This is a genomic window from Fusobacterium perfoetens (assembly GCF_021531595.1).
Taxonomy (GTDB): Bacteria; Fusobacteriota; Fusobacteriia; order Fusobacteriales; family Fusobacteriaceae; genus Fusobacterium_B.
Map to the genome: position 1 here is coordinate 57,672 of NZ_JADYUD010000007.1, position 53,715 is coordinate 111,386.

Sequence of the window (53,715 nt, forward strand, 5' to 3'; positions counted from 1 at the left end):
TCTTTAATACTTTTTTCTTTTCACCACTCACATAAATTATTCCTTTATCTTTGTTTTTTGAAAAGTTAACACCCTCTTTTAATCCTGTATCAAGCATATTTTCAATATTTATAGTTTCCACATCACTGAATTTTATTTTTTCTATAACAAATCCCTCTTCTTCTGCCTCTTTTTTCTCCTCTTTTTCTTTAAGATCTTTTTCCATAAATATCTTTACAGTATTATCTTTTTTATTTACATCAATCATTTCCCCTTCTATTCTGCAACCTTTTTTTTCTGCACGAATAAAATAAACTCCATATGGAATATTTTTAAATCTGAATATACCATTTACATCTGTATAAACAGGATAGGAGTAATCATCAAGAAGAGTTATTTTTACTCCCTCAATATCTTTTTTATATTCAAGAGATGAAACTTTCCCTGTTATATTTCCTCTCCCTTCTTTCTGAACTATTCTTGGAGAAATAAATATATATCCCTTTTCCTTTTTTGCCTTCCATTCATTACTTTCACATAAAATTGAAAGAATTTTTGTTAAAGTTGCTCCCTCTTTGCAAAATATATCTATATTTTTTTCTTTTATACTTTCTTCAGGAACTATTTCAACTCCCCCTTCTTTAGAAAGATAAAAAAGAAAATCAGATACTTTTATTCCTGAAACATTTATTTCTTCTTTATATATTATCTTTTCTGTATCTATTTCTGTTTCCCCAAAAGTTAAAAAACATATAGAAAAGAAAAATACAAGATAAAAACTAATTTTTCTTAATACTCTTTTCACCCTCATCACCTAAATAAAATACTGCTCTTTTCCCATTCTCTAAATTATGAAGTATAATTTTATTTTTTAATACATCTACTTTCCAATAACTTTCATTAAATTTAAATTTTTCTCCTTTTTTTAAATAATACCTTTGCTCTATCCCTTTTTTATTAACAATATAAAATATCCCTCTATTTTCTCCTAACATTTTATATTTTAAAATTTTTATATCACCTTCACCTATATCTGTAACAGAAGTCTTTCTCTCAGCTGTTTTTAAATTTTCTGAAGTTTTTTCTATTTTTATTTCTATAGAAAATCTTAACTTTATCTTGTTGTCTTCTTTATAAAATTCAAAAGGTCCTTTAAAAATTGAAATATTTTCATTCTTATCTGTTTCAAGAAGAAAATTTATTATATTTTCTTCTGCTCCATATATTGTATAAGGAACTAAACATCTATCTTCATTAAAAATACTTCTCCCTATTTCATATATTTCTATATTATTTTTTAATAATTTATCATTTAATTCTTTTTGAAATTCTCCTAAAGATTTATATCTCTTTTCATTTCTCTTTTTTTCTTCATAGCACTCTTTTTGTTTTTCTTTTTCAGCTATAAGTTTCTTTATATCTTCAGTTATAATTTTTTCTGTTGAAATAATTCTTTCAAGTCTTTTCTGCTTAAGTTCAATATTTTTTCTATTTTCATAAATTTTTTCTAAAGGAACTGCTACAAAAAAATAAAAAGCAACTGCTGCTCCTATAAAAAACGATATCTTTTTATGTTCTAATATAAATTTCTCCATTATTGCACCTTTAGTTCCAGAAAAAATTCATAAAAATTTTCTTTTTTTATAATGTAATCATAAACTACTTTTTCTATTCTGCTATCTTTTTCAAGAATCTTTGAATATTCAAAAAGAGAGTTTTCATCAAGAGAATTTCCTTTTATTGTAAGAATATTTTTTTCAAAATAAATATTTTCTGCTGTTATATTTTCTGGCATCATTTTTAAAATTCTGAAAATCTTATCATTAAAATATTCTTTATTTTTTGAAAATTCTTCCAGCTTTTCTTTTAATACAGATATTTCTTTTTCAAGCATATTATATTCTGCTTTTAATTTTTCTATCTTTTCTTCCCCTAAAATAATTTCTCTATTTACAATTTCTTTTTCCCTTTCAAGTTTTGAATTATAATATTTTATTCCTAAAAAAAATAAAATAAAAATTAATCCTAAGATAATATATTGTTTTTTTCCTTTTATATCTCCTTTTCTTTGAAATAAAATATCATAATCGTCTAAGATATAATCCTCTTCATCTTTTATAAAAATTTTATTTACTTTTAGATTTTTTCTTAAAATGAATTCAACAATCTCTTCTATAAAATCTCTTTCAAAAATAAAAACAATATATATTTCATCTGATTTTTTAAAAAATTTTATAAAATAATTTTCTATATTGTCTTCATCTAAAAATTCTTTTGCTGAATATTCTATATATTTTTCAAGATTTTCTTCTGAAACTTCATCTTTTGCTACCTGAACCTCAAATTTTTTAAAACAAAATTCATCTATAAAAATATCCAGAAAAAGTTTTCTTAATTTTCCACTATAAAGATTTAATTTTCTTTCTATATTTTCTGTATCCCAATCTGTTTTTTGAAAAATTTTTTCTACTTCATTTTCCGTTTCGTATATAATAATTTCATCTGAAAAAACTATTTTCCCTTTTCTTTTATTAAATATTTTATTTTTTATATCAGTATATTTCAAATCTTAACTCCTTAATTTCACAATTAACAAGAGAATCTTCATTTAAATCTTTTTCAAATATATACTCTGTATGAACCTGTCCCATTATTTTTATAATATATTTTTTATCTTCCATTTCTTCGGCATAAACATTTTTTAATTCTTTTGAAAAAGAAATTACAGCCTTATTAGTTCTTTTGGGAACACTGTTATTTTTTATAAGATTTTTAAATTTAAAAACTGTCTCCTTATCAGAATAATCATAAGTTTTATCATCTCCATCACTATTTTTTATAAATATTTTATCAATAACAAAACCATTATCACTTTTTGTAAAAGCATCATAATTATTAAGCCATAAAAGAGTATTCCCCTTTTTCATAAAATATCTGATTACATCTTTTGTATCAGGATTTTCTGAAATTTCCTTTTCTATTTCTTCCACTTTTTTTAAAAAAACTGCTTCTAAAAGATTTTCTATACTTTCATTTTTTTCTATTTCTTTTCTGTCTCTTAATACAAAAAGTTCTTCTGATATAAGAAAAGAAGCTGAAAATATTGCCCAACTTATAAAAGAAAAAACAAGAACAGCCACTACAGTTATATATCCTTTTTTCTTGTTTTCTTTTTTTACTTCCATATATATTCTTCCTCTTTTGAAGTTTTATATGCTATTCTTAATTTTATAAATCCATCTTCTTCAAAAAATTTTCCTTTAACACTTTCAAAAACTATATCATCTTTAAGTCTTTGTCCATCTACAACAGTATATCTTATAAAACTGCTTCCATATTCCTTTCCTGTAAAATAATAAACAACCTTTATTGTTTTACATTCCCCGTCTTCATATATATCTTTTATTGCTTCTAATTTACCATCATTTAAAATTTTTATCTCTCTGCTATTTTTAATTTCCCTATTTATATTTTCCATTACATATATAAAATTTCTGTTGTATCTAAGTTCTTTTCTCACTGTATTTTTTAAATTTATACTCTGTTTTATAAATGGAAGAGCAAAACTCATAAAAACAGCAAAAATTCCTGCTACAATAACCCCTTCCAACAAAAAAATCCCTTTTCTCTTTTCTTTCATATAGGAAGAATCTTTTTTATTATCTTATCTTTTGTTTTTACTTCTAAAATAAAAACCTCTGTAAAACTTTTTTCTATTTTATCTTCTTCTATAAATACTTTACTCTTTAAAAGAGATATCTTAATATCCGAAGAAATCTTTATTCCTCTTAATTTAGTAACTGTTTTTTCAGGTCCTTCTTTTAAAATAAAAACTCCTTTTTCTGTGTCATCTTTTATAAGATAATAAGTTTTATCTGCACCTCCTTTTTCTTTTAATTTTTTTATAAATACACTCTCTAAATTCTCAGTGAGTTTTCTTATCTCATAATCTTCTTTTATATAATTAAGTTTATTTATATTTTTGTTCATAAGCATAACAAGTGGTAATATTATAATTGAAAATAACCCTGCAACAGCTATGAACTCTATAAAAAGATATCCTTTTCTTTTCATAAAATTACTATAACCCCAAAAACTACACTTCCTATACAGATAAAAGGAGCAAATGGTATTTCCTTCTCTTTTTTATATTTTTTTAAAATTATTAATGGTGTTACAAAAATAAATCCTAAAATAAAAATAAGATTATGAAGTAATATCAGATTATAAATACCTGAATATCCTAAGTAAAAACCAATTGCTCCCATAAGTTTTATATCTCCAAATCCTATAACTTCTTTTTTAAAAAAATCACTTACATACCCATAGAGAAATATAAAAAGTACTGGATAAATACCAAGTCCTAATAAACTCTTCTCAAAATCTCCATCTGCAAAAATTATTTTTAAAATTCCTAGAAAAATTATTCCAAGAGTAAAAAAATTGGGTATTATTTTTTCTTTTATATCTTTTAAAGTTATTAAGATTAGAAAAATAACAAAAAAAATATCAAAAATATGTTCTATAATTCTGTCCATTTATCTCCATTTATATTATATTTTTTTATTTCGTCTCCATGAGTAAACCATATATTTATTCCATCAGATTTTTTATTATCTCCTTCTCCTGTTACTTCTGGATCTTTTGTAGTAAATCCTATTTCTCCTCCATAAATAATTTCTTCACTGTCTGCTTCTTCTTTGCTTCCTCCTATTTCCACTACAACTTTACCATCTTTCACTAAATCTGAAGCATTTTCTGAAAGATATTTTTCAAGATTTTTAAATTGCTCTGCTGTTATCTCTCCATATTCTGTACTTTTTACAAAACTTTCTCCTTCATCTAAATAGTAAAGCTGAGATGCTGTTCTTAAAGACTCAAGTACAGCTACTGCTTTTGTTTCTTTTCCTTTAGCCATATAAACCATAACCTTTGGAGTAATAAAGCTTGATAAAACACCTATTATCCCTAACACAACCAATAATTCAATAAGTGAAAAACCTTTGTTCTTCATAAAAACCCCTCCCTGCTTTTAAATATTATCCATCATTTGAAAAATTGGAAGATATATTCCCAAAAATATTAATCCAGTGATTATTCCTATTATAATAATACTCACTGGTTCTAGAACTTTTATTCCCAGCTGAAATTTTTCTTTTAAATACTCTTTATTTCTTAATGATACTGCAAAAAGAGTATCTACAAGTTCTCCTGATTCTTCCCCTGAGTTTATAAGTTCCAAATCTATTTTTGAAAAAACTTCCATTTTTTCAAAAGATTTTCCTATACTTTTTCCTTTTCTCAAATACTTTTCAGATTCTTCAATTCTTTTTTCAAAATATACATTATCTGTTTCCTCTTCCAATATTTTTACTGCTTCTGTTATCGTTATTCCAGAAGCCAAGAGAATTCCTAAAACATATGTAAAATTTGAAATAAAAATTTTATCTTCTATATATTTAAATATATTAACTTTCATAAATTTTTGAAATAATTTTTCTCTTAATTTTTTCTTTTTCAAAAATCCTGTTATTATAATTAAAATAAATATTCCAACAGAAACAATAAAAATAAAATTATCTGCAAAAAAAATTATAAACCTTGTTATTAAAGGCGGGCTTTGAGAAGAAGCTTTTATTATTTTTATAAAATCAGGAAGAATATATATCCCTGTAAAAATTATTAAAAAGATAATCATTATAAATACTGTCAGAGGATAAAACATGATTTTTAAAATCTCTTTTTTTGCTTTTTCTCTGTCTCGCATTCCTTTTTCAATAATTTCAAAAGCCTGATATATATTTCCAGATTCTTCTCCCGACTTAATTATCGTATATTCACTTGCTTTAAGATTTAATCCACTGTTTTTAAACATTTCATGAAGACTTTCTCCATTTCTTAGAGAGTCTTTCATCTTATTTATATAAAATCTTAAATTTCTATTCTCGCCTAATATTTCAAAAATCCTTTGAAAAGAGTATCCATTTTTTATAAACATCTTTGATTGTGTGAAAATCATAATTACATCTTCCAATTTTTCTTTTCTTGTAAAAAAAGGAATATAATACAATTTTTCTGAAAAAATATCTTCACTTTTAATTTTTTTTCTTACATCTTTTTCATCATTTCCTCTGCTGAATCCTAATATAAATTTTCCTTTTCTTGTATATCCTGTATAAAAATATAATTTCAGCATTCTCTTATAATTTCATCAAGTGAGGTTATTCCACAAGAAGCTTTATCAACACCATTTATAATAAGAGAAGTCATACCATTTAATATCCCTTCTTTTTCTATTTCTCTCACTGATGCTCCTTTTTCTATTTTTTCAGCCATACTACTATCTATATATAAAAATTCACCTATCACAGTACGACCTTTATACCCTGTATAATTACATTCTTTACATCCTTTTCCTGTATAAAAAATTTTATCTCTGTATTTTGATTTATCTATTCCAAGAATTTTTAATTTTTCTTCATAATTTTTATCTTCTTCCATGCAGTAAGGACAAAGTTTTCTTACAAGTCTCTGATTTTGTATTCCTTTTACCCCAGCTGAAATAATATAAGGTTCTACTCCTAAATTCATAAGTCTTTTTATAGTGCTGCTACTTGTACTTGTATGAAGAGTTGAAATTACAAGATGTCCTGTAAGAGAAGCTTTTAAAGCTATTTCTGCTGTCTCACTGTCTCTTATTTCACCTATCATTATAATATCTGCATCTTGCCTTAAAACTCCTTTTAAAACTACAGGGAAAGTAAGGCCTATATCGTCTCTGCATTGTATTTGATTGATTCCGTCAATACTGTATTCAACTGGATTTTCAATAGTTGTTATATTTACTTCCTCATTATTAAGTTCATTTAATACAGCATACATTGAAGTAGTTTTACCACTTCCCATAGGACCTGTAAAAAGAAGCATTCCATTTTTTCTTTTTATTATTTCAAAAAGTTTTTTATAATATTCTTTCTCAAATCCCAATTCCTCTAGTGATTTTTTAATACTACTTTTATCAAGAAGCCTTATTACTATTTTTTCTCCATGATAAGCAGGAATTATTCCCACCCGAAAATCTAATTCCTTATCCTTATATTTCATTTTAAATCTTCCATCTTGAGGAACTCTTCTCTCTGTAATATCAAGTCCACACATTATTTTTATCTTTGAAACTATAGGAGGATAATAATCTATGCTAAGTTCTTCTACTGTTAAAAGAATTCCATCTATCCTATATCTTATTCTGAAAAAAGTACTGAAAGGCTCTATATGAATATCACTACATCTTCTTTCTATCCCCTCTGCAAAAACTCTATCTAAAAATTTTTCTATTTCAGGTTTTCTTTTTTCTTTTTCAAGTGATAGTTCTTTATTTTCTCCATAAAAAAAAGATGACTTCCTGTTTGACTTTTCAAACTTTAAATCATCTATTCTTAATATTTTTCCGCTGAATTTATTCATTGCTCTCCCTCCTGAAACTTCTCTCAGATGCAATAAATTTTCTGCAGATTTATATTTCTATATCTTTTTCTTTTGAAACAATTTTAAAATTTTCTTTTTTATCTTCTGTTGAAAATCTTATTACATACCGTGTTTTTAAATAACTGCCTCTTATTTTTAAATCAACTGATACCTGTTCCTGTAAAATAGTCTTATTTTTTATATATTTTGCTGTAATTCCTGTTCCTATACATATAAATAAAATAAAAACTATAAATATTTTTATTGTTTTTCCCAACCTTCTTTTACCTCATTTTCCCCCAAATTATAGTGATATTCTCCTAAATCTTCATATTTTATTTTTCCAGCTCTCACATTTTTATAAACATTTATTTTTAAAATTCTGCTCTGCTGAAAAGTATAGTATGCTATTCTATATTTTGCATTTTCTGAATAATCACAAATATAAACAGAAAATGCTTTAGAAATATTTCCCGTTTTTTTTGTCAAAAATTCCTTTTCTTTTTCAATATTTCCTTTTTTAACAGTAGCATATTTAAGCTTTTTAGGAAGATCTATTTTTTCTATTAAAATATTTTTACCTTCAGGTTTTATTCTTATTTCTTTTTTTAAATAATCAAATTTTATCTCAAAAGTCTTTTTTGAAGCCAAAGATTTTGCAGTATATTTATATACAGTTGTTTCAAATATATCTGCTGCTCTTTCTATTTCTCTTTTTTCATTTAAATTTTCATATTTAATATAAATTGATGCAAAAAGAAAAAATATAATTCCAACTGTCACTAATATTTCTGTTAAAATACTTCCTCTTCTTTTAATTTTAATACACCGTTTTTACTTTATACAAAGTCTTCCTCTCTATAATTGTTGTTATACACCTTTTATATTAAATTGTAAATATATTTTTTCTTTTTATAATTTGTTTTAATATATATTATTTGATTTTTTCATTTTTTATATTTTATAAAATTTTTATTATTTCAAAAAAAATAAGCTGAAAATATTTTATTATTTTCAGCTTAGATTTCATTTTTATCCTCTATATTTATTAAAGAAAAAAACAAAACATTCTTTCTTTGTAATAATAGAAATAGGAACACATATACCTGCAACTTTAAATACTTGTTCTCCATTTTTTATATCAAAAACTTTTTTTCCAAACATAACCTCATCAGTGGGAATTATTGAAATAATTTCATTGCCGTTTTTATTAATTTCAAGTTCTTTAACTGCTCTTTCATTAGCATCAATTATCATATTATTTTTATCAAGTATAACTGCACATTTATCAAAACTTCTTATAACTTCTTTAAGAACATCCATTCTTTCTTCTGAGCTTCTTTTTTCAGTTTCTGAAATAGTTTCTGAAATAATATCACTTATCTCCTCTGTAAAATCAAGATAAAGAGTTACATTTCTAAGAACTTTATATTTTATAATATCTGTAAGTGCTACTATTCCTATTACTCCTATTACCTCTCCATTATGAACAATAGGAGCTGCTATTTCAAGCTTTTCTTGGCATCTATCTTTAAATTCACAATCACTGCACAACCTGTGTTGGCTTGGATTTTCTACAACATGACTTTCTCCATTTAAAAGTACATCTTTATAAATAGCACCTTTTGATACTCTTCCTACAAGCCTCTCAAATTTTCCTGTAGCAGCTATCCTCAGCATGTTTTCATCCACTATTTCAACTTCACAGTCTACAAAGCTAGCTATAAGTTCAGCATATTCTTTTACTTGACTTTTTATTTCTGTTAAAAATGACAAAGAAATCCTCCCCCTTTAAAAAATTAATATTACCCCACAATAAAAGTATACAACAAATTTTGTTCAAATTGAACTCTTTATTTATAATTTATAGTAAAGGGGAACAGCCTGAAACATAAAATATGTTTCAGGCTGCTCTAAGATTATATTTTTATGGGTTGGGTGACTATTTATAACTAAAATATTAGTCTTTTAAAAATTGTTCATAATATTTTGCTAGACCGCCAATTGATGTCTCTTTATATGAAGGACACATATCTTTTCCTGTTTCCTTCATTGTTATAACAACTTGATCAAAACTTATTGTATGAAGTCCATCTGTTGAAAGAGCATAATCAGCTGTATTAAGAGCTCTTACTGCAACAATAGCATTTCTTTCAATACAAGGAATCTGTACATATCCACCAACAGGATCACAAGTCATTCCAAGGTGATGTTCCATTCCCATTTCTGCTGCATACTCTATTTGCTCTAAAGTTCCTCCAAGGATATAAGCTGCCATAGCTGCTGCCATAGAACAAGCTGCTCCTATTTCTGCCTGACATCCTGCCTCTGCTCCTGATATAGTTGCATTTTGTTTTATAAGATTTCCAATAAGTCCTCCTATAGCAAGTGCTCTTAAACAAGTTGTCTCATCTAATTTATGTTCTTCTCTCATTGCTCTAAGAAGACCAGGAATTACTCCCGCTGCTCCACATGTAGGTGCTGTTACTATTGTTCCTGCACTGCTGTTTTCTTCTGCAACTGCAAGAGCATAAGCAAATATCTTCTTAGTTATAACATGATAATTATGCTGACCTTTTATTTTGTCATAAAATCCTTTAGCTCTTCTTTGAAGTCTAAGTTTTCCAGGAAGGATTCCATCTTTTTCTATTCCTGCTGAAACTGCATTATGCATAGTATCAAGAATATCTTTTAAATGATTCCATATTTCTGGCCCTTCACATTCTTCAACATACTGCCAAAGCTCTTTGTTATTTTCTTTACACCATTTAATGATATCATCAAGTGTATTCAATTTATAAACTTCTTCTGTCTTGCTTCCTGTATCAGAAAGATCTTTTATAGTTCCTCCTCCTACTGAAAATACAAGCCATTCATTTAAAATTTTTCCTTCTTCATCAAGGGCTATAAATTTCACTCCATTTGTATGATATGGATGAACATATTCAGGCATCCATACAATTTCTGTTTTTCTTGGCTTTAAAGTTTCCTCTATAATCCAGTCTGTAAGGTGCCCTTTACCAGTTGCTGCAAGACTTCCATACAATTCTACTCTGAAGCTGTGAGCATTTTCATTTTCTTTACTGAATTTTTTTGCAGCTCTTTCAGGTCCCATTGTATGAGAACTTGAAGGTCCACATCCTATTTTAAATAATTCTTTTAAACTGTCCATACAGCCTCCTGTAATTTTTATCCTCTTATATCGTGAATAGTTTTTATTTTATAATTTTTGAATATTAAAGATCCTAACCAACCTGCAAATATTCCTGCTGCTGCACACATAAGTGCTACTTTTGTTACTACTATAGGGTTGTTAAATCCATACATAACCATAAGTCCTGCTATTGGTGTAGCTGTTCCTGTTGCTTGATTTACAAGTCCATAAAGTGCAACTATTGTTCCTGCTAGAGCTCCTCCTATAAAGTTTGTAACATAAACTGGAATAGGGTTAGCTGAAATTATATCTGCTTGTGTTAAAGGTTCAATAGCAACTGCTATTGTTGTCTTTTTATCTCCGAATCCCATTCTATGGAAGAATACTCCATTCATAAATGAAGATCCCATTACTGATAATGCACCTATTGCCATTGGAGTTCCTGTAAGTCCAAGCATAGCTGTAAGAGCCATTGAAGAAAGAGGTGCTGTTGCTACTACAGTTATAATTCCTCCTAAAATAATTCCCATTAAAATAGGACTTGCATGTGATGCACTTTCTAATATTCCACCTATATTTAAAAGAGTTGAGTTAACTAATGGTGAAGAATACATTGCAATAGCTCTTGAAAGAGGTGCTGCAAAACATATTGTAACTATAAGGTCTAAACCTTGAGGGACTCTTTTTTCAATTTGAGGAACGATAAATGATAAAGCATATCCTGCTAAAAATCCAGGAAGAATTCCGTATCCTGCCACTGAAACTCCTACAAGAACTGCATAAGTAGGATTAACTCCTAAAGCGATTGGCACTAAAGCTGCTGCTGCAACTCCTCCCATAGATCCTGCTGCTGCTCCTACATCTTTAAGAAAAGCAAATCCTAATAAATCTCCTCCAACATAATATTGGAAAGCTTCCACTAAGAAACTTGCTGTTGCTGCTCCTGCTAAAGCTCCCATAGCTTTCATACCTTTAGGTGCTTTTAAACTGAAAAGAGAAAATCCTGCTAAAACTATTAATAACAATATTGTACCTTTTAAAATTTCCATTAAACAAACCACTCCTTATCATTATTTTTGTTAAGTATATATAAACATTTTTTAATTATACTTTATTTTGAAACTATTGTTCTCTTTATGAATGATAGTCTTTTTTTAAAGACATTTTTGAGTATACCATACTCTAAAAATAATTACAAATAATTTTTTCAGTATTCTGAAAATTTTTATTTTTTTTTGATATAAAAAATTCACTCTAAACACCATTAAACTTAGGATTTCCTTAATCTTTTCAAAAAATAAAAATTTTTTATTTTTTTTTTGAATTTATTAATTTTTTTCAGGAAAATGAACTTCATGTAATTCAAAGTGTATTTTATTTTTTCAATATATGCTATAATAAGACTAATTATTATAATGGAGGTTTTAATTGATGACTTTAGGGGAAAGAATTAAAAAATATAGAAAGAAAATGAACTATACATTAAAAGAACTGTCAGATATAACTAAACTTTCTGTAGGTTTCTTAAGTAATATAGAAAGGGATTTAAATAGTCCTTCTATAAGTAATCTTCAACAAATATGTCAAGCTCTTAATGTAAATCTTATGGAAATAATAGATGAAAATGCCAGCGAATCACCTGTAACTAGACTTGAACAGCGTCAAGAAATATTTTCAAATCCTAATTCTCAAGTAAAAATAGAAAATATAATAACCGGTAAAAACAGTCTTAATGGAATAGTAATAACTATAGAACATAAATCAGCACAATATAGTGATATGTCATGGGGACATTCATATGATGAAGTTGGAGTAGTTATTGAAGGAGAATTAGATATAGACCTTGATGATGAAAAATACAATCTGAAAAAAGGAGATACTATATTTATAAAATCATTCACACCTCATAGATACAGAAATCCTATAGATTGTAAATCTGTAGTTTACTGGTTCTCTATGAGAAAATAATTTCAGTATACTATAATTTCACTATAATATAATTTTAAAAGGGGAGGAGTTTGTTAAATGGTATTAAATTATTTTATTATCATACTGCTTATAATTCTTTGTGCTTTATACAGTATGTGGTCATCTGTTTCAGAGGCAAAAGTAAAGCATATAGAAAGAAGAAATAAAAGTATTGATAAAGTAGTGGCAAAAGGTTATAAAATTTCAAAAAGATGGGACTGTAATGCAATAACAATTTTTTCAGACAAAAAGAAAAGAGTTTTAAGTTTTTTAGTAATGGCATGGAGAAAAGATACAATTTACGATATTCCCATTGATAGTATAAAAGAAATTACAATAGGATCTGTTGGAATTGTTAAAAAAAGTAAAATGAGAACTCTTATAACTCAAATTTATCTTAATATTGAAACAGAGCAAGGAACTTATGTTTTAAGAACACTATATGTAAAAGGAATTGGACTGAGAAAAAGTTCACCTCATGTTGCTTATGCTCAAAAATGTGCCGAAGAAATAAGAGATTATGTTTACAGTTTAAAAAATTAATCTCAGGAGGATAGTATGAGAATATTTACTGCTATTTTTATTGTTTTTATCCTTTTTATTTTTCTTAATCTTTTAACAGGATATATGAATTCCAGAGTCCTTATGAAAAAGAAAAGAGATAAAAAATTAAAAGATTTTGAAAAAGAAGGTTATAAAGTTTCAAAAAGATGGGATTGTAATGTTATGACAATAGTTATTGACGAAGAAAAAAAAGTTATCGGCTGTGTTGTTTTAGGTCTGACTTCAAAACTTTATATCATAGATATAAAAGATATTACTTCACAACCAGAAGTAAAAACTTCTGGAGTTCTTCCAAAATTTACTACAAATGTATGTGTAGTTTTTAAATGCAAAGACAATAATTTCTATTTTTTAAGAACATTAACTATAAAAAAAGGATTTGGTGTTTTTGAAAAAAGTAATACAGTAAAAAAAGCTATACAAAATGCAGAAGAAATCTTAAGAGTTTTAAAAGATTACAAATAAATTTAGGAGGAAAAATGGAATATCAAATAAATCATAAAAATTTCATAAAAAATAAAATTTATTTAAAAATCTCACCTTTTAAAATTGATCTTATATACAATAATAAAAAAATAAAAGGAAAAAGAGGAAAGTTCTTTCTTAAAGATGATAATAATAAGGAAAGAGAAATAAAACTTGTTGATTATCTTATAACTTCTCCTTATGTTACTATTGATAAAAATGAAAGAGTTAATGTTCTTTCTCCTGTTCCATTGTATGTTTTTATCTTTCTTGTTCCAGCTCTTCTTATGATAAGATTTGGAATTTTAGGATGGGTACTTGGAGCTTTAACAGTTTATTCTGTCAGAAATATTAATACAGATACTTCAAAAACTATATTAATGAAATCTCTTATGAGTATTCTTGCAATTGTTATTTCTTATATTATTCTTATAGCTCTTATATTTGCATTAAATATATTTGTATCCAAGTAGTATTTATATATTTTATTATTATCCATATACATAAAAAAAGAGGATTTGCATTTTTATTATATGCAATATCCTCATTTTTTTATTTTCTAGCACATTCAGAGGCAGCACCTTTTAAAATATCCAAAGCATGAACTAGAGTATCAATTACAAATCCTAGATTTTCACATGCTCCTTTTGGACTTCCAGGTAAATTTAAAATTATTGTTTTATTTCTTATTCCACAAACACCACGGCTCAGCATAGCTCTTTTTGTTATCTGCATAGACTCCATTCTCATATATTCTGCTATTCCTCTTGCCTCTTTTGTTATTACAGAAAGAGTTGCTTCTGGAGTAACATCTCTTTCTGAAAATCCTGTTCCTCCATTTGTTAAAATTAAATCCACATCTTCCATATCTGCAATCTCTTTAAGCTTATTAACAATAATAAACTCTTCATCAGGTATTATTGTTTCAAGGACTGTTTCATAATCTTTGTGGGCATCAACCATTTTCTTTAGTTCTTTTCCTGTTATATCTTCTCTTTCTCCTCTTGAACCTTTATCACTTATTGTCACTATTGCAACTTTATACATCTCTTTCGTCTCCTCTTTTTTTCAAAAAATTATATACAAACATTATTACTATGCTTATCCATAGTACTATTAAGACGAGAAACATTGCCTCTTTGTCTTCTCCATTTTCAACAGCTGAATAAATTGCAATAGGAAGAGTTTGAGTTTTATTTGGAATATTTCCAGCAACCATTAAAGTTGCACCAAATTCTCCTAAAATTCTTCCAGCTCCTAAAACAATTCCTGCAATAATTCCTCTCTTACTCATTGGAAAAACAATATCCATAAAAAAATGATAATTATTTGCTCCAAGAAGTTCAGCCTCTTCAAAGTATTCTTTATCTATTGATGACATTGCAAGTCTTATGCTCTGGTAAACTATTGGGAGCGACACAATTATCCCTGCAATAATTGCTCCATAAACAGTAAAAGTAAATCTTATTCCAAAATAATCATAAAAAGGTTTTCCAATTATCCCCTGAACTCCAAAAACAGAAAGAATAAAATAACCACTCACAGAGGGAGGAATAAAAAGAGGAAGAGTTACAATAATATCAATAATATTTTTTATTTTTTTAGAGAAATATCCGCTGATAAAAATTATTACAAGAGATAAAAATGTTGTTATTATTATTCCTATAAATGCAATAATAAGTGAATTTTTTACTACAAAAAACATTCTACATCACTATAAAACCATGTTTCTTAAATATTTTTTTAGTCTCATCTTTTCTTAAAAATTCAAAAAAGTTTTCAGTTTCTTTATTATTATTTAGAAGTGCTAAAGAATATATTATTTTATCATGTGAATTTTCAGGAAATTCAGCAACAACTATTGGATTTTTCATTCTATTTTTGTCTGAGTCATAAATTATTCCAAAATCAACCTCTCCAATTTGTACATATTGAGCTGTTGCAGTAACATCTTTAGCATAAACTATTTTTTCTTGATTTAATGTTTCAAAAATTCCAAGATTTTTAAGTGATTGTAAAGTATATTTACCAACAGGAGCTGTTTCTGGATTTCCAACAGCAATATATACATCACTGTTTTTTAATCCTTCAATAGTTTTTATTTCACTCTTACTATATGGACTTTTTACTAAAATAAGTACATTTGACAGAAAATCATAAGCATTTTCTTTTTTTATAATATTTTTGTCAATAAGCATATTAATATTTTCTTGATTTGCTGATATAAAAAGATCTACAACAGCACCTTTTTCTATCTGTGTTCTTAAAGTTCCTGATCCACCTAAATTTAAAATTATTTTATCATTTGATTTTTTCTCATACTCAGGGATTATCTCTTCAAGACAATTTTTAAGACTTGCTGCAGCACTCACTACTATTTCTTTAGAAAAAACAGAAACAGACATTATTATACTAAATATTAAAATAAATAATTTTTTCATAAATCTAGCCTCCAAAACTCTTAATCAAAAATGAAAATCTCCGCTCTTCCCTCCAGTTTTTGAAATAAGATGAATATCAGAAATAACCATTCTTTTGTCTATACTTTTACACATATCGTAAATTGTAAGAGCTGCTATACTTACACCTGTCAAAGCTTCCATTTCTATTCCTGTTTTTCCTACAGTTTTTGCTGTAGCAAAAATATGAATTTCACTTTCTTCTTCCATTATTTTAAATTCCATATCACAGCCTGTCATAAAAATAGAATGACACATAGGAATAAGGTCACTCGTTTTTTTCATTCCCATTATTCCTCCAACTCTTGCAACCCCAAGAACATCTCCTTTTTCTATCTCTCTATTTAAAAGCTTAGAAATAATTTCTTTTGATACTTTTATTTTCCCAAAAGCTGTAGCTGTCCTTTGTGTCTGATTTTTTTCACTCACATCAACCATATGAGCTTTCCCTTCTTCATTGAAATGTGTAAAATCCATTCTATACTCCCTTTCCAAATGAGCAATGAGGAAAATGACAGACTTCGCAATCTAAACATAATCCGCCATGACCATATTTTGCAATATCTTCAAAAGTTAATTTTTCACCTGCTAATATTCTTGGAAGAACTAAATCAAAAACAGTTCTTCTTGCATACATAACACAACCAGGAAGACCTAAGATAGTCTTTCCGTTTTTATAAGCTATAAGAAGCATTGCTCCTGGAAGAACTGGTGAACCATAAGTTACAAGTTCTCCTCCTGTTTCTTTTATTGCTGTTGGAGTCATATCATCTGGATCTACTGACATTCCTCCTGTGCAGATTATAAGTTCTGCATCGCTTTCAAGAGCCTCAATAAGATTATGTTTTATCTTTTCTTTATCATCAGGAGAAAAGACATGAGATATAACTTCGCAACCATATTCTCCAACTTTTGATTTTATTACAGGCCCGAATTTATCTTGAATTCTTCCATAAAAAACTTCATTTCCTGTTGTAATAACTGCTGTCTTTTTAGGATTAATTCTTTTTATTGAAATAAATCTTTTATTACATATTTCTTCTAATAATTTTATTTTTTCTTCACTTATAACAAGAGGAATTATTCTTGTTCCAGCTATTTTTTCACCTTTTTTTACAGGAGTATTATTATGTATTGTTGAAATTATAATTTCTCCTATTGAATTAGCTTTTAAAAGTTCATCTGTATCAATAGATACAATACCATCTTCCTCAGCAAAAAAATCAATTTTTCCTTCTTTTACTTCTCCAAAAACAAGTCCATCTCCTGCAATATGATTTTTTATTCTTTCTGCAGCCTCATTTTCATGAAGAGTTCCTTCTTTTTTCTCCCAAACATAAAGATGGTCTTTCCCAAGTTTTAAAAGTTCAGGAATATCTTCTTCCTTAATAATATGTCCCTTTTTAAAAGCTACACCTTTAAATTCTCCTGGAACAATTCTTGTAATATCATGGCATAAAACGGTTCCAACTGCATTTTTAGTATCTATAATTTTCATCTTTACCTCCAATTTAATTAAAGAACAGTTACTATATCTCCTTCTTTTATAACTCCTCCTTTAACGACTTTTGTAAAAATTCCTTCTCTTGGCATTATACAATCTCCAACTCTGTGGAAAATTTCACAATGAGAATGACATTCTTTTCCTATTTGAGTTACTTCAAGAATAACTTCATTAATTTTTATAACTGTTCCTACAGGAAGATTTCTTAAATCTATACCTGATACTATTATATTCTCCCCAAAAGATCCATCAATAACATCTCCACCTCTTCTTTTAAAATCTTCTATTTTTTCAAAAGAAAGAAGGCTTATCTGTCTATGCCAATTTCCTCCATGAGCATCATTTTTAAGTCCAAATCCCTCTATAACTTCACATTCGTGTATATTTTTTTTCTCTGTTCCTCTTTTTTCGCTTATACACACAGCCATAACTTTTCCCATATTTTCCATCTTATTCTTTACCTCTTTTAAATTAAATTATCAACATCTATTTTTCTTATATCTTTCATATGTATTGCAATTTTTTTATTTTTTACAGCAATAATTTCAGCCATAATTCCAAGAGCTATTTCTTTTGGTTCTGAATTACTTATATCAAGACCTATCGGAGAATAAATTTCTTTAAGTTCTTCTTTTGAATAACCTTCTGATAAAAGTTCTTTATATGTTGAAATTACCTTTCCCTTACTTCCAACCATTCCAATATATTTAGGAGAAATTTTTTTATCAAGAATTGCTTTTAAACATTGCTTATCATTTTCATGACCTCTTGTTACAATTATTATATAAGAATTCTCATCTATAGAATAATTTTTTACTGTTTCCTCCATTTTTCCAAAAATAAGTTCATCTGCCTTTGGAAATCTTTCTTTATTTATAAATTCTTCTCTGTCATCAAAAATGACAACATATTTATTTAAAAATTTTCCTAAAGTATAAAGCTCTGCTCCAAGGTGACCTCCTCCCATTATCAAAAGCTTTTCTCTTTTAGCAAATATTTTTATATATACTCTTATAAAACCTCCACATTTCATATGAAGGTTTCCTGTTTCAGTAAGTTCAAAAGATTTTTCACAGCTACTATTTTTATTTATTGCTTTTAGTGATTCTTGGATAATTTCATATTCTAAAGCTCCTCCTCCAACTGTTCCTATAATAGAACCATCTGAAAAAACAGCCATCATAGAACCCTCTTTTCCAGGACTTGAACCTTTTACTTCCAAAACTGTCACAACTGCTACTTCTATTCCTTTTTCAACTGCATCACTCACAGCTTTTAATATTTTGCCTTCCAATATTTAACCTCCAATTTGGTTCATATTTTTCATTTCTTCATCTTTATTTTCTTTTCCAAAAAGATGTTTTTCAGGCTTCTTAAATATTTCATCTTTAAGAATATCTTTTATAATTTCTTTTCCTGCACCTTCATCAAGATATTTTTTAATATTTTTATGTCCATTTATATTCAAACATCTCTTAATGTTTCCATCTGAAGTTATTCTTATTTTATTGCAACTTTCACAAAAGCAACTGTTTACTGGACTAATGAATCCTATTTCTCCAATACTATTTTTTAACTTGTAGTATTTCGCAACTCCTTTTATTTCAAAGAAATTATTATTAAATTGAAATAAATTTTGCAATAAATTATAAATCTCTTCATTTTTTATTCCAGTAAATTTTCTTCCTTGCCCAACAGGCATAAGTTCTATAAATCTTACATCTATATCTTTTTTTAAAGTAATTTCTGCAAGAGATTTTATTGCATTTTCATTTATTCCTTTTAATATTACAGAATTTATTTTTACTTTCAAACCACAATCGCTAGATTTTTCTATTCCTTCAAGAACTTTTGAAAGTTTTCCTCCTCTTGTGATTTCTTTAAATTGATTTTCATCTAAGGTATCAAGACTTACATTAATTCCTGAAAGTCCTGCACTTTTTAGTTTTTCTGCCTTATCTGCTAAAAGGATTCCATTTGTTGTTATATAAATTTCATCAATTCCAATCTTTTTTATTCCAGAAACAATGGAAACAATATCTTTTCTTAAAAGAGGTTCCCCTCCTGTAAGTCTTATTTTATTTATTCCCATCTCTTTTGCTGCCTCAGCAATAGATAAAACATTCTTTTCTGAAAGAATATTTCTTTCATTATATTGCTTAGGAGAAAAATCCTCAGGAAGACAATATATACATTTTAAATTACAGTTTTCTGTAAGAGATATCCTTAAATAATTTATATCTCTGCCATAACTATCTTTCATACTTCCTCCTGTTCATTACTATTTTTTAACAGATAGTCTGTTCATCAAATAAAACAGTGCCTCTGCCACTCCTCCTGAAATTGTTCTTGCCTTATCAGATATTGTATAACAATTTTTTAACTCTTCTTCTCTTGGATCAATATCACTTATTTTTAAACCTTTTTCTACAATGCTTCCCTCTCTTATCATTCCCCTTATAAGCCCTGTAAGAGAAGCATATACTGGAACACTATCAATATAAGCTATAATTTCATCTTTTTGTACGATACTTCCTATATCATGAACTATTTTTAACTTTCCTGAAGCAGGTGCATGGATTACTCTCTCTTTTCCATATCCTTTTATTATTCCAGGAACTCCTGTATTTTCTGCTGCAAATCCTTCAAAAATAATTCTTCCTAAATTATGTCCTCTTTGAGTTTCTATAACTACATCAACATCTTTTCCAGCTTCAAAACCAGGTCCAAGTGCAATAGTAATAGGAGCAATACCCTTTCTCATCCCTAAATTTTTTTTAGCAATTATTGCATCAATAACTGCAATAGGTTTTATCTTTGAAACTATCTCCATCTGAGAATCAATATATACAGGAATTCTTCCATCAGCCCAAATATTTTTTATTTCATCTAAATTATCTGCTCTTTCTGAAACTATACCTTCTAATAAAAATTCTTTTTCATAAACAGCCTGCCCATAACAAACTTTTCTTCTTATAAAATTAGGTTTTTCTATCTCTAAAACTAAAACTTTAAATCCCATATTATGTAATCTGTTTATTGTACCTGAAGCAAGATCTCCTCCTCCTCTGACAATAACAACTTTATTTTCTATCATCTTTAAATACCACCTTTAAATTTTCAAAATCTTCTTCTGTATCTATATCTATAAATGGTTTTTTATCAAAAAAATCTATAAAATTAATGTCTTTTTCTTTTCTTATTATTTCACGCCCTCCAATATCCCCTGAAAGAGATAAAAGAGCTTCTTTATATCTATTTGGAAAAATTACAGGAGAAAATCTCTCTCCTGATACAACAGGAATTGTTATTCTGTTATCATATTCTGAAATTATTTTAAAAATTACTTCCTCTGAAAGAAATGGCATATCCCCTGTAAAAAACATAATACTTTCATTTTTTATATTACTTGTTCCCAGCTTTATGCTTTCACTCTGCCCTAAATAGTATCTGTTATTCTTCAATGAAATAACATTATATTTTTTACATATTTCAAAAACTTCTTGATCTTTGTAAGTAACAAAAATTTTTTTAAAAGGAAATTTTATAAGTTTTTTTAAAAGTATTTCTATCATTGGAATACCATCTATTTTTTCAAGTAATTTATTTTTTCCAAATCTTTCTGATTTTCCACTTCCCATAACAACTGCTGATATATTATTTTCAAAATATATTTTCCTTTTTTTCACAGAACCTAAAATAAGATTCTGGACTTCTTTTTTTATTTCTAAACCCATCTTAAACTCATCTAAATTTTCTATTCCATTTAAAAATATTATTTTTTTTCCTGAAAAGTTTCTAAAAAATTTCCCTTCTTTTATATATGATTTTAAAATTTCAAAATCTATGTATTTATTTTTATAAAATTTATTATTTTTGTCCATATACATATTGTATCTATGTACATTTTCTTCTGAAAAAGAAAGACCAAATGCTTTTATATTAGCAACACCTATAATATTATCTGTAAACGAAAGTATACATGGCTCGTCTTTTCTCCAAAATTTCATAAATTTTCTTTTAGAACCATCTCCCTCATAAAGAATATAATCAAATAAGCTTCTCTGGCTTAATATTTCTCCTTCAGTTGGAGATAAAAGTTTTCCATTTTCTATCTTACTTCCAAAGATGAAAATATTTTTTCCTGTTCCTTGAAAAACTTCATTTGTTTCTGTAAGAAAAAGTTTCTCATATTTTTTTTTATCTGGCTCATATATTTTTGTTGTAGTAGTTACAAGAACTTTTCCATATTTTGAAAGTTCTTCTGCTAAACAAAATATAAGTGAAGTTTTTCCTCCGCTTCCTGTTATTCCTGTTACTGTATTTTTTTCTATTCCAAAATTTTCAAAAAACAAAGTTTTCACCTTTTCAAATTTATACTACTACATTTTATTATACAATCTCTGCAATAATTATTCAAGTTTTCTTAATATGCATAAAATTAAAAAAATATTTTATTTAGAGAAATCCTGATTATAAATAATCAGGATTTCCTATGGTGTAAATATTCAATTTGAGAATTATTTTTTATAGAATGTATGTTCTAGTGGAAGAGATGTTCTAAAGTTTCCATCAAATTTATAATAAGCATTTTGAACTGCAGGTGCTGTAGGAATAACTGTTATTTCTCCTACTCCTTTTGCTCCATAAGCTAAATCAGCTTTATTTTTTTCTACAATAATAGGTTTTATTTCTGGGACATTTGGAGCTCTGAATAATCCCAGAGTTCCAAATTTAACCTGAGGAACTCCTGCTTTTACAGGCATTACTTCTGTAAGAGCAAATCCAAGTCCCATAACAACTCCACCCTCTATTTGACCTTCAAGGGCTTTAGGGTTTACTGCTCTTCCTACATCATGAGCAGCCACAACCTTTTCAACTTTTCCAGTTTCCTCGTTTAAAACTACAACCTGAGTTGCATATCCATAGGCCACATGGCTTACAGGATTTTTCTTATCAGATCCCATTTTATCTGTTATACCTGAATATTCTGTATAATAATCCCAACCTTCAAGTTCTTCTAAAGTTTTAGTTTCAAGAAGTTTTCTAAGTTCAAGTCCACCTTTTTTAGCTGCTTCTCCTGTAAAGACAGTTTGTCTTGAAGCTGTTGTTGTTCCACTATCTGGAGTAATATGAGTATCAGGAGTTTCAATTACAACTTTATCTGTTGTAAGACCTGAGGCTTCACAAACTATTTGAAGACATACTGTTCCTATTCCCTGTCCAATACATGCAGCAGATGTTCTTACTTTTACAACTCCATTTTCAACGGTAAGTCTGCATCTTCCTATATCTTCAAGTCCCACACCTATACCTGCATTTTTCATTGAACAGGCAATACCTGCAATCTTATTATTATAATAAATATCTTTAACTGCTTCAAGAGTTTCAACTAAAGCTGTTCCATTATCTGCTATCTGTCCGTTAGGAAGTTCCTGTCCTGGTCTTATTGCATTTCTATATCTAATATCCCAGGGATCAATTCCTGTAAGTTCAGCAAGTTGATTTATATTTGCTTCAATGGCAAATGCAGACTGAGTTACACCAAATCCTCTAAATGCTCCTGAAACAGGATTATTTGTATAAACAGCTATTCCTTCTATATCTATATTTTGATAATTATAAGGTCCTGCTGCATGAGTACATGCTCTTTGAAGAACAGGTCCTCCAAGAGAAGCATAAGCTCCTGTATCTGCAATTATTTTTGCCTTCATTGCTGTTAAAATTCCATTTTCATCACAAGCTGTAGTCATTTCTATTGTCATTGGATGTCTTTTTACACTGTAATTTATACTTTCTTGTCTTGTAAGAGTTACTTGTATAGGTTTTTTTAGTACATAAGCAAGAAGAGCTGCATGATGTTGAACTGTCATATCTTCCTTACCACCAAATCCTCCTCCAACATATGCTGAAGTTACTCTTACTTGTTCACGCTTAAGCCCAAGAAGTCTTGATACTTCTCTCTGTTCATCAAATATAGATTGACTTGATGTATAAAGTCTTACCCCATCACCTTCAGGAATAGCAAGAGCTGACTCAGGCTCAAGATAAGCATGTTCTGTTCCAGGTGTTTTATAGATATTTGTGACTACATATTTTGAATTTTTTATGACTTCATCTGAATTTCCTCTCTTTAATACTTCCCTTACAAGAATATTTCTTTCTTTTTTATGAATAAGAGGTGCTCCTTCAGCCATAGCTTCTTCAGGTGTAAACATTGCAGGAAGTTCTTCATATTCAACTTTTACAAGCTTTTTAGCTTCTTCTAAAGTCTTCATATCTTTTGCTGCAACAAGAGCAACTGCATCACCAATATATCTTGTTATCTCACCAACAGGAATAAGAGCCTGCCAGTCAGAAATAAACTCAAGGTGTCCTATATAGTTATTTCCTGGAACATCTGCTGCAGTAAGTACTCCTAAAACTCCATCAAGTTTTAAAGCTTCTGAATAATCTATTGAAAGAACTCTTGCTCTTGGATATTTGGTTCTAACAGCACTTCCATAATACATTCCAGGAACTTTATAATCTCTTGCATATTTCGCTGTTCCTAAAGTTTTTGCTACTGCATCAACTCTTCCTGTATTTGATCCTATAAGTCCTTTACATTCACGCTGTTCTATTTCTTTATTTTCTCTAAGTATCTCTGCTGCCATAAGAATAGCTTGTTCTATTTTTACATATCCTGTGCATCTACATATATTTCCTACAAGAGCTTTCTTTACTTCATCTCCTGTTGGATTTAAAGTTTTTAAAAAAAGAGCTTTTGCTGCTATAACCATTCCAGGAATACAGAATCCACATTGAACAGCTCCGCATTCTGTAAAAGCATAAGCAAAGGCATCTTTTTCTCTTTGGCTTAACCCTTCAACAGTTATTATCTCTTTTCCTACAGCTTTTTTTGTTGTAAGAATACAAGATTTCATTGCTTTTCCATCAACTAAAATTGTACAAGTTCCACAAGCTCCTTCTTTACAACCATCTTTTACTGATATAAGTCCCAAATCTTCTCTTAGGTAATCAAGAAGATTTTTTTCTTCACTGACAGAAACAGTCTGTCCATTTACTACAAAAACGAAATTTTCGTTCATAAATCAATTTCCTCCATCTTAAACTTTAATATGAGAAAGGTTTTCTTTTTAAAAATCTTCCTCTTCCTTTTTGTCCTGTAAATTTATTATTTTCAACTATTATCTCTCCCCTTGAAATAGTCATTATAGGACAACCAATTATTTCTATCCCTTCAAAAGGAGTATAATCTGTATTCTCATGAAGTTCTCCTTTTGTTATTCTCTTTTTTAATTTTGGATCTATAACCACTAAATCTGCATCTGATCCTACTGCAATACAACCTTTCTGTGAATATATACCAAATAATTTTGCAGGATTTGTACTTACTACTTCCACAAATTTATTTATATTTATTCTTCCTTTTGACACTCCCTCTGAAAACATAAGAACTATCCTTGTTTCTACTCCTGGAAGGCCATTAGGACATTTTCTGAAATCATCTTTTCCCATTAGTTTTTGTTCTGAAAAACTAAAAGAACAGTGATCTGTTGCAACAGTCTGAATATAACCCTCTCTTATTCCTTCCCATAATTTTTCTTGATGATGTTTATCTCTTATTGGAGGACTACATATATATTTAAGCCCTTCTGATTCAGGAAGAGAATAACAGCTTTCATCAAGTACAAGATACTGAGGACAAGTTTCTGCAAAAATTTTCTGTCCTTTATCTTTTGCTTCTTTTATATGGCTAAGTCCTTCTTCACATGAAAGATGAACTATATATAAAGGGCAACCAGTTACAGATGTAATATCTAGCATTCTGTTTACTGCTTCTCCTTCACATCTTGAAGGTCTGCTCTGTCCATGATATTTTGGAGATAATTTTCCTTCTGATGCAAATTTATCTTTCAAATAACCTATGATGTCATTATTTTCAGGGTGGACTGTTAAAAGTCCCCCTGATGAAGAAAGTTTATATGAAAGTTCCAGCATTTCTCTGTCGGAAAGTTTGTAATCGTATGTCATGTATCCTTTAAAAGAAGGAATTCCATCATCTATCATGCTGTCTATTTCATTTAAAATATTGTTATCTATATGCTGTATCACTCCATGAAAGCCATAATCTATCACTGCATTTTTTTCTGCAAATTCGTGATACTTTTCAAGCTGATAATGAAGCGAACAACCCTTTGGCCCAAATCCCATATGATCAATTATTGTTGTTGTTCCACCACAAGCTGCAGCAACTGTTCCTGTATAAAAATCATCAACTGATTTTGCTATTCCAACATCAATGTTAAAGTGGGTATGGATATCTATTCCCCCTGGAATAAGATATTTTCCTCCTATATCCACTGTCTTTACATTGGAAATTTCTATATTTTTTTCTATTCTTTTTATAATTCCATCAGCAATATATATATCACTGATATAATTTTCTTTTTCTGTTACTATATTTGCATTTTTTAAAAGCAATTCCATAATAATCTGCTCTCCTTGAAATACAATTTTCTAAATTAAATATGAATGCGTTTTCTTAATTGAATCTACAACAGATTTCATAAAATCAGAAAGTTCATCATATGTATATTCAACAATATCACTTTCAAGACGAACAAAATATTTATCCCCTGCTATTGTAAGACCTTTATTTTCACTTTCTGCCATCATATCTCTTGATGAAAAATATGTAAGTCTGTCTCTATACGGCATACATGGTTGAATACATAAATATTGGCAGTTTCCACATTCATTACATGAATCATCTATGTGAAGTATAATTTTTCCTTCTGTTGTCTCTATATATGTATTTGCTCTGTTAGGACATACTCTTATACAAGTCTGACAAAGAACTTTACAATTTAAATTATCTTTTTCAGAAACTCCTCTATAATCTATATGCTCATCTGTTTTCTTTCTTTGAACTTCTGATTTACAGTAATTTTTATCTGTTTTTACATTTTCAACAAGTTCATTTATTTTAACAAGATTTAATTTTCTGTTTACTGGGTAAGCAACATTATGTAATTGTTCATAAAGTTTTGCTAATTTTTCATATCCCATAGGCTGAAGAAGAGTTGTACAAACAGTTATTGGATAAATTCCAGCTTCAAATATTTTATCTATATTATTTTTATCAGCTCCTCCTGAAAAAGATATTTCTAATTCATCTCCAATAGCTTCTCCCAATACTTTTGCAAGAGAAATTGCAAGAGGATATAAACTTTTTCCTGACATATACATTGTTTCTCCTGGAAGTTCTTCATGTTTTATTTCAACAGGCATAGTATTACAAAGTTTTACCCCAAAAGTTACTCCTTTAACTCTGCTAAGTTTAAGAAGATTATTTATCATTTTTACTGCCTGATCAAATTTAAGATCAACTTCAAATTGATGTTTATCTATTGATAAATAATCATACCCCATTTCATCCATTGTCTTTCTTACATATTCATATCCTAAAAGAGTTGGATTACATTTAATAAATGTATTAAATCCCTTATCCTCAATTAAATATGCTGCTATTTTTTCTATTTCATCTGCAGGACAACCATGCATTGTAGAAAGTGTAACAGTATTACATACATGAGCAGGTATTGAATTTATAAAATCTGCATCTACATTTTGAAAAAGATTTAAATTATTTAATAAATATTCTTTACATTCTTTAAATACTTTTGTAGTTGATGCATCATGAAGTCCGTTTAAAAATCCGTCAACAGATTGAGATTGTATTCCAGCAAGATCATATCCAACACTCATATTAAATTGGAAAGCATCAGGATTTCCTAAACCAAATTCTTTTGCTACAACTTTAACTGCAAACCAAGCTCTTATATATTCATTCATAGCTTCTAAAGCATGAAGTTCTGATGACCATTCAACATTATATCCTTCATCATTTGCACGAATACATGGTTTTTGAATTCCAAGTTCTTCTCCGAACATTCTTTGAACTGTTTTAAGTTCTATAAATCTTGCTCCTCCTGCATAACATGCAACTATATTCTGTGCAAGCTGTGTGTGAGGTCCTGCTGCTACACCTAAAGGGCTTTCCAGTTCTCTTCCACAAAAATCCATTTTTTTATTTTCATCAGCTTTTGTCACTGCTTTTACATCAAATAGGGATTTTTTAGTTCTATATTCTGTTAAACATTGTTTTATTAATTTATCAAAAGGCATTGGCACCATTATATCTCTCATTTTTTTATATTCCTCCTACTTACTTTTTATAGTTTTATTTTTTATTGCCTGTTTCATTAAAAATGATATTTAAAATTATTACTGATAAACAACCAAGAGTTACTGGACTATGGAAAAGTATATTTCCCCATGCAGGCACATGTTTATAAATTTCAGGAACTGTTACAGGAACTAAAGCAAGGCCTATACTCACTGCAACTATTAAAAGATTTTTATTTCCTACATAACTGACTTCTCCTAACTTTTTAATTCCTCCCGCTGCAACTATACCAAACATTACAATTCCTGCTCCTCCAAGTACTGGAGATGGAATTGAAGTAAACACTGCTGTAAGTTTTGGAAAGAAACTTACAATTAAAAGAATTACTCCTGCTGCTGTTCCTGCAAAACGGCTTTCTACTCCTGTTATTGCTACTATTCCAACATTTTGTCCAAATAAAGCATGAGGAAAAGAATTAAATATTCCTCCTATTATTGAAGAAAGTCCATGAGCTCTTAAGCCTGCTACAAGTCTTTTTTCATCTTTTTCATCTGTTCCACAGATATTGCTTAAATTAAGCTGATTTCCTGTGCATTCTGTCATTATTACAAGCTGTACTAAAAGAAGAGATAATACAGAAGTAATTTCAAACTTAGGTATTCCAAATTTTAAAGGAGTGTTAAATGTAACAAAAGCAGCCTCTTTTACTGCTGAAAAATCAGCTATTCCCATTGGGATTGAAATTATTGTTCCTGCAATAATTCCTATAAGAATCGCTACATTTCCTAAAAATCCTTTTGATAATTTTTGAATCCCTATAATTATTATTAAAGTAATAAATGCTAATAATATATTTTTAAAATTTCCAAAGTCAGCAGCTGCAGGATTCCCCCCTCCTGCCCATCTTACTGCAACTGGCATAAGAGATATTCCCATTGAAGTTACAACAACCCCTGAGACTAAAGGAGGAAAAAATCTTAAAAGTTTTCCGAATACAGGAGCTACTAAAAAGCAAAAAATACCTGAAATTATTGTTGCCCCAAACATTATATGTAACCCAAGCATAGGATCAGTATTTCTATAAGTGATTCCTATTGCTGCAAGAGCTGCAACTCCAGCAAAACTTACACCTTCTATCATAGGAAGTCTTGAACCTATAAAATTTTTTATTCCTATAGTTTGAAGAAGTGTCCCTATTCCTACCATCATAAAAGCCGCACTTACAAGTGTATGAATGTCTCCTTGAGAAAGACCAAGAGAATTTCCTAAAATCATTGGAACTGCCATAGCTCCAGCACACATAGCAGCTATATGCTGCATTCCTAAAAGAAATAAATCTCCCATACCCAACATCTTGTCAGTGGGATGTATCATATTATTCATCATTTTCATTGCCTCCCTCCATTTAACTCTCTTACATTCTGTCCCATAATTTTTGAGCTACTGTTCTTGATTGTTTAAATATTTCCTTTTCATCTATTTCAATAAGTTTTCTGTCCTTCATTACAACTTTTCCATTTATTATTGTTGTAACAACTGATCTCCCCATCATTCCAAAAAGGATATGTGAATTTATATTATTTTCTGTAAGAGGAGTTAAAGGATCATAATCTACAACAATTACATCTGCTAATGCTCCTTCTTTTAGGATTCCTAATTCTCCTTCAAAATATTCTCCTGCTATTTTTCTATTATTTTTAAACATAGCTTCAGGAACTTCCCCCCATGCTACTGATGGATTTTGATTTACATGTTTATGAATAATATTTGCAACTTTCATTGATTCAAACATATCACTTGTATATCCATCTGTTCCAAGACCTGTTATTATTCCTTTTTCAAATAATTTTAAAAATGGCTGGCATCCAACTGCATTTCCCATATTTGATTCAGGATTGTGAACAACATATGTATCTGTATTTTTTAAAATATTAAGCTCATTATCATCAACATGAATGCAGTGAACTGCTAAAGTTTTCTTTCCTAAAATTCCAAATTCATTTAATCTTTCTACAACTCTTTTTCCATATTTTTTAAGAGAATCCTCAAGATCTGCTTTTCCTTCAGCTACATGAACATGATATCCTGCATTTATTCCTTTCATTTTTTCTCTGCACATTGCAAGACTTTCATCTGAAAGTGTAAAAGCTGCATGAAGCCCAAACATTCCTTTAATCATATTTTGTGAATTATTATTATATTCTTTTATAAAATTAATATTTTCATCTATTCCATCTTTAAGAATTTCTTCTCCATCTCTGTCAGAAACTTCATAACAAAGACAAGTTCTTAATCCAAGTTTTTGTGCTACATTCGCTATTGTAAAAAGACTATTTTTCACTGCATATGGACTTGCATTATGATCAAATACAGTAGTAACACCATTTTTTATACAATCAATATATGTTGTATAAGCACTGTATTTTAAATCTTCTAAAGTTAATTTTTTATCTATTTTCCACCAAAGTCCTTCAAGAATTTCTATAAAATCTTTTGGAGCTTTCCCTTTTGATGCCATACCTCTTGCAAATGCACTGTAAATATGGTGATGTGTATTTATTATTCCAGGCATAATAATTTTGTTTTCAACATCAATAATTTCTTCATCAGGATATTTTTTTAAAATTTCTTCTGTATTTCCTATTGCTACTATTTTTTCTTTTTTTATAACAACAGCTCCATTTTCTATATATGGATTATTTTGATCCTGTGTTATAACTCTTCCATTTGTTAATATCAAAATTTTTCCTCCCATTAAACTTTTTTACAACTCAAATTTATAAATAAGCAATTATTATGCCATCTATATTTTTTATTAAAAAATGTTTATTTTTAATTCAATAAATAAAAAATATATATGATTCGCTCCATTTAATAAACACTTATATCTGGCTTTTTATCAAAATGATAATTATTTATATTATCATTTTGATAATATAAATAAATTTATTATTAATTACCTTAAATTTTGATCATTTCTGTGTTATCATTTTGATAATTTTCAAATATTATCCATCTTTTTAAGATAAATTAGGAAATCTTTTATAAAAAATTCTTTATGAAAATAAATTTTACATTTATCAAAGTGATAATTTTTTCTTTTATCTTTTTGATAATTTTTTTAAAATATCTTTTTTTCTAATCTTTCTTCTTTCATTTTTTATCAAAATGATAAAAAATTTTTATTTTAATTTGTTCTTAAAAAATATATTTAATTTTAATATTGAACTTATAGTATAGTTATTGTATAATCACATAAAAGTTATTTTAGGTTTAAGGAGGAAATTATGAGTTGCAATAATATCTTAAAAGAAGAATGTTTTAAAAAATTGGAAGAATTTATAAATGAACTTCCTGAAAAAAAAGGAAGCCTTATAAGTGTACTTCACAAAGCTCAGGATATATTTGGATACTTACCAGCTCAAGTACAGGAATTCATTGCTGAAAAAATGGATCTTCCTATATCAAAAGTTTATGGTGTTGTAAGTTTCTATCATTTTTTTACCATGGTTCCTAAAGGAAAATATCCTATCTCTGTATGTATGGGAACAGCTTGTTATGTAAGAGGGGCTGAAAAAGTTTTAAATGATATAAAAGATTTCCTTAAAATAGAAGTAGGAGAAACAACTTTAGATGGACTTTTCTCTTTAGACTGTCTTAGATGTGTAGGAGCCTGTGGACTTGCACCTGTTGTTATGATAGGAAAAGAAGTTTATGGAAAAGAAAAAACAAAAGATATTAAAAAAATTTTAGCTGAATACAAAGAAAAAGAAATTGAAAAAGCAACAGGAGGTCTTTATGAATAGAGAAATTTTAGTCTGTGGTGGAACTGGCTGTCTTTCTTCAAAAAGTGAGCAAATTATTGAAAATCTTAGAGCATTTATAACTGCAAGCGGACTTGAAAAAGAAGTTCATGTAAAAAAAACAGGTTGTTTTGGATTTTGTGAAAAAGGTCCAATCGTTAAAATTCTTCCTGATAATGTTTTATACATAGAAGTGAAACCTGAAGATGCTGAAGAGATTATTGAAAGTCATTTTGTAAATGGAAAAGTTGTAGAAAGACTTCTTTTTATAGATCCGAGAACAAAAGAAAAAATTCACGATGGAAAAGATATGCAGTTTTATAGAAAACAGGTAAGAATCGCTCTTAAAAACTGCGGATTCATAAATCCTGAAGATATTAATGACTATATTGCACATGATGGATACAAAGCTCTTGAAAAAGTTATAAAAGAAATGACTCCTGATGATGTCATAAAAGTTATAAAAGACTCTGGTCTTAGAGGAAGAGGTGGAGGAGGATTCCCAACAGGTCTTAAGTGGGAATTTACAAAAAAAGCCGTAAACAATCAAAAATATGTTGTATGCAATGCTGATGAAGGAGACCCTGGAGCATTTATGGACAGATCAATTCTTGAAGGAGATCCACATGGTATTCTTGAAGCAATGACAATCTGTGGATACTCAGTAGGAGCTTCAAAAGGACTTATATATATAAGAGCTGAATATCCAATAGCTGTATCAAGACTTGAAAAGGCTATTGTAGATGCAAGGGAAAATGGATATTTAGGAAAAAATATTTTAGGCTCAAAATTTTCTTTTGATATAGACATAAAACTTGGAGCAGGAGCGTTTGTATGTGGAGAAGAAACTGCTCTTATTCACTCAATGGAAGGAGAAAGAGGAGAACCTACAACAAAACCTCCTTTCCCTGCTGAAGCTGGTTATTGGGGAAAACCTACAAATGTTAATAATGTTGAAACCTTTGCAAATATAACAAAAATTATTTTGAATGGAGCAGAATGGTTTAGAAGTATTGGAACTCCAAAGTCTCCTGGAACAAAAGTTTTCGCCCTTGCAGGAAAAGTTAATAATGTTGGTCTTGTGGAAGTTCCTATGGGAACTACATTAAGAGAAGTTATATTTGATATAGGTGATGGAATTAAGAAAAATAAAAAATTTAAAGCTGTACAGACTGGAGGACCATCTGGAGGATGCCTGACTGAACAAGACCTAGATACTCCTATAGATTTTGATACCTTACTTGAAAAAGGTTCAATGATGGGTTCTGGAGGAATGATTGTTATGGACGAAACCGATTGTATGGTTTCAATAGCAAAATTCTATCTTGAATTCACTCTTGATGAGTCATGTGGAAAATGTACTCCGTGTAGAATAGGAAATACAAGACTTCAGGAAATTCTTGAAAGAATTACAAATGGTACAGGAAAAATGGAAGATTTAGAACTTTTAAGAGAGCTTTCTACTACAATAAAAGACACTGCTCTTTGTGGACTTGGACAAACTTCCCCAAATCCTGTTCTTTCAACCTTAAATAAATTTTATGACGAATATGTTGCTCATATAGTAGATAAAACTTGTCCAGCAAAACAATGTAAAAAACTTATTAAATATGAAATTAATCAAAACAAATGTATTGGCTGCACTCTTTGTGCTAGAAACTGCCCTGTTCATGCAATAGAAAGTAAAGTAAAAACACCTCATATTATAGATCAAAATAAATGTATAAAATGTGGTGCATGTTATGAAAACTGTAAATTTGAAGCGATAGAAATTGCATAGGAGGAAAATTTAATGAAAAAACTTATTAATATAAAAATTGACGGCATAGATGTGGAAACTAAAGCCGGGCAAACTATTCTTGAAGCAGCAAAGTCTGTGGGAATAAAAATTCCAAGTCTCTGCCATCTTCATATGAAAGAAATAGGATATAAAAATAACTGTTCTTCTTGCAGAATATGCGTTGTTGAAGTAAAAGGAAGAAAAAATCTTGCTGCTGCTTGTTCCACTCCTGTTTCTGAAGGAATGGAAATTACAACAAATTCTTTAAGAGTTATAAAAGAAAGAAAAACTATTCTTGAACTTATGCTTTCTGACCATCCATCAGACTGCTTACTTTGTGAAAAAAATGGAAAATGTGATCTTCAAAAACTGGCTATTGAATTTGGAATAAGAGAAATCAGATTCAAAGGTAAAAAGACAAATAACAGAGTTGAATATTCACCATCAATAATAAGAGATGCTGATAAATGTATTCTTTGCAAAAGATGTGAAACAATGTGCCGTGATATTCAAACATGCAGTGTTCTTTCAAGTATAAACAGAGGATTCAATGCTTCAATGGCAACAGCTTTTGAACAAAATCTTGAAACAACAATCTGCACAAACTGTGGTCAATGTGTTGCTGTATGTCCTGTTGGAGCTTTACATGAAACTGATTATACTAAACAGCTTTTTAACGATTTAAGTAATAAAGAAAATAAAGTTATAGTACAGGTTGCTCCTGCTGTAAGAGTTGCTATAGGAGAAGAATTTGGATTTGCCCCAGGAGAAGATCTTACTGGAAAACTTGTTACAGCTTTAAAAATGGTTGGTTTCAGTCATGTTTTTGATACAAACTTTGCAGCTGATTTAACTATTATGGAAGAAGGAAACGAGCTTAAAGAAAGACTTGAAAAATATCTTGCTGGAGAATCTGTAAAACTTCCTCTTATAACTTCATGTTGTCCTGCGTGGGTAAAATTTGCTGAACATCATTTTCATAATTTCTTAGGAAATCTTTCTACTGCTAAATCTCCTCAGCAGATGTTTGGAGCTGTAGCAAAAAATATTTGGGCAAAAGAAAATGGAATAAGCAAAGAAAAAATTATTTGTGTTTCTATAATGCCTTGCCTTGCTAAAAAATATGAAGCTTCAAGACATAAATTTAAAGATGGTGGTATTCCAGATGTTGATTATTCAATTTCAACACGCCAGATTGCAAGCCTTTTAAAACAAGCAAATATAGATTTAAGAACTTTACCTGAAAGTAAATTTGATAATCCTCTTGGATATTCAACAGGAGCTGCTGACATATTTGGAAAAACAGGAGGAGTAATTGAAGCTGCTACAAGAACTCTATATGAACTTGTTACTGGAGAGGAACTTGAAAAAGTTGATTTTGAACAATTCAGAGGAATAGAAGGAATAAGAATTGCTGAAATTCCTGTAAACGGAATAAAATTAAGAATAGGTGTGGTAAATGGTCTTGGAGCAGCAAGAGAACTTCTTAATAAAATTGAAAAAGGCGAAGAAATTCTCCATGCAATAGAAATTATGGCATGTAAAGGTGGATGTGTTGGTGGTGGAGGACAGCCTTTCCATTATGGAAATTTTGAAATTGTAAAAGAAAGAATAAAAGGGCTTGAAAAAATAGATTCAGGAAAAATTATAAGAAAATCACACGATAATCCATATATTATAGAACTTTATAAAAAATATTTAAAAGAGCCTTTAAGCCATGAAGCTCATCAGCTTCTTCATACTTATTATTCACCTAAAAAAAGAATTTAACACTAAAAAATCAAGGGTTGTTGTATTTTTGCTTTACAACAACCCATTTTTTTAATTTTCTAAATTATATTGTTTTATTTTTCTATAAAGTGTAGCAAGACTTATATCAAGTGCCTTAGCTGCTTTTATTTTATCTTTTGATGAGTTCCCAAATTTTTCCAAAACATTTTTAATGGCTTCTCTTTCAAGATCTGCTAGAGTTTTTATCCCTTTACTTTTAAAATTATTAACAAGTTTTGGAGGAAGATGTTTCTCTGAAATTATATTTTCTCTTTCATCAATAACATTTATTATATATTCTATAATATTTTTTAATTCTCTTATATTTCCTGGCCAGCTATATGAAGTAAAAATATTAATTACTCCCTCTGATATTCTCTTTGATGGAATATTAAAAAGGTGAGAATATTTTTCAACAAAATAAACTGCAAGCTCTTCAATATCTTTTTGTCTTTCACGAAGAGGAGGAATATATATTGGAAAAACATTAAGTCTATAATATAAATCTTCTCTGAATTTATTTTCAGCTACAAGTTCTTCTAAATTTTTATTTGTTGCAGCAATAATTCTTATATCTATTTTTTTTATTTTATTTGAACCTATAGGAGTGATTGTTTTTTCCTGAAGCACTCTTAAAAGCTTTACTTGAAGAGAAAGAGGCATATCTCCTATTTCATCAAGAAAAATTGTTCCTCCATCAGCTTGTTCAAAAAAGCCTATTTTTCCTTGTGGATTTGCTCCAGTAAAAGCTCCTTTCACATATCCAAAAAATTCACTTTCTATAAGAGATTCTGGTATTGCTCCACAATTTACAGGAATAAAAGGCCCACTTGCTCTATTACTATTCATATGAATTAATTTTGCAACTACTTCCTTTCCTGTTCCGCTTTCTCCTGTAATCAGAGTCGTTGTTGTTGTTTTCGCAACTTTTTGTATTTTTAGATAAACATTCTGCATCTGAGGAGAGGTAAATATAAAATCTTTAGCAAAATTACTATTAAATTGTTGAATATATTCTCTGAATTTTTCTGCTTCTTGAAAAATATAAAGAGTTCTGAATCTTCCCATATTTGTTGGAAAATCTATTATATCTCCAACCACTTCATGAGTTATGTCATTACATGTCAGAAAAAATTCTTTTTTATCAAAAATATCCGAGATTCCTGCTGTCTTAACATTCATTTCAGGAATATATTTTCCAAAAAGAAATGTTCCTGTTTCATTTATAAGTTCAACTTTATTATGTTCATTTGTAATTATTATTCCATTTGGAATTCTATCAACAACATTAAGAAGAACCTTATTATTATTTTCTATCATTATTTTTTCATTTTCTTGATATACTCTAGAACTTATAAATGCTGCCATTTGTTCCAGAAAGCCTATATAATAATTTTTTTTCATCAAAAAATTATTTTTTTGACTTTCTTCAAAACATATGAGACCTATTACTCCTATTGTATCTGAATTAAAAGTAATAGGAACTGAAACCTCAAGAATTTCTCTGCATTTTTCCTTTGAAACACATTTTAAACAAGCTTCATTTTCTCTTGGATTAACTATCACTATTGTTTTTCCTGTTTTTAAAACTTTTTTATAAATACCTGCTTCCTTTTCCATATTCATTCCAACTTTATTTTTAAGCTCTCCTGTTCCAGCTATTCTTATAAAGTCTTTATCCATTACTTCTACATGTATATTTATTATTTGAGAAATTGTTTCTGCATATTTTTGAATATCATTTTTTATTTGAAAAAGTAAATCCATATATTCTCCTCTTTTAATTTTTATTAATTTGCAATATAATTATACTTCATTTTCTCAAAATGAGAAAGAAAAATAAAAAAAATTATAAAAATCTTTTATTTTCAAGACTTTTTATTCTTTTTCGCAATTTGAGATACATTTCTCAAATTGCGAAAAAATAAGGAAATTTTTTAAAAAAAACAGAACTAAAAAAAATCAAACAAGATGAAAATAAAACAAAAACATTTTTTTTGCAGTTGGTATGTTTTTTGCTTTATATAATTGTGAATAATAAAAATTCAGGAGGAAAATATTAAGATGGAATTATTAAAATGGGTACACAATACAAAAAGCAGAGATTCTCAGTATAAAAAATCTGAACTTATAGGATTTGATGCACAAAGCATGCACGATGTTTATGAGTTTCATAAAAGTCTGCCTAATTACAAAGCTACACCACTTGTTGACTTAAAAAATCTTGCTGCTCATTATGGAGTTAAAAAAGTATGGCTTAAAGATGAATCTAAAAGATTTGGACTAAATGCATTTAAAGTTCTTGGTGGTTCTTATGCAATAGGAAAATATTTAAGCAAAAGACTTGGAAAAAATATAAATGAACTTCCTTATAATGTTTTAATTTCTGATGAAGTTAAAAAACAACTTGGAGATGTTACTTTTGTTACTGCAACAGATGGTAACCACGGAAGAGGAGTTGCTTGGATGGCTAACAGATTAAAACAAAAATCTGTAGTTTATATGCCAAAAGGTTCTGCAAAAATGAGATTTGATGCAATAGCAAGAGAAGGAGCAGATGTTACTATTACTGATCTTAACTATGACGATGCTGTAAGACTTGCAAATAAAGGTGCTGAAGATTATGGTTGGATAATGGTACAAGATACAGCTTGGGATGGATATGAAGAATTCCTTTATGGATTATGCAAGGATATTCTACAATCATTAATGAAGTTATTGAACAATTAAAAGAAATGGGAGACGAAAAACCAACTCATGTATTCTTACAAGCTGGTGTAGGATCTTTTGCTGGAGCTGTTCAAGGATATCTTGCTCATCTTTATGGAGATGACAGACCTATAACTGTTATCTGTGAACCTCACGGAGCAAACTGTATTTATAAATCAATGGCTGCAAATGATGGAAATCCTCATAATGTAGGAGGAGATCTTACAACAATAATGGCAGGACTTGCTTGTGGAGAACCTAACACAATAAGCTGGAAAATCTTAAGAGATAATTCTGACTTCTCTGTATCATGTGATGACGAAATAGCTGCAAGAGGAATGAGAGTTCTTTCAAGCCCTCTTGGTGATGACACTAGAGTAATTTCTGGAGAATCAGGAGCAGTAGGACTTGGACTTTTCACAATTCTATCAGAAAAGAAAGAAGAATTTGCAGAACTTATGAAAGAATTAAAAATAGATGAAAATTCTAAAATTCTTTGCATAAGCACTGAAGGTGATACAGATGTTGAGGGATATAGAAATGTTGTTTGGAACGGAGCTTACAGCAATAGATAATTAAATAAATCAAAAATAGAAATTATATATTATTGAGTTAAAAATTTCAGGAGGAAAAATAAAATGTTAACTAAAGAAAGACAAGAACAATTAGTTGAAGTTTTACAAGGTTTAATTCAAAGAAGAAGTTATTCAGGAGAAGAAAAAGAAGTTGTTGAATTTATAAAGAAAACAGCTTTAGAATTAGGATATGATTCAGTTCATGTTGATAAATATGGAAATGTTATCTGCTCTATAAAAGGAAAATATGAAGGTCCAAAAGTTATGATGGACGGACATATAGATACAGTTCCTGTTGATGAAGAAAAATGGACTAAAAAACCTTTTGCTGGAGAAGTTATTGATGGAAAATTATATGGAAGAGGAACATCTGATATGAAAGGTGCAGACTGTGCTATGCTTCTTGCTGGAGCATACTTAGCTCAAGATCTTGACAGAGAATTTGCAGGAGAAATATTCTTCTCTGGTGTTGTTCATGAAGAATGTTTTGAAGGAGTTGCTGCAAGAGAAATCAGTAACTATGTAAAACCTGATTATGTAATAATCGGAGAAGCTTCTCAACTAAATCTTAAAATAGGACAAAGAGGAAGAGGAGAAATAGTTGTTGAAACTTTCGGAAAACCTGCTCACTCTGCTAACCCTGAAAAAGGAATAAATGCTGTTTATAAAATGATGAATATTATAGGTGAAATTCAAAAACTTCCTATGACTCATCACGAAACTCTTGGATATGGAATCCTTGAACTTACTGACATTAAATCTTCTCCATACCCTGGAGCATCTGTTGTGCCTGATTACTGCAGAGCTACTTATGACAGAAGACTTCTTGTAGGAGAAACTTTAGAAAGTGTTATTGCTCCTATCCAAAATTTATTAAATGAAATGATGGCAAAAGATGAAACTCTTAAAGCTAAAGTTTCTTATGCTGTTGGAAAAGAAAAATGCTGGACAGGAAATGACATTATAGGAGAAAGATTCTTTCCAGGTTGGGTTTATGAAGAAAAAGAAGAATATGTTCAAAAAGCTGCTGAAGCATTAAGAGCTATCGGACAAAATCCTGAAATTACTCACTACAACTTCTGTACAAATGGATCTCATTATGCAGGAGAAGCTGGAATAAAAACAATAGGATATGGACCTTCAAGAGAAAATCTTGCTCATACAATAGATGAATATATTGAATTAGATCAACTTTTCAAAGTTACTGAAGGATATTATGCTATCTTAAAAGCATACTTAGCAAAATAATAAGTTGTTAATACTTATAAGTTATTAATATTTATTGAAAGGTGTTCTTTCTTGAACACCTTTTAAATAAGTTTTAATAAAATAACCTAGGAGGTATAGTTTAAATATGGAAAAAATTTTGATAAAAAATGGAACTATTATTGATGGAAGCAGACAGACAAGATACAATGCTGATTTACTTATAAATGGAGAAAAAATTGAAAAAATAGGAAAAATTGATGAAAATGAAGCTGAAAGAATCATTGACGCTCAAGGTAAAATAGTTTCTCCTGGATTTATTGATACACACAGTCATTCAGATCTTAAAGTCCTAGTTGAACCTTTTATTGAACCAAAACTTCGTCAAGGAATTACAACAGAAGTCCTTGGACAAGACGGAATTTCTATGGCTCCTCTTCCAAAAGAATACATAAGTTCTTGGAGAAAAAATCTTGCAGGACTTGATGGAGATAGTGATGAGCTTTCTTGGGACTGGGAAACTACAGACAAATATCTTGAATTAATGTCAAAAACTGGATGTGGACCTAACGAACTTTATCTTGTTCCTCATGGAAATATAAGAATGGAAGCTATGGGACTTGAAGCAAGACCTGCTACAAAAGAAGAGCTTGCTAAAATGAGAGATATTACAAGGCGTGAAATGGAAGCAGGAGCTGCTGGACTTTCTACAGGACTTATTTATATTCCGTGTGCTTATTCTCTTACAGAAGAATTAATTGAAATCTGTAAAATTGCAGCTGAATTTGACAGACCACTTGTTATCCACCAAAGAAGTGAAGCAGATACTATGATAGAATCTATGGAAGAAGTTATAACTATAGCAAGAGAAAGCGGAGTTAAAATTCACTTCTCTCACTTTAAAATTTGTGGAAAAAATAACTGGCATTTGATAAAAGATATTGTAGCACTTCTTGATAAATGTAAAGAAGAAGGTATTGAAATTTCTTACGATCAATATCCATATGTTGCAGGAAGTACAATGCTTGGAGTAATTATTCCACCTTGGGCTCATGCAGGAGGAACAGATAAACTTGTTGAAAGACTTGGAAACCCTACTGACAGAGAAAAAATGAAACATGATATTGAAAATGGTATACCTGGATGGGATAACTTTATAGATTTTGCTGGATTTGATGGAATATATGTTACATCTGTAAAAACAAAAGCAAATGAAGATTGTATAGGTAAAAATCTTCTTGAAATTGCTGAAATGAGAGGAAAAGATAAATTTGATGCTGTGTTTGACTTACTAAAAGAAGAAGAAAATGCAGTTGGAATGTATGATTACTATGGTAAAGACGAACATGTAGTAACTTTTATGACAAGAGAGGAAAGCAATATCTGTACTGACGGACTTCTTGCAGGAAAACCTCATCCAAGAGTGTATGGATCATTCCCAAGAGTTATAGGAAAATTTGTAAGAGAAATGAAGGCTATGTCTCTTGAAGAAGCTGTTTATAAAATGACACATAAACCTGCAAAAACTTTCAAAATAGAAAACAGAGGGCTTTTAAAAGAAGGATACTTTGCTGATATAGTTATATTTGATGAAAATACAACTATTGATAAAGGAACTTTTATTGATCCAATTCAATTCCCTGAAGGAATTAGTCATATTATTGTCAATGGAAAAGTTTTAATTGATAATTACAAAAAAAATGAAGTTCTTGCTGGAAAAGTTATTAGAATAAAAAAATAAATTCAAATATGCCCTAAATAAACCTAGACATATAATTATCAATTTTTCTATAAAGTGTTGCTATTCCTATTCCTAGTTTTTCAGCACAAAGATTTTTTCCTGCAGTATCACTTCCATAAATTGAAAGAGCTTTTTTTATAAGAAGTTTTTCACTTTCTTCTAAAGTAATCAGTTCCATATCTTCTTCGTATTTTATATTTTCTGTAATACAATTGTTTACTATATTTTCATAAATCATATCTTTTGTTATTATACCTCTTTCATCAGACATATTTATCATAAATTCAACTGCATTTTCAAGTTCTCTTACATTTCCTGGCCACAAATAATTTTTCATTATTTTAATTACTTCATTATCTATTGAATGAACATTTTTATTAAATATTTTATTATATTTTTCCATTAAAATTCTCATTATTAAAAAAATATCTTCATCTCTTTCACGAAGAGGAGGTACTCTTAAAGGAATAACATTAAGCCTATAGTAAAGATCTTCTCTAAACTTTTTTCTCTTATTTTTTGCTTTAAATCCATATTTGTTGCTGCTATAACCCTTATATCCAACTTTATTAATTTATTTGATCCTATTCTTACAATACTTCTTTCTTGTAAAACTCTCAAAAGCTTTACCTGAAGATAAAAAGGCATTTCACCTATTTCATCAAGAAAAATTACCCCTCCATTTGCTAATTCAAATTTACCAACTCTTCCCTCAGAACTTGCACCACTAAAAGCTCCTTTTACATATCCAAAAAGTTCACTTTCAAGAAGTGAATCTGGAATTGCTCCACAATTTATAGCTATGAAAGGTTTTTTAGAACGCTTACTGCAACTATGTATAGCTCTTGCTATAAGTTCTTTACCTGTTCCACTCTCTCCTGTTATAAGAACTGTTGACTGAGTATCAGCTATTTTTTTTATTTTTTCTTTTAAATCTATAACAGCTTCTGAATCTCCTATAATGTCTTCTATGCTTATTGGATTAGCAGCTACTGTTATTTTACTTATTTCTTCATTTGTCTTACTGTAGTTATTAAAAAGAAAAATTTTATACTCTTTATTTGTAAAAGATGAAATTGGAAGTAAACTTCCAACAAGAGTATATTTCTTTTTTTCAATTTCTGCTGAAAAAACATCTTTTCCAAAAATAACTTCATTTTTTTGAATAATATTTATATTTCTAGAATTATTTCTGAAATCTGTTCCTATTCTTAATTCTCTAATTGCAGAATCGTTTGCATCAATTATTTTTCCATCATAATCAAGAACAAGAACACATTTATCAAAATTATTTATAATCTGGCTTAAAATATCCATTCTTTCTTTTTTTTCAATAGCTTCTTCAAACTCAAAAATTTTCCCTGAAATAAAATCACTTATTTGTTCTGTAAATCTTAAATGTGAACTTATATTTTTTAAAACCTTATTTTTTATTTTATCTGAAAGACAAACAAGTCCTATTACTCCTATAACTTTATCTTTATATAAAATTGGAGCAGATATTTCTAATTTTTCATGACAGCTATTTTTTATACTGCATTCTTTACACAGAGGATGAGTACTTGGATCTTCAATTACATGACTTTCTCCTGTTAAAAGTACATCTTTATATATAGCTCCTTTTGAAATTTTATTTTCTTCTTTTTCAAATATACCTGTTCCAGCAACTCTTATCATTTCTTCATCAACTATTTCAACTTCACATTCAACAACACTTGAAATTATTTTTGCATATTCTTTTACATGAGATTGTATTTTTCTTAAAAGAGACAAAACTTACCTCCTGAATATTTTCATATTTCTATAAAATAAAAGTCTTTAAAAAAATTTTTATCATATTAATTATATCATATTTTTATAAAAAATGGGACTGATGCATTTAGATAAAAATAAATTTTTATTACTGTTCATATGAAAGAAAAAGAGACTGCTGAATTTCAACAGTCCCTTTTAGGTGTAAATCTATATTAAGTTTTTGAATGGGCTGATTAATGAGCTGGAACAAATCCTTCTTCTTTTACAATTTCTTGTCCCTTACCAGATACAGCAAAGTCTACAACTTCTTTTGTTACTCCATCTCTTGCTGAATCAACATACCAGAATACTTCTCTTGCTATTGGATATGTTTTATTTGCAACAGTTTCAAATGTAGGTTTAACTCCATTTACAGCAACTGAATCAACAGTGTCGTTCATATATCCCATACCTATATAACCAATTGCATATTTTGATTTAGCAACTTCTTGAAGAATAGCTTGGTTTGATGGCATATATAGTGTATCTTGTCCATATTCAACTACACTTTTCTTATCTCCACCTCTTAAAACTTCTTCTTTGAAGTAAGCATGTGTTCCTGAAGAAGAATCTCTTGAAAGTACTACTATTTTAGCATCGTCTCCTCCTAATTCTTTCCAGTTAGTTATCTCTCCAGAGAAGATTCCTGCAAGAGTTTTTGTATCTAAATCTTTAATATGGTTTCCATGGTTTATAATAACTGTAATTCCATCATATCCTAATACAACTTCATCTATATTTATTCCTTCTTTTTTTAATGCTTCAACTTCAGAACTTTTAATATTTCTTGATGCCATTGCAATGTCAGCAGTTTTATTTATAAGAGAAGCTATTCCTACTCCTGATCCTCCTCCTGTAACTGCTATTCTTGCTTTCTTATTAGTTTTCATATATTCCTCAACAATTGCCTGAGAAGCATTTAAAATTGTATCTGAACCTTTAATTTGTACCACAGATGACTTTGCATATGCTCCCATTCCAGCTAAAACGATTCCAAGCATTATAATACTTTTTCTGATTGTCATTTTTAATCCTCCTTAAACTACCTTAATTTTTAATTTTTTATTTTACAAAATGATTATAATTCTTTTCTGTTAACCTAAGATAAATTTAATGTAAAAAAACTGTAAAATTTATTTTTAAATCAAAACAGTAAAAAATATCAAAAAAAGTATTTACTTTTTTCAAAATATGGGTTATATATCTAAATATAGATGTATTATTTGTTGTATAGCTTATTTTAAGGAGGATGGAAACAATGACAAAAAAAGAATTTGTAGAAGACATCGCAACAAGAGGGGAATACACAAAAAAAGAAGCTGAAAAAATAGTTAATCTATTTTTAGAAACAGTTGAAGACAATCTAGAAAAAGGAAACTCTGTAGGTTTCGTAGGATGGGGAAAATGGGAAGTTACTGAAAGAGCTGCAAGAGAAGTAAGAAATCCTCAGACTGGTAAAAAAATGAAAATCAAAGCTAAAAAAGTAGTAAAATTCAAAGTTGGAAAAATTCTTGAAGAAAAAGTTAAAAATGCAAAATAGTAATATATTGTTTATATAAACAGGAACTTTTCAAAGTTCCTGTTTTTATTTTGTAAAATTGTTAAATAAAAATAAAGTATATATGTATATAATCAATAATAATTTTTTTAATTAAAAAAACTGCTGTATATTTTCATATTATACAGCAGTTTTTTATTTTTATTTTTTCATATTTATATGAGCTAAAAGAAGAGCTATATCATTTCCTGTAACTCCACTTATTCTGCTTGCTTCACCTATTGAAATAGGTTTAACATCACAAAGACCAGCTTTTGCTATGTTTGATATTCCTCTTACAGAAGTAAAATCAAAATCTTTAGGAATCATTATTCCTTCTAATTTTTTAAATTTTTCAATCTGCTCATTTTCTCTTTTTATAAAAATATCATATTTTGTTATTGTTTCAATCTGACTTGTTACAAACTTAGGATATGATGAAATATCTATTCCAAGTTCATTAGCTAGATTTTCATAAGTAATCTCTTTGAACTTTAATACTTCATTAGCTGTTGTTCCTTTAGTAAGTCTTTGTTCACATCCATATTTTTCAAGTATATCATTTGCTGTTCTCATTGGAACTTTTAATTCTTTTAAAACTTTAACTTCTTTTTCAACATTTTCTTTTGCTTTTTTTAGATATTCTATTCTTTCTGGAGATACAATTCCTATCTCTTCAGCCTTATCTAAAAGTCTCATAAAGCCATTGTCAAATCTAAGAGTTAATCTATACTCTGAACGAGAAGGAAGAGCTCTGTAAGGCTCTGGTGTTCTTTTATGAATTATATCATCTATCATGACACCTATGTATCCTTCACTTCTATCTATTATTACTGGTTCTTTCCCAAGAGTTTTTCTAGCTGCATTTACCCCTGCTATAAATCCCTGAGAGGCTGCTTCTTCATATCCTGATGTTCCATTTATCTGTCCTCCCATAAAAAGTCCTTCAACTATTTTGCTTTCAAGACTTGGATAAAGCTGATAAGCAGGAGCATAATCATATTCAACTGCATATCCATATCTTACAATCTTTGCATTTTCTAAACCAGCTATTGTCTTTAACATTGCATCTTGTGCAAAAGGAGGCATAGCTGTTGTAAGACCATTTATATATAGTTCATTTGATTCTCTCGATTCAAGTTCTAAGAAAATTTGATGGTTTGTTTTATCTGGAAAATTAAGAACTTTTCTGTCAAGAGAAGGGCAATGTCTTGGTCCATGAGTTTCTATTATTCCAGATACAATTGGAGAATATTTTAAAAGATCTTTTACAACTTGTACTGTTTCTTCAGTTGTATGAGTTAGCCATGTAGGCACAACACTATTTTCTTCTTTCTCCGTAAATATTGAGAAATATCTTGGATGTTTTTCTCCTTCAAGTCTTTCTGTTTTAGAAAAATCAACAGTTCTTATATCCACTCTAGGAGGTGTTGCTGTTTGATATCTTTCAATATGTATTCCATGTTCTCTTAAACTGTCAGAAAGTTTTTCAGCTGAATTTTCTCCTTGCCTTCCTGCTACATATTTAACATCTCCTATTACTATTCTTCCTTTTAAGAAAGTACCTGTTGTAAGTACAACAGCCTCTGCTTTTATTTCTATTCCAAGAGCAGTTTTTACCCCTGTTATCTTATTCTTATCATCAGTAATAATTTCTTCAACACAGTCTTGAAGAATATCAAGATTCTCTGTTTTTTCAAGAAGTTCTTTCATTTTTATTCTATATAAATATTTATCTGCCTGTCCTCTTGTTATTCTCGCTGCAGGTCCTTTACTTGTATTTAAATCCTTAAGCTGAAGATTATACTTATCAGTATGAACTCCCATTTCTCCTCCAAGAATATCCATTTCAGCAACAAGATTACTTTTTCCAGGACCTCCTATTGAAGGATTACAAGACATCATAGCTATTGAATCAAGAGACATAGTTACAAGTAAAGTTTTTCTTCCTATTCTTGCCGATGCAAGAGAAGCTTCTACTCCTCCATGTCCTCCTCCTACTACAACAACATCATATATATAATTCATCTTCTTTCTCCTTAAAAAATCATAAATTTAAATCTTTATTATTGATTATATACACATATAAAAAAATAATAAATTTTTAAAAAAATTTTTTTATTTATATCCATATACATTTAATAAACTATAAAAACAAGAAACTGACTCAAATATATAATTCTGAGTCAGTCCCAAGATTAAAATTATTTTCCTACACAGAAATTGCTGAAAATATGATCTAAAAGATCTTCATTTGATATCTCTCCTGTTACTTCTGAAAGAGAATCAAGAGCTTCATTTAAATCAACTGCTATAAGATCCATAGGATATCCCATATCTATAGTCTCAAGAATATTTTCAACTGCTTTTTTAGTTTTTTCTAATGCTGATTTATGTCTTACATTTGTAATAACAAGTTTTTCTGAACTATCTTCAACCTGTCCTGATACAACATATTCATAAATTTCATCTTCAAGATCTTCTATTCCTATTTTTTCAAGAGCAGATATTTCAATCCATTTTTTTACCTTACTTAAATTTTTAATGTCTATTTTTCTTTCAATATCAATTTTATTAAGTATTCCAATAACTTTATCACTTTCTATTCTCTCATAGATTTCTATATCTTCTTTATCAAGTTCTCTTGAAGCATCTAAAACAAAAAGCACAAGGTCTGCATTTTTTATAAGAGATTTTGATTTTTGAACTCCTATATTTTCAACCTCATCTTCTGTTTCTCTTATTCCAGCTGTATCTATCATAACAAGAGGAATTCCTTTGATATTTACTATTTCTTCAATGGTATCTCTTGTTGTTCCTGCTATTCTTGTTACAATAGCTCTTTCTTCTCTAAGAACTGAGTTTAAAAGACTTGATTTTCCTACATTTGGTTTTCCTACAATTGCAGTTTTCACTCCTTCTTTTATCATCTTACCTTTATCATAAGATGCTATAAGTTTTGAAGTTGTAGATATAACTGTATCAAGATTTCCTCTTAAGTTAGCTGGAAGAGGATCATCTATTCCTTCTTCAGGATAATCAAGAACAACATTTACATGAGCTGCAACATCTAAAAGAAGCTTTTTTAAAACAGCAATCTGCTCCTTTAAGTCTCCTCTTAATTGATTTAAAGATAAAGTTATACTTTTTTCTGTTTTTCCATGTATTATATCCATAACAGACTCAGCCTGAGTAAGGTCAAGTCTTCCATTTAAAAATGCTCTTCTAGTAAATTCACCAGGTTCTGCAAGTTTAGCACCTTTTTTTAGTACTAATTCTAGTACTCTTTCTGTAATAATATATCCACCATGACAATTAATCTCAACTATATCTTCCCTTGTATATGTACGAGGCCCTTTCATGAAAGATACTAAAACTTCATCTATAAGTTTATCTCCGTCATAAATATGACCATATGTTATAGTATAACTTTTAAGTTCAGATACATTTCTGCTAGATTTTGGTTTAAATATTTCACATAGTATATCAAGAGCTTCCTTTCCAGAAATTCTTACTATACCTATTCCTCCCTCTCCTCTAGGAGTTGATATGGCGGCGATTGTATCAAACATCATACATCACCTCTTTAAATTTTATAATATAACTATTTTTTTCTTTTAATAACAATATATCTTTTAGGATCTCTTCCTTCACTGAAAGTGTCTAATTCAGGATATTTATTTATAATTTCATGAATTATTTTTCTTTCTCTAGGAGGCATCGGATTAAGTCTTACTACTCTTTTTGTTTTTATAGCTTTCATTGCCATCTTATTTGCAAGTTCTACAAGAGTATCTGTTCTCTTCTCTTTAAATCCTTCAACATCTATATCTATTCTTGCATCTTTTATAAGTGAATTTAAAAGATATTCAAAACTATTTAAAGTTTTTCCTTTTTTACCTATTATAATTCCTTTATCTTCACCTGAAAGATTTATAATATAGCTTTTTCCATCCATTCTTAAAAATTCTACATTAAGATTAAGCCCCATATTTTCTAAAAGTTCTTTTGACTTTTCTATTATTTCTGAAACCTTTTCTTCATCAGCAGGAATATCTTTTTTCTCTTTTATTATTTCTTTTGTTTCATATTTATGTAGTGGTTTTTCTACTAATTTTTCTTTTAATTTTTCATTTTTTAAAACTTCTTTTTCTTTTTCAAGAGCCATTTTTTCAGCTCTTTCTTTTCTTAAATCTCTTGCTATATTTTTAGGTTTTGCTGTATTTTTAACTTCTTCAGATTTTTTTTCTTCAGTATATTCTATCTCATAAGTTCCTTCTTTAGCAAAAAATCCAAAAAATGATTTGCTTTTTACTTTTTCAACTGTATTTAAAATCTGATCTTCCTGAATATCCAAAACTCTCATAGCTCTTTTTTTGGCTTCTTCAATAGACATAGCCTTTATCTCTATGATTTCTGTTGTCATTAAAATCTACTCTCCTCTGTTCATTACAAAATACTGCTGTATAACTCCTGTCACACTTGAAGTTAACCAATATAACTGTAATCCTCCTGGCATTTTATAAGAAATAAATATCATCATAATAGGGAAAATATACATCATATTTTTCATTTGAGGGTTATTGCTAGTTCCCATAAGTTTTTGTTGCACAAAAGAAACAGCTCCGTTTAATATAGGAAGTATAAAGAACGGATCAGGAGTTACAAGTGAGAACCATAAAAATGCCTCATCAGGAACAACTCCTTCTTTTCTTAATACACCAAATAAAGCCCACAATATAGGAAGCTGAATTATAAGAGGAAGACAACCTCCTGCAGGGTTAACTTTATGCTCTTTATATAATTCCATTGTTTTTTGATTTAATAACTGTGGATCATTTTTATATTTATCTTTTAATTCATCTATTTTAGGCTGAAGTTTTTTCATTTCCTTCATAGATTTATCTTGTTTTAATGTAAAAGGTAATAAAACAATTTTAATCAGTATTGTTAAAAGTATTATTGACAAACCAAAACTTCCTGTCATTCCATAAATAGCTACCAATATTTTTTCAAATATACCATATAAAAAACTCATCCTCTTCTTCTCTCCTCATTTATTATTTTTTATTTTTCGGTGGAACTGGATCATATCCTCCCTCATGATAAGGGTGACATTTTAAAATCCTTTTTATTCCCAGATAAACACCTTTTATTATACCATGGATTTCTATTGCTTCATAGGTATAAGCTGAACAAGTGGGAATAAATCTGCAGTTTCTCCCTAAAAAAGGGGATATACAAACTTGATAAAATTTTATTAAAAGTAAAACTATTTTTTTCAAAACAAATTTAACACAGTTAATCGGCTGTAAGACCACTTTTTTTAAGAATTTTTTTAATATCATTTTCCATCTCCTGATATTTTAATTCTTTAAATTTTTCTCCTGCATTTTTCTTACCAACAAAAATAAGATCATATCCTGTTTTTATATTTTTTTCATTATTTTTATAATATTCTCTGAATAATCTTTTTATTCTGTTTCTACAAACAGCATTTCCTATTTTCTTGCTTGCTACAAATCCGCATCTGTTATATTCCAAATTATTTTTAGCAAAAAAAATAAGAGAGTAATAACCATAACCTTTTTTTCCGAAATTATAAACTTTCTGAAATTGTTCATTTTTTACCAATTTTTCCATTATGCTTCCTCTTATTTTTTACTTATTTTCAAAAAACCCGGTGAGTTATAACACCGGGTTTTATGCTGATAATTTTTTTCTTCCTCTTGCTCTTCTTCTTTTTAATACTTGTCTTCCACCTTTAGTTTTCATTCTAGCTCTAAATCCGTGGTCTTTTTTATATTTTCTAGTATTTGGTTGGTATGTTCCGATTGCTTTTGCCATTTATATATTCACCTCCTAAAATATTCTACATTACAGATAAATATTTTAGAAGATTATTCCAATTTTGTCAAGTATATATTATTGATTTTCAAAAAAAACTTATACAAAAAATAAAAATAACCAACATGTTTTTAAGCAGTTGTTTTTTGTTTATTAGTTTATTGTTTAATGTATAGACCAAGTTATAAGATTTTCAGCAAAAAAGAGCTGAAAAATATAATAAAGCAAAAAAAAAATATTAATGATCATATACATAAAAAAATATATTGATTTTATTATAATTTTGTTTTTTGAGTCTATAAATTTTCTTGAAAATAAATGATTTAATAAAACAAAAAAATATTATTGATAGTATACACATTGAAAAATTAGAAATTTCAAGATATATTTCTTAAAAAGAATGACTTTTTTATTGAAAATAAAGGAAATAGTATAATACAAAAATTATTAATGATTATATACATAAAATAAACATGTATTTTTTCGTTGAAAATTAAGAGAAAATATTTTTAGTAAAAAAAGCAAGTGTTAAAAATCAATATATAATAAAAAAATTTTTTATTAACATCAGTAAGCATGATAAAAAAATATATATAACATGTAAAATTAAGATTTTAGAATGTTCTATATTGTTTGAAAAATATAATGAGCCACTTCATAAATCCTTAAAAAGCAAGGAAAAAAATGTAAAAATTAAAATTTATTAATGAGTATATACATATCATATGAAATATTAAAGTTCAATGCAAATTTAATAAAAACATATAAAATAAAGAGAATAAGAGAAAAATAGAGATTAAAACAAAAAAAACTTGTAATAATTTATATTTCACCTTATAATATATTCCCGAGCTTATTATTGGGCATATACATATTATAGTTTTAAGGGAGATTTTTATGGGCGAAGATAATAAAAACAAAACTGATCTTTTGGAAAGTTTTAATATAATTTCTTCAGGGTCTCTTAGTGAAGATATTCAGAAAATGGATATGAAGTTGAGTACTCTTCCTGATATAGAAGTCAGAGAAGTTGTAATAAAAGAGACAGGAAACTTTCTTAATCTTCAGGGAAATATAATAAATATTCCAATAGAAATGATAGTATTTCCTTTTTTCACTCCTCAAAAACAGAATAAAAGAATTAACTTTCAGTATTCTTTTGAAGATCTAGGAGTGACTATGTATTGTACTCTTGTAGCAAAAGATAATAACGATAAAGTATATCAGCCTTCTATTTTTGAAGAAAAAATTTATAATTATCTTATTTCTATGTATGAAGCAAAGAAAGAAGCAGATATTGATGAAGAAGACGAGTATATTGAATTTGAGATATCTGACTTTATAGTAAATTTCCTTGGAAATAAAATGAATAGGGCTTATTATACAAAAGTTGAGCAGGCACTTAAAAACTTAAAGAGCACAGAGTATCAATTCATAGTTTCAAATCATACAAAATTTGGAAAATATAAATTTGAAGATGAAGAATTTAAACTTTTAACTTATCAAAAACTAAAAAAAGGAAAAAAAGTTTATTACCGTGTGATTCTTAATAAAAACATAAGAAAAAAAATTAAAGATAAAAGGTATATTAAATATAATTCCAGAGCTCTTATGGAAATTTTAACAAAAGATCCCATAGCAGGAAGAATATATAAATATATAAGCAAAATAAGATATGAAACCATGGAAGGAAAAATAAATCTGCGTACTCTTGCAGCTATTATCCCTCTAAAAATGGAGCAAGAAACAGAAAGACCAAATAAAAACGGGCAGATGAAAACATATATTTTAAGCCGTGCAAAACAAGTTTTAAAAAGGGTTCTTAAAGCATATGAGGTTCTTCAAGAATTGGGATATATAAAAGAATTTTCTTATGAAGAAGAAAAAAAAGAAAATACTTATTATATAAATTATAGTTTTAATCCTGAAAAAGATGGAGAATGCCATGTTTCAACATTTATTGAAAATAAATCAAAAAATTCTATTTCTAAAAAAAGCATTTTAGCAAAAGAAAAAGAAGTTATAATTGAAGAAGATGATTCAAAATATTCTGAATTTGATTATGAAGCTATGGAAGAAGCAGAAGTAATAGAAGTGAAGGATACAATTGTTTCTAAAGAAGAAAAAACTAACAAGATAGTAAGAAAATCTGTAAGTAGAACTAAAAAAGTTGAAACTTATGAAGATCTTCCTGAAAATATAGTGGCTCTTATTCATAAAGCTAAAAGAAATATCTATATCTCAAGGTCATGGGATAAAAGAACTGACACTAAAATAAGAAAAATATACAATGAAGATGGAGAAGAAATAGCAGTAGAAGTACTAAAAATAATTTATAAGAATCTTAATAAAAGTATAAAAACTACTTTAGTACAGTATATAAACGGAGTTTTGAAAAATCTTTATAAATCAGATACTCCAAAGCAAAATCTTCAGTTATTTAATAATGATGTTAAAGAAAAGACTATAATAAGTAAGAGAAAAATAAAGCAAGCAAGAAAAGGAATAAAAGCTAAAACTCTTACGAATGCAATAAGAGATTTAAAAGATGAAGTAGGAATTCCTAGAGATATTCTCATAGAATTTGAGAAACTTGATGATTATGAAAAATTAAAAGTTGAAGAAAAAGCATTAAAACTTTGTTCTGAAGAAGCAAAAGTATCAGAGACATTTCTTCTTACAATGAAAGAGAAGTCAAAAGTTTTATATTTGAATACTATAAAAAAATATATAGAAAAAGTTTTAGATGAAAATTATTAAAAAAGAGCTGGCAGATTAATTTAAATTACTGCTGGCTTTTTTTATTAGAAAAATTATTTATCATTTTACTTCATTATTATATATGTAAAAATTAGTAAAGAAATAGGAAAATATAGTGGTAAAAAATAAAAATAGCACAATATATAGTGTGATTAAAGATTAGAATAAAAAATTAAAAAACTTCTTAAATCAAAAATAAAAAAATAAAATTTAAATTTTATTTTTTTAGAAAGATTAATGTTTTCAATACAAAAAATAAAAAAAACAAAAAAATTATAAAAAAATAAAAAAATAGTTGACGAAAACCATTTCATATGGTATTATAAATCTTGTCTACGAGATAAATAAGTAGATGAAACAAAAAGGACATTAACAACAGAATAGAGAATAATATGACAAAACAAGCAAACCTTAATTGGTGTTAAATAAGTAAGTAAACAT

General features: G+C 28.4%; 52 protein-coding genes and 1 pseudogene (1 of these 53 cut by a window edge). 12 read left to right on the top strand and 41 right to left on the bottom strand.

Annotation, left to right across the window (positions count from 1 at the left end):
• The 15 genes from I6E17_RS10000 to I6E17_RS05585 all read right to left on the bottom strand — a co-directional run.
• A protein-coding gene (locus tag I6E17_RS10000; protein ID WP_235236092.1) for a general secretion pathway protein GspD crosses the window boundary here: on the bottom strand, positions 1 to 784 show its 5' portion. It extends 833 nt beyond the left edge of the window; 784 of the gene's 1,617 nt are visible here — the first part of the coding sequence; it begins with the start codon at positions 782 to 784; its stop codon lies beyond the left edge, outside the window.
• Positions 759 to 1,574, bottom strand: a complete 816-nt coding sequence (locus I6E17_RS05520; protein WP_235236093.1) for a hypothetical protein — start codon at positions 1,572 to 1,574, stop codon at positions 759 to 761. Before I6E17_RS05520 ends, I6E17_RS10000 begins: the two co-directional genes overlap by 26 nt.
• A complete protein-coding gene (locus tag I6E17_RS05525; protein ID WP_235236094.1) occupies positions 1,574 to 2,545 on the bottom strand; it encodes a hypothetical protein in 972 nt (323 codons plus the stop codon). Before I6E17_RS05525 ends, I6E17_RS05520 begins: the two co-directional genes overlap by 1 nt.
• On the bottom strand, positions 2,532 to 3,164 hold the full coding sequence (locus I6E17_RS05530) for a hypothetical protein (RefSeq protein WP_235236095.1): 633 nt from the start codon (positions 3,162 to 3,164) through the stop codon (positions 2,532 to 2,534). Before I6E17_RS05530 ends, I6E17_RS05525 begins: the two co-directional genes overlap by 14 nt.
• Positions 3,155 to 3,619 (bottom strand): hypothetical protein, encoded by a 465-nt coding sequence (locus I6E17_RS05535; protein WP_235236097.1) that lies wholly within the window; start codon positions 3,617 to 3,619, stop codon positions 3,155 to 3,157. Before I6E17_RS05535 ends, I6E17_RS05530 begins: the two co-directional genes overlap by 10 nt.
• Complete coding sequence (locus I6E17_RS05540; RefSeq protein WP_235236099.1) at positions 3,616 to 4,053, bottom strand: hypothetical protein; 438 nt, start codon at positions 4,051 to 4,053, stop codon at positions 3,616 to 3,618. Before I6E17_RS05540 ends, I6E17_RS05535 begins: the two co-directional genes overlap by 4 nt.
• Entirely contained in the window at positions 4,050 to 4,517 is a 468-nt protein-coding gene (locus I6E17_RS05545) for a prepilin peptidase (RefSeq protein WP_235236100.1), read from the bottom strand. Before I6E17_RS05545 ends, I6E17_RS05540 begins: the two co-directional genes overlap by 4 nt.
• Entirely contained in the window at positions 4,502 to 4,993 is a 492-nt protein-coding gene (locus I6E17_RS05550; protein WP_235236101.1) for a type II secretion system protein, read from the bottom strand. Before I6E17_RS05550 ends, I6E17_RS05545 begins: the two co-directional genes overlap by 16 nt.
• Before the next feature lie 18 nt (positions 4,994 to 5,011).
• Positions 5,012 to 6,175, bottom strand: a complete 1,164-nt coding sequence (locus tag I6E17_RS05555) for a type II secretion system F family protein (protein WP_235236102.1) — start codon at positions 6,173 to 6,175, stop codon at positions 5,012 to 5,014.
• The gene (locus I6E17_RS05560; protein WP_235236103.1) at positions 6,169 to 7,443 is read right to left on the bottom strand and encodes a GspE/PulE family protein; all 1,275 of its coding nucleotides are present in this window, start codon (positions 7,441 to 7,443) and stop codon (positions 6,169 to 6,171) included. The genes I6E17_RS05555 and I6E17_RS05560 overlap by 7 nt, the downstream gene beginning before the upstream one ends.
• Before the next feature lie 49 nt (positions 7,444 to 7,492).
• Positions 7,493 to 7,720, bottom strand: a complete 228-nt coding sequence (locus tag I6E17_RS05565) for a hypothetical protein (protein WP_235236104.1) — start codon at positions 7,718 to 7,720, stop codon at positions 7,493 to 7,495.
• Complete coding sequence (locus I6E17_RS05570) at positions 7,705 to 8,226, bottom strand: hypothetical protein (RefSeq protein WP_235236106.1); 522 nt, start codon at positions 8,224 to 8,226, stop codon at positions 7,705 to 7,707. Before I6E17_RS05570 ends, I6E17_RS05565 begins: the two co-directional genes overlap by 16 nt.
• Before the next feature lie 249 nt (positions 8,227 to 8,475).
• A complete protein-coding gene (locus tag I6E17_RS05575) occupies positions 8,476 to 9,219 on the bottom strand; it encodes a GAF domain-containing protein (protein WP_235236108.1) in 744 nt (247 codons plus the stop codon).
• Positions 9,220 to 9,403: 184 nt separating this feature from the next.
• On the bottom strand, positions 9,404 to 10,615 hold the full coding sequence (locus I6E17_RS05580) for an L-serine ammonia-lyase, iron-sulfur-dependent, subunit alpha (protein ID WP_235236109.1): 1,212 nt from the start codon (positions 10,613 to 10,615) through the stop codon (positions 9,404 to 9,406).
• A 17-nt stretch (positions 10,616 to 10,632) separates the two neighbouring features.
• Complete coding sequence (locus I6E17_RS05585) at positions 10,633 to 11,646, bottom strand: PTS sugar transporter subunit IIC (protein WP_176828844.1); 1,014 nt, start codon at positions 11,644 to 11,646, stop codon at positions 10,633 to 10,635.
• 382 nt (positions 11,647 to 12,028) lie between these two features.
• Between I6E17_RS05585 and I6E17_RS05590 the strand changes: the two genes are divergently transcribed.
• The 4 genes from I6E17_RS05590 to I6E17_RS05605 are packed head-to-tail and all read left to right on the top strand — an operon-like array spanning position 12,029 to position 14,067.
• Positions 12,029 to 12,565: a helix-turn-helix domain-containing protein gene (locus tag I6E17_RS05590; RefSeq protein WP_176828878.1), complete on the top strand. Its 537-nt coding sequence runs from the start codon at positions 12,029 to 12,031 to the stop codon at positions 12,563 to 12,565.
• A 57-nt stretch (positions 12,566 to 12,622) separates the two neighbouring features.
• Complete coding sequence (locus I6E17_RS05595; protein ID WP_176828845.1) at positions 12,623 to 13,108, top strand: hypothetical protein; 486 nt, start codon at positions 12,623 to 12,625, stop codon at positions 13,106 to 13,108.
• Positions 13,109 to 13,123: 15 nt separating this feature from the next.
• The gene (locus I6E17_RS05600; RefSeq protein ID WP_176828846.1) at positions 13,124 to 13,594 is read left to right on the top strand and encodes a hypothetical protein; all 471 of its coding nucleotides are present in this window, start codon (positions 13,124 to 13,126) and stop codon (positions 13,592 to 13,594) included.
• 14 nt (positions 13,595 to 13,608) lie between these two features.
• Positions 13,609 to 14,067 carry a hypothetical protein gene (locus tag I6E17_RS05605; RefSeq protein WP_176828847.1) on the top strand — a complete coding sequence of 153 codons (459 nt, stop codon included), beginning with the start codon at positions 13,609 to 13,611 and terminating at the stop codon, positions 14,065 to 14,067.
• Between the two features lie 79 nt (positions 14,068 to 14,146).
• Here I6E17_RS05605 and I6E17_RS05610 read toward each other — a convergent pair whose 3' ends face one another.
• From I6E17_RS05610 to ssnA, 15 genes are all read right to left on the bottom strand, one after another.
• Entirely contained in the window at positions 14,147 to 14,641 is a 495-nt protein-coding gene (locus I6E17_RS05610; RefSeq protein ID WP_176828848.1) for a MogA/MoaB family molybdenum cofactor biosynthesis protein, read from the bottom strand.
• Positions 14,634 to 15,299: a molybdate ABC transporter permease subunit gene (gene modB / locus I6E17_RS05615; RefSeq protein ID WP_176828849.1), complete on the bottom strand. Its 666-nt coding sequence runs from the start codon at positions 15,297 to 15,299 to the stop codon at positions 14,634 to 14,636. Before modB ends, I6E17_RS05610 begins: the two co-directional genes overlap by 8 nt.
• A 1-nt stretch (position 15,300) precedes the next feature.
• Positions 15,301 to 16,035, bottom strand: coding sequence for a molybdate ABC transporter substrate-binding protein (gene modA, locus I6E17_RS05620; RefSeq protein ID WP_176828850.1), 735 nt, complete (start codon positions 16,033 to 16,035; stop codon positions 15,301 to 15,303).
• A gap of 24 nt (positions 16,036 to 16,059) precedes the next feature.
• Positions 16,060 to 16,530, bottom strand: a complete 471-nt coding sequence (gene moaC, locus I6E17_RS05625; RefSeq protein ID WP_176828851.1) for a cyclic pyranopterin monophosphate synthase MoaC — start codon at positions 16,528 to 16,530, stop codon at positions 16,060 to 16,062.
• A gap of 1 nt (position 16,531) precedes the next feature.
• Entirely contained in the window at positions 16,532 to 17,551 is a 1,020-nt protein-coding gene (locus tag I6E17_RS05630; protein WP_235236110.1) for a molybdopterin-binding protein, read from the bottom strand.
• A gap of 17 nt (positions 17,552 to 17,568) precedes the next feature.
• A complete protein-coding gene (locus tag I6E17_RS05635; RefSeq protein WP_235236111.1) occupies positions 17,569 to 18,006 on the bottom strand; it encodes an MOSC domain-containing protein in 438 nt (145 codons plus the stop codon).
• A 17-nt stretch (positions 18,007 to 18,023) separates the two neighbouring features.
• On the bottom strand, positions 18,024 to 18,851 hold the full coding sequence (locus I6E17_RS05640; RefSeq protein ID WP_176828853.1) for an XdhC family protein: 828 nt from the start codon (positions 18,849 to 18,851) through the stop codon (positions 18,024 to 18,026).
• A gap of 3 nt (positions 18,852 to 18,854) precedes the next feature.
• Complete coding sequence (gene moaA, locus I6E17_RS05645; protein ID WP_176828854.1) at positions 18,855 to 19,820, bottom strand: GTP 3',8-cyclase MoaA; 966 nt, start codon at positions 19,818 to 19,820, stop codon at positions 18,855 to 18,857.
• Positions 19,821 to 19,838: 18 nt separating this feature from the next.
• The gene (gene yqeB, locus I6E17_RS05650; RefSeq protein ID WP_176828855.1) at positions 19,839 to 20,654 is read right to left on the bottom strand and encodes a selenium-dependent molybdenum cofactor biosynthesis protein YqeB; all 816 of its coding nucleotides are present in this window, start codon (positions 20,652 to 20,654) and stop codon (positions 19,839 to 19,841) included.
• The gene (yqeC, locus tag I6E17_RS05655) at positions 20,641 to 21,912 is read right to left on the bottom strand and encodes a selenium cofactor biosynthesis protein YqeC (protein WP_235236112.1); all 1,272 of its coding nucleotides are present in this window, start codon (positions 21,910 to 21,912) and stop codon (positions 20,641 to 20,643) included. Before yqeC ends, yqeB begins: the two co-directional genes overlap by 14 nt.
• 165 nt (positions 21,913 to 22,077) lie before the next feature.
• Positions 22,078 to 24,648, bottom strand: a complete 2,571-nt coding sequence (gene xdh, locus I6E17_RS05660; protein ID WP_235236113.1) for a selenium-dependent xanthine dehydrogenase — start codon at positions 24,646 to 24,648, stop codon at positions 22,078 to 22,080.
• 25 nt (positions 24,649 to 24,673) lie between these two features.
• Positions 24,674 to 26,050: a dihydropyrimidinase gene (gene hydA / locus I6E17_RS05665; protein WP_235236114.1), complete on the bottom strand. Its 1,377-nt coding sequence runs from the start codon at positions 26,048 to 26,050 to the stop codon at positions 24,674 to 24,676.
• Between the two features lie 30 nt (positions 26,051 to 26,080).
• Positions 26,081 to 27,772: a selenate reductase gene (locus I6E17_RS05670; protein WP_235236115.1), complete on the bottom strand. Its 1,692-nt coding sequence runs from the start codon at positions 27,770 to 27,772 to the stop codon at positions 26,081 to 26,083.
• Between the two features lie 34 nt (positions 27,773 to 27,806).
• Positions 27,807 to 29,144 carry a nucleobase:cation symporter-2 family protein gene (locus tag I6E17_RS05675; protein ID WP_235236117.1) on the bottom strand — a complete coding sequence of 446 codons (1,338 nt, stop codon included), beginning with the start codon at positions 29,142 to 29,144 and terminating at the stop codon, positions 27,807 to 27,809.
• A 22-nt stretch (positions 29,145 to 29,166) separates the two neighbouring features.
• Positions 29,167 to 30,495 (bottom strand): putative aminohydrolase SsnA, encoded by a 1,329-nt coding sequence (gene ssnA / locus I6E17_RS05680; protein WP_419180979.1) that lies wholly within the window; start codon positions 30,493 to 30,495, stop codon positions 29,167 to 29,169.
• A gap of 544 nt (positions 30,496 to 31,039) precedes the next feature.
• Between ssnA and I6E17_RS05685 the strand changes: the two genes are divergently transcribed.
• The 3 genes from I6E17_RS05685 to I6E17_RS05695 are packed head-to-tail and all read left to right on the top strand — an operon-like array spanning position 31,040 to position 35,105.
• A complete protein-coding gene (locus I6E17_RS05685; RefSeq protein WP_235236121.1) occupies positions 31,040 to 31,558 on the top strand; it encodes a complex I 24 kDa subunit family protein in 519 nt (172 codons plus the stop codon).
• Positions 31,551 to 33,335, top strand: coding sequence for an NADH-quinone oxidoreductase subunit NuoF (locus tag I6E17_RS05690; protein WP_176828861.1), 1,785 nt, complete (start codon positions 31,551 to 31,553; stop codon positions 33,333 to 33,335). Before I6E17_RS05685 ends, I6E17_RS05690 begins: the two co-directional genes overlap by 8 nt.
• Positions 33,336 to 33,347: 12 nt before the next feature.
• Entirely contained in the window at positions 33,348 to 35,105 is a 1,758-nt protein-coding gene (locus I6E17_RS05695; RefSeq protein WP_176828862.1) for an NADH-dependent [FeFe] hydrogenase, group A6, read from the top strand.
• 51 nt (positions 35,106 to 35,156) lie between these two features.
• Here I6E17_RS05695 and I6E17_RS05700 read toward each other — a convergent pair whose 3' ends face one another.
• Positions 35,157 to 36,872 carry a sigma 54-interacting transcriptional regulator gene (locus I6E17_RS05700; RefSeq protein WP_235236123.1) on the bottom strand — a complete coding sequence of 572 codons (1,716 nt, stop codon included), beginning with the start codon at positions 36,870 to 36,872 and terminating at the stop codon, positions 35,157 to 35,159.
• A 297-nt stretch (positions 36,873 to 37,169) separates the two neighbouring features.
• Here I6E17_RS05700 and dpaL point away from each other — a divergent pair.
• The 3 genes and pseudogenes from dpaL to I6E17_RS05715 all read left to right on the top strand — a co-directional run bounded on the left by dpaL (position 37,170) and on the right by I6E17_RS05715 (position 41,336).
• Positions 37,170 to 38,389, top strand: a pseudogene (gene dpaL, locus I6E17_RS05705) (diaminopropionate ammonia-lyase).
• Positions 38,390 to 38,452: 63 nt separating this feature from the next.
• Positions 38,453 to 39,637, top strand: coding sequence for a YgeY family selenium metabolism-linked hydrolase (locus I6E17_RS05710; RefSeq protein ID WP_235236125.1), 1,185 nt, complete (start codon positions 38,453 to 38,455; stop codon positions 39,635 to 39,637).
• A 106-nt stretch (positions 39,638 to 39,743) separates the two neighbouring features.
• Positions 39,744 to 41,336, top strand: coding sequence for an N-acyl-D-amino-acid deacylase family protein (locus I6E17_RS05715; RefSeq protein ID WP_235236126.1), 1,593 nt, complete (start codon positions 39,744 to 39,746; stop codon positions 41,334 to 41,336).
• 13 nt (positions 41,337 to 41,349) lie between these two features.
• On the opposite strand, the gene I6E17_RS05720 is transcribed toward I6E17_RS05715, so the two are convergent.
• From I6E17_RS05720 to I6E17_RS05730, 3 genes are all read right to left on the bottom strand, one after another.
• Complete coding sequence (locus I6E17_RS05720) at positions 41,350 to 41,751, bottom strand: hypothetical protein (protein WP_235236127.1); 402 nt, start codon at positions 41,749 to 41,751, stop codon at positions 41,350 to 41,352.
• Positions 41,752 to 41,795: 44 nt separating this feature from the next.
• A complete protein-coding gene (locus I6E17_RS05725) occupies positions 41,796 to 43,109 on the bottom strand; it encodes a sigma 54-interacting transcriptional regulator (protein ID WP_235236128.1) in 1,314 nt (437 codons plus the stop codon).
• A gap of 215 nt (positions 43,110 to 43,324) precedes the next feature.
• Positions 43,325 to 44,155, bottom strand: a complete 831-nt coding sequence (locus tag I6E17_RS05730; protein ID WP_176828868.1) for a PstS family phosphate ABC transporter substrate-binding protein — start codon at positions 44,153 to 44,155, stop codon at positions 43,325 to 43,327.
• A 233-nt stretch (positions 44,156 to 44,388) separates the two neighbouring features.
• Between I6E17_RS05730 and I6E17_RS05735 the strand changes: the two genes are divergently transcribed.
• Positions 44,389 to 44,670, top strand: a complete 282-nt coding sequence (locus tag I6E17_RS05735; RefSeq protein WP_176828869.1) for an HU family DNA-binding protein — start codon at positions 44,389 to 44,391, stop codon at positions 44,668 to 44,670.
• A gap of 159 nt (positions 44,671 to 44,829) precedes the next feature.
• Here the strand turns inward: I6E17_RS05735 and mnmG are convergent, their stop codons facing one another.
• From mnmG to rpmH, 7 genes are all read right to left on the bottom strand, one after another.
• The gene (gene mnmG / locus I6E17_RS05740) at positions 44,830 to 46,695 is read right to left on the bottom strand and encodes a tRNA uridine-5-carboxymethylaminomethyl(34) synthesis enzyme MnmG (RefSeq protein ID WP_176828870.1); all 1,866 of its coding nucleotides are present in this window, start codon (positions 46,693 to 46,695) and stop codon (positions 44,830 to 44,832) included.
• 176 nt (positions 46,696 to 46,871) lie between these two features.
• Positions 46,872 to 48,242, bottom strand: a complete 1,371-nt coding sequence (mnmE, locus tag I6E17_RS05745) for a tRNA uridine-5-carboxymethylaminomethyl(34) synthesis GTPase MnmE (protein WP_176828871.1) — start codon at positions 48,240 to 48,242, stop codon at positions 46,872 to 46,874.
• 29 nt (positions 48,243 to 48,271) lie between these two features.
• Entirely contained in the window at positions 48,272 to 49,093 is an 822-nt protein-coding gene (locus I6E17_RS05750) for a protein jag (RefSeq protein ID WP_235236129.1), read from the bottom strand.
• Between the two features lie 6 nt (positions 49,094 to 49,099).
• Positions 49,100 to 49,705: a YidC/Oxa1 family membrane protein insertase gene (locus I6E17_RS05755; protein WP_176828872.1), complete on the bottom strand. Its 606-nt coding sequence runs from the start codon at positions 49,703 to 49,705 to the stop codon at positions 49,100 to 49,102.
• Between the two features lie 22 nt (positions 49,706 to 49,727).
• The gene (gene yidD / locus I6E17_RS05760) at positions 49,728 to 49,952 is read right to left on the bottom strand and encodes a membrane protein insertion efficiency factor YidD (protein ID WP_176828883.1); all 225 of its coding nucleotides are present in this window, start codon (positions 49,950 to 49,952) and stop codon (positions 49,728 to 49,730) included.
• Between the two features lie 16 nt (positions 49,953 to 49,968).
• On the bottom strand, positions 49,969 to 50,310 hold the full coding sequence (gene rnpA, locus I6E17_RS05765; protein ID WP_176828873.1) for a ribonuclease P protein component: 342 nt from the start codon (positions 50,308 to 50,310) through the stop codon (positions 49,969 to 49,971).
• 60 nt (positions 50,311 to 50,370) lie between these two features.
• Positions 50,371 to 50,514, bottom strand: coding sequence for a 50S ribosomal protein L34 (gene rpmH / locus I6E17_RS05770; RefSeq protein WP_176828874.1), 144 nt, complete (start codon positions 50,512 to 50,514; stop codon positions 50,371 to 50,373).
• An 897-nt stretch (positions 50,515 to 51,411) separates the two neighbouring features.
• On the opposite strand from rpmH, the gene I6E17_RS05775 reads away from it, so the two are divergent.
• Entirely contained in the window at positions 51,412 to 53,274 is a 1,863-nt protein-coding gene (locus I6E17_RS05775) for a chromosomal replication initiator DnaA (protein WP_176828875.1), read from the top strand.
• Positions 53,275 to 53,715: the final 441 nt, after the last annotated feature.

What these genes read in the sequence shown, in the direction of transcription:
- I6E17_RS05520 (WP_235236093.1), bottom strand. Translation starts at nt 1,574, where the DNA reads ATGGAGAAATTTATATTAGAACATAAAAAGATATCGTTTTTTATAGGA.
- I6E17_RS05530 (WP_235236095.1), bottom strand. Translation starts at nt 3,164, where the DNA reads ATGGAAGTAAAAAAAGAAAACAAGAAAAAAGGATATATAACTGTAGTG.
- I6E17_RS05535 (WP_235236097.1), bottom strand. Translation starts at nt 3,619, where the DNA reads ATGAAAGAAAAGAGAAAAGGGATTTTTTTGTTGGAAGGGGTTATTGTA.
- I6E17_RS05540 (WP_235236099.1), bottom strand. Translation starts at nt 4,053, where the DNA reads ATGAAAAGAAAAGGATATCTTTTTATAGAGTTCATAGCTGTTGCAGGG.
- I6E17_RS05545 (WP_235236100.1), bottom strand. Translation starts at nt 4,517, where the DNA reads ATGGACAGAATTATAGAACATATTTTTGATATTTTTTTTGTTATTTTT.
- I6E17_RS05550 (WP_235236101.1), bottom strand. Translation starts at nt 4,993, where the DNA reads ATGAAGAACAAAGGTTTTTCACTTATTGAATTATTGGTTGTGTTAGGG.
- I6E17_RS05555 (WP_235236102.1), bottom strand. Translation starts at nt 6,175, where the DNA reads ATGCTGAAATTATATTTTTATACAGGATATACAAGAAAAGGAAAATTT.
- I6E17_RS05560 (WP_235236103.1), bottom strand. Translation starts at nt 7,443, where the DNA reads ATGAATAAATTCAGCGGAAAAATATTAAGAATAGATGATTTAAAGTTT.
- I6E17_RS05580 (WP_235236109.1), bottom strand. Translation starts at nt 10,615, where the DNA reads ATGGACAGTTTAAAAGAATTATTTAAAATAGGATGTGGACCTTCAAGT.
- I6E17_RS05585 (WP_176828844.1), bottom strand. Translation starts at nt 11,646, where the DNA reads ATGGAAATTTTAAAAGGTACAATATTGTTATTAATAGTTTTAGCAGGA.
- I6E17_RS05590 (WP_176828878.1), top strand. Translation starts at nt 12,029, where the DNA reads ATGACTTTAGGGGAAAGAATTAAAAAATATAGAAAGAAAATGAACTAT.
- I6E17_RS05595 (WP_176828845.1), top strand. Translation starts at nt 12,623, where the DNA reads ATGGTATTAAATTATTTTATTATCATACTGCTTATAATTCTTTGTGCT.
- I6E17_RS05600 (WP_176828846.1), top strand. Translation starts at nt 13,124, where the DNA reads ATGAGAATATTTACTGCTATTTTTATTGTTTTTATCCTTTTTATTTTT.
- I6E17_RS05605 (WP_176828847.1), top strand. Translation starts at nt 13,609, where the DNA reads ATGGAATATCAAATAAATCATAAAAATTTCATAAAAAATAAAATTTAT.
- I6E17_RS05610 (WP_176828848.1), bottom strand. Translation starts at nt 14,641, where the DNA reads ATGTATAAAGTTGCAATAGTGACAATAAGTGATAAAGGTTCAAGAGGA.
- modB (WP_176828849.1), bottom strand. Translation starts at nt 15,299, where the DNA reads ATGTTTTTTGTAGTAAAAAATTCACTTATTATTGCATTTATAGGAATA.
- modA (WP_176828850.1), bottom strand. Translation starts at nt 16,035, where the DNA reads ATGAAAAAATTATTTATTTTAATATTTAGTATAATAATGTCTGTTTCT.
- moaC (WP_176828851.1), bottom strand. Translation starts at nt 16,530, where the DNA reads ATGGATTTTACACATTTCAATGAAGAAGGGAAAGCTCATATGGTTGAT.
- I6E17_RS05630 (WP_235236110.1), bottom strand. Translation starts at nt 17,551, where the DNA reads ATGAAAATTATAGATACTAAAAATGCAGTTGGAACCGTTTTATGCCAT.
- I6E17_RS05635 (WP_235236111.1), bottom strand. Translation starts at nt 18,006, where the DNA reads ATGGAAAATATGGGAAAAGTTATGGCTGTGTGTATAAGCGAAAAAAGA.
- moaA (WP_176828854.1), bottom strand. Translation starts at nt 19,820, where the DNA reads ATGAAAGATAGTTATGGCAGAGATATAAATTATTTAAGGATATCTCTT.
- yqeB (WP_176828855.1), bottom strand. Translation starts at nt 20,654, where the DNA reads ATGATAGAAAATAAAGTTGTTATTGTCAGAGGAGGAGGAGATCTTGCT.
- xdh (WP_235236113.1), bottom strand. Translation starts at nt 24,648, where the DNA reads ATGAACGAAAATTTCGTTTTTGTAGTAAATGGACAGACTGTTTCTGTC.
- hydA (WP_235236114.1), bottom strand. Translation starts at nt 26,050, where the DNA reads ATGGAATTGCTTTTAAAAAATGCAAATATAGTAACAGAAAAAGAAAAT.
- I6E17_RS05670 (WP_235236115.1), bottom strand. Translation starts at nt 27,772, where the DNA reads ATGAGAGATATAATGGTGCCAATGCCTTTTGATAAATTAATAAAACAA.
- I6E17_RS05675 (WP_235236117.1), bottom strand. Translation starts at nt 29,144, where the DNA reads ATGAAAATGATGAATAATATGATACATCCCACTGACAAGATGTTGGGT.
- I6E17_RS05685 (WP_235236121.1), top strand. Translation starts at nt 31,040, where the DNA reads ATGAGTTGCAATAATATCTTAAAAGAAGAATGTTTTAAAAAATTGGAA.
- I6E17_RS05690 (WP_176828861.1), top strand. Translation starts at nt 31,551, where the DNA reads ATGAATAGAGAAATTTTAGTCTGTGGTGGAACTGGCTGTCTTTCTTCA.
- I6E17_RS05695 (WP_176828862.1), top strand. Translation starts at nt 33,348, where the DNA reads ATGAAAAAACTTATTAATATAAAAATTGACGGCATAGATGTGGAAACT.
- I6E17_RS05700 (WP_235236123.1), bottom strand. Translation starts at nt 36,872, where the DNA reads ATGGATTTACTTTTTCAAATAAAAAATGATATTCAAAAATATGCAGAA.
- I6E17_RS05710 (WP_235236125.1), top strand. Translation starts at nt 38,453, where the DNA reads ATGTTAACTAAAGAAAGACAAGAACAATTAGTTGAAGTTTTACAAGGT.
- I6E17_RS05715 (WP_235236126.1), top strand. Translation starts at nt 39,744, where the DNA reads ATGGAAAAAATTTTGATAAAAAATGGAACTATTATTGATGGAAGCAGA.
- I6E17_RS05720 (WP_235236127.1), bottom strand. Translation starts at nt 41,751, where the DNA reads ATGAGAATTTTAATGGAAAAATATAATAAAATATTTAATAAAAATGTT.
- I6E17_RS05730 (WP_176828868.1), bottom strand. Translation starts at nt 44,155, where the DNA reads ATGACAATCAGAAAAAGTATTATAATGCTTGGAATCGTTTTAGCTGGA.
- I6E17_RS05735 (WP_176828869.1), top strand. Translation starts at nt 44,389, where the DNA reads ATGACAAAAAAAGAATTTGTAGAAGACATCGCAACAAGAGGGGAATAC.
- mnmG (WP_176828870.1), bottom strand. Translation starts at nt 46,695, where the DNA reads ATGAATTATATATATGATGTTGTTGTAGTAGGAGGAGGACATGGAGGA.
- mnmE (WP_176828871.1), bottom strand. Translation starts at nt 48,242, where the DNA reads ATGATGTTTGATACAATCGCCGCCATATCAACTCCTAGAGGAGAGGGA.
- I6E17_RS05750 (WP_235236129.1), bottom strand. Translation starts at nt 49,093, where the DNA reads ATGACAACAGAAATCATAGAGATAAAGGCTATGTCTATTGAAGAAGCC.
- I6E17_RS05755 (WP_176828872.1), bottom strand. Translation starts at nt 49,705, where the DNA reads ATGAGTTTTTTATATGGTATATTTGAAAAAATATTGGTAGCTATTTAT.
- rnpA (WP_176828873.1), bottom strand. Translation starts at nt 50,310, where the DNA reads ATGGAAAAATTGGTAAAAAATGAACAATTTCAGAAAGTTTATAATTTC.
- rpmH (WP_176828874.1), bottom strand. Translation starts at nt 50,514, where the DNA reads ATGGCAAAAGCAATCGGAACATACCAACCAAATACTAGAAAATATAAA.
- I6E17_RS05775 (WP_176828875.1), top strand. Translation starts at nt 51,412, where the DNA reads ATGGGCGAAGATAATAAAAACAAAACTGATCTTTTGGAAAGTTTTAAT.